Origin of the sequence: Streptomyces sp. NPDC006510 (assembly GCF_040611955.1) — a bacterium.
GTDB lineage: Bacteria > Actinomycetota > Actinomycetes > Streptomycetales > Streptomycetaceae > Streptomyces.
The window spans coordinates 1-48,535 of record NZ_JBEXPH010000048.1 but is presented as its reverse complement, the minus strand read 5'-3'; the positions used below and the strand labels follow the sequence as shown (position 1 = coordinate 48,535).

43 protein-coding genes and 11 pseudogenes are annotated in these 48,535 nt (G+C 68.9%); 25 read left to right on the top strand and 29 right to left on the bottom strand.

The annotated features are described in order from the left end of the window. Positions 1 to 366: 366 nt before the first annotated feature. A pseudogene (locus tag ABZY11_RS17280) lies at positions 367 to 780 on the top strand (IS6 family transposase); the annotation flags it as partial. A 661-nt stretch (positions 781 to 1,441) separates the two neighbouring features. On the opposite strand, the gene ABZY11_RS17275 reads toward ABZY11_RS17280, so the two are convergent. From ABZY11_RS17275 to ABZY11_RS17265, 3 genes are all read right to left on the bottom strand, one after another. After that, positions 1,442 to 1,567, bottom strand: a complete 126-nt coding sequence (locus ABZY11_RS17275) for a hypothetical protein (RefSeq protein ID WP_356479914.1) — start codon at positions 1,565 to 1,567, stop codon at positions 1,442 to 1,444. A 121-nt stretch (positions 1,568 to 1,688) separates the two neighbouring features. Further along, the gene (locus ABZY11_RS17270; RefSeq protein WP_356479913.1) at positions 1,689 to 2,654 is read right to left on the bottom strand and encodes a hypothetical protein; all 966 of its coding nucleotides are present in this window, start codon (positions 2,652 to 2,654) and stop codon (positions 1,689 to 1,691) included. 19 nt (positions 2,655 to 2,673) lie between these two features. Continuing rightward, complete coding sequence (locus ABZY11_RS17265) at positions 2,674 to 2,919, bottom strand: hypothetical protein (RefSeq protein ID WP_356479912.1); 246 nt, start codon at positions 2,917 to 2,919, stop codon at positions 2,674 to 2,676. Between the two features lie 74 nt (positions 2,920 to 2,993). On the opposite strand from ABZY11_RS17265, the gene ABZY11_RS17260 reads away from it, so the two are divergent. Both ABZY11_RS17260 and ABZY11_RS17255 read left to right on the top strand, forming a co-directional pair. After that, entirely contained in the window at positions 2,994 to 3,227 is a 234-nt protein-coding gene (locus ABZY11_RS17260; RefSeq protein ID WP_356479911.1) for a hypothetical protein, read from the top strand. A 9-nt stretch (positions 3,228 to 3,236) separates the two neighbouring features. Then, positions 3,237 to 3,996: pseudogene (locus tag ABZY11_RS17255) on the top strand (IS6 family transposase). Between the two features lie 138 nt (positions 3,997 to 4,134). Here the strand turns inward: ABZY11_RS17255 and ABZY11_RS17250 are convergent. Beyond that, positions 4,135 to 5,436, bottom strand: coding sequence for an MFS transporter (locus tag ABZY11_RS17250; RefSeq protein WP_356479910.1), 1,302 nt, complete (start codon positions 5,434 to 5,436; stop codon positions 4,135 to 4,137). 545 nt (positions 5,437 to 5,981) lie between these two features. Further along, positions 5,982 to 6,728 carry a GNAT family N-acetyltransferase gene (locus tag ABZY11_RS17245; protein ID WP_356479909.1) on the bottom strand — a complete coding sequence of 249 codons (747 nt, stop codon included), beginning with the start codon at positions 6,726 to 6,728 and terminating at the stop codon, positions 5,982 to 5,984. A 376-nt stretch (positions 6,729 to 7,104) separates the two neighbouring features. On the opposite strand from ABZY11_RS17245, the gene ABZY11_RS17240 reads away from it, so the two are divergent. The 3 genes from ABZY11_RS17240 to ABZY11_RS17230 all read left to right on the top strand — a co-directional run bounded on the left by ABZY11_RS17240 (position 7,105) and on the right by ABZY11_RS17230 (position 9,848). Beyond that, a complete protein-coding gene (locus ABZY11_RS17240; RefSeq protein ID WP_356479908.1) occupies positions 7,105 to 7,677 on the top strand; it encodes a TetR family transcriptional regulator C-terminal domain-containing protein in 573 nt (190 codons plus the stop codon). Positions 7,678 to 7,758: 81 nt separating this feature from the next. Then, entirely contained in the window at positions 7,759 to 8,904 is a 1,146-nt protein-coding gene (locus ABZY11_RS17235) for an FAD-dependent monooxygenase (protein ID WP_356479907.1), read from the top strand. A 50-nt stretch (positions 8,905 to 8,954) separates the two neighbouring features. Then, positions 8,955 to 9,848, top strand: coding sequence for an NAD(P)-binding domain-containing protein (locus ABZY11_RS17230; protein ID WP_356479906.1), 894 nt, complete (start codon positions 8,955 to 8,957; stop codon positions 9,846 to 9,848). Between the two features lie 665 nt (positions 9,849 to 10,513). Here ABZY11_RS17230 and ABZY11_RS17225 read toward each other — a convergent pair. Continuing rightward, complete coding sequence (locus ABZY11_RS17225) at positions 10,514 to 10,924, bottom strand: DUF4158 domain-containing protein (RefSeq protein WP_356479905.1); 411 nt, start codon at positions 10,922 to 10,924, stop codon at positions 10,514 to 10,516. Between the two features lie 529 nt (positions 10,925 to 11,453). Between ABZY11_RS17225 and ABZY11_RS17220 the strand changes: the two genes are divergently transcribed. The 4 genes from ABZY11_RS17220 (at position 11,454) to ABZY11_RS17205 (ending at position 15,493) form a co-directional block, all read left to right on the top strand. Then, positions 11,454 to 12,266 carry a tyrosine-type recombinase/integrase gene (locus ABZY11_RS17220; RefSeq protein WP_356479918.1) on the top strand — a complete coding sequence of 271 codons (813 nt, stop codon included), beginning with the start codon at positions 11,454 to 11,456 and terminating at the stop codon, positions 12,264 to 12,266. 40 nt (positions 12,267 to 12,306) lie between these two features. Beyond that, positions 12,307 to 13,104, top strand: coding sequence for a hypothetical protein (locus ABZY11_RS17215; protein ID WP_356479904.1), 798 nt, complete (start codon positions 12,307 to 12,309; stop codon positions 13,102 to 13,104). 137 nt (positions 13,105 to 13,241) lie between these two features. Further along, a complete protein-coding gene (locus ABZY11_RS17210) occupies positions 13,242 to 14,858 on the top strand; it encodes a tyrosine-type recombinase/integrase (RefSeq protein ID WP_356479917.1) in 1,617 nt (538 codons plus the stop codon). Next, positions 14,855 to 15,493, top strand: a complete 639-nt coding sequence (locus tag ABZY11_RS17205) for a hypothetical protein (protein WP_356479903.1) — start codon at positions 14,855 to 14,857, stop codon at positions 15,491 to 15,493. Before ABZY11_RS17210 ends, ABZY11_RS17205 begins: the two co-directional genes overlap by 4 nt. A gap of 340 nt (positions 15,494 to 15,833) precedes the next feature. On the opposite strand, the gene ABZY11_RS17200 is transcribed toward ABZY11_RS17205, so the two are convergent. The 5 genes from ABZY11_RS17200 to ABZY11_RS17180 all read right to left on the bottom strand — a co-directional run bounded on the left by ABZY11_RS17200 (position 15,834) and on the right by ABZY11_RS17180 (position 22,794). After that, complete coding sequence (locus ABZY11_RS17200) at positions 15,834 to 17,111, bottom strand: metallophosphoesterase (protein WP_356479902.1); 1,278 nt, start codon at positions 17,109 to 17,111, stop codon at positions 15,834 to 15,836. 220 nt (positions 17,112 to 17,331) lie between these two features. Further along, positions 17,332 to 18,009, bottom strand: a complete 678-nt coding sequence (locus ABZY11_RS17195) for a response regulator transcription factor (protein WP_356479901.1) — start codon at positions 18,007 to 18,009, stop codon at positions 17,332 to 17,334. Then, complete coding sequence (locus tag ABZY11_RS17190; protein WP_356479900.1) at positions 18,006 to 19,325, bottom strand: histidine kinase; 1,320 nt, start codon at positions 19,323 to 19,325, stop codon at positions 18,006 to 18,008. The genes ABZY11_RS17195 and ABZY11_RS17190 overlap by 4 nt, the downstream gene beginning before the upstream one ends. A 197-nt stretch (positions 19,326 to 19,522) precedes the next feature. Beyond that, the gene (locus ABZY11_RS17185) at positions 19,523 to 21,757 is read right to left on the bottom strand and encodes an MMPL family transporter (RefSeq protein ID WP_356479899.1); all 2,235 of its coding nucleotides are present in this window, start codon (positions 21,755 to 21,757) and stop codon (positions 19,523 to 19,525) included. Positions 21,758 to 21,927: 170 nt separating this feature from the next. After that, positions 21,928 to 22,794: an SDR family NAD(P)-dependent oxidoreductase gene (locus ABZY11_RS17180; RefSeq protein WP_356479898.1), complete on the bottom strand. Its 867-nt coding sequence runs from the start codon at positions 22,792 to 22,794 to the stop codon at positions 21,928 to 21,930. Between the two features lie 57 nt (positions 22,795 to 22,851). Here ABZY11_RS17180 and ABZY11_RS17175 point away from each other — a divergent pair, with 57 nt between their 5' ends. Beyond that, a complete protein-coding gene (locus ABZY11_RS17175) occupies positions 22,852 to 23,316 on the top strand; it encodes a MarR family winged helix-turn-helix transcriptional regulator (RefSeq protein ID WP_356479897.1) in 465 nt (154 codons plus the stop codon). 121 nt (positions 23,317 to 23,437) lie between these two features. Here ABZY11_RS17175 and ABZY11_RS17170 read toward each other — a convergent pair. Together ABZY11_RS17170 and ABZY11_RS17165 are read right to left on the bottom strand one after the other, a co-directional pair. Then, positions 23,438 to 23,515 (bottom strand): annotated as a pseudogene (locus ABZY11_RS17170) (DinB family protein); the annotation flags it as partial. A gap of 28 nt (positions 23,516 to 23,543) precedes the next feature. Next, positions 23,544 to 23,903 (bottom strand): metalloregulator ArsR/SmtB family transcription factor, encoded by a 360-nt coding sequence (locus ABZY11_RS17165; RefSeq protein WP_317860415.1) that lies wholly within the window; start codon positions 23,901 to 23,903, stop codon positions 23,544 to 23,546. Positions 23,904 to 23,986: 83 nt separating this feature from the next. Between ABZY11_RS17165 and ABZY11_RS17160 the strand changes: the two genes are divergently transcribed. Together ABZY11_RS17160 and ABZY11_RS17155 are read left to right on the top strand one after the other, a co-directional pair. After that, positions 23,987 to 25,066, top strand: coding sequence for a cation diffusion facilitator family transporter (locus tag ABZY11_RS17160; RefSeq protein ID WP_356479916.1), 1,080 nt, complete (start codon positions 23,987 to 23,989; stop codon positions 25,064 to 25,066). A 44-nt stretch (positions 25,067 to 25,110) separates the two neighbouring features. Continuing rightward, a complete protein-coding gene (locus ABZY11_RS17155; RefSeq protein WP_356479896.1) occupies positions 25,111 to 25,653 on the top strand; it encodes a GNAT family N-acetyltransferase in 543 nt (180 codons plus the stop codon). A gap of 268 nt (positions 25,654 to 25,921) precedes the next feature. On the opposite strand, the pseudogene ABZY11_RS17150 reads toward ABZY11_RS17155, so the two are convergent. Beyond that, positions 25,922 to 26,286, bottom strand: a pseudogene (locus ABZY11_RS17150) (flavoprotein); the annotation flags it as partial. A 30-nt stretch (positions 26,287 to 26,316) separates the two neighbouring features. Here ABZY11_RS17150 and ABZY11_RS17145 point away from each other — a divergent pair. Continuing rightward, a pseudogene (locus ABZY11_RS17145) lies at positions 26,317 to 26,439 on the top strand (thioredoxin-disulfide reductase); the annotation flags it as partial. A 40-nt stretch (positions 26,440 to 26,479) separates the two neighbouring features. On the opposite strand, the pseudogene ABZY11_RS17140 reads toward ABZY11_RS17145, so the two are convergent. The 3 genes and pseudogenes from ABZY11_RS17140 to ABZY11_RS17130 all read right to left on the bottom strand — a co-directional run. Beyond that, positions 26,480 to 27,151, bottom strand: a pseudogene (locus ABZY11_RS17140) (IS6 family transposase). 221 nt (positions 27,152 to 27,372) lie between these two features. After that, entirely contained in the window at positions 27,373 to 27,786 is a 414-nt protein-coding gene (locus ABZY11_RS17135) for a hypothetical protein (RefSeq protein WP_356479895.1), read from the bottom strand. Between the two features lie 97 nt (positions 27,787 to 27,883). Continuing rightward, positions 27,884 to 28,186: pseudogene (locus tag ABZY11_RS17130) on the bottom strand (helix-turn-helix transcriptional regulator); the annotation flags it as partial. Between the two features lie 180 nt (positions 28,187 to 28,366). On the opposite strand from ABZY11_RS17130, the gene ABZY11_RS17125 reads away from it, so the two are divergent. Genes ABZY11_RS17125 through ABZY11_RS17115 form a run of 3 tightly spaced genes read left to right on the top strand, consistent with a single transcriptional unit; the run spans position 28,367 to position 30,899 of the window. Further along, positions 28,367 to 29,812 (top strand): MFS transporter, encoded by a 1,446-nt coding sequence (locus tag ABZY11_RS17125; RefSeq protein ID WP_356479894.1) that lies wholly within the window; start codon positions 28,367 to 28,369, stop codon positions 29,810 to 29,812. 17 nt (positions 29,813 to 29,829) lie between these two features. Then, positions 29,830 to 30,219, top strand: a complete 390-nt coding sequence (locus ABZY11_RS17120) for a helicase associated domain-containing protein (protein ID WP_356479893.1) — start codon at positions 29,830 to 29,832, stop codon at positions 30,217 to 30,219. Between the two features lie 17 nt (positions 30,220 to 30,236). Continuing rightward, positions 30,237 to 30,899: a helicase associated domain-containing protein gene (locus ABZY11_RS17115; RefSeq protein ID WP_356479892.1), complete on the top strand. Its 663-nt coding sequence runs from the start codon at positions 30,237 to 30,239 to the stop codon at positions 30,897 to 30,899. 66 nt (positions 30,900 to 30,965) lie between these two features. Here ABZY11_RS17115 and ABZY11_RS17110 read toward each other — a convergent pair whose 3' ends face one another. Beyond that, the gene (locus ABZY11_RS17110) at positions 30,966 to 31,607 is read right to left on the bottom strand and encodes an AAA family ATPase (protein ID WP_356479891.1); all 642 of its coding nucleotides are present in this window, start codon (positions 31,605 to 31,607) and stop codon (positions 30,966 to 30,968) included. 110 nt (positions 31,608 to 31,717) lie between these two features. On the opposite strand from ABZY11_RS17110, the gene ABZY11_RS17105 reads away from it, so the two are divergent. From ABZY11_RS17105 to ABZY11_RS17090, 4 genes are all read left to right on the top strand, one after another. Beyond that, positions 31,718 to 32,509 carry a hypothetical protein gene (locus ABZY11_RS17105; RefSeq protein WP_356479890.1) on the top strand — a complete coding sequence of 264 codons (792 nt, stop codon included), beginning with the start codon at positions 31,718 to 31,720 and terminating at the stop codon, positions 32,507 to 32,509. A 471-nt stretch (positions 32,510 to 32,980) separates the two neighbouring features. Then, the gene (locus ABZY11_RS17100; protein ID WP_356479889.1) at positions 32,981 to 34,579 is read left to right on the top strand and encodes a hypothetical protein; all 1,599 of its coding nucleotides are present in this window, start codon (positions 32,981 to 32,983) and stop codon (positions 34,577 to 34,579) included. Positions 34,580 to 34,806: 227 nt separating this feature from the next. Beyond that, positions 34,807 to 35,568: an SDR family oxidoreductase gene (locus ABZY11_RS17095; RefSeq protein WP_356479888.1), complete on the top strand. Its 762-nt coding sequence runs from the start codon at positions 34,807 to 34,809 to the stop codon at positions 35,566 to 35,568. A gap of 40 nt (positions 35,569 to 35,608) precedes the next feature. Then, a complete protein-coding gene (locus ABZY11_RS17090; RefSeq protein WP_356479887.1) occupies positions 35,609 to 36,295 on the top strand; it encodes a TetR/AcrR family transcriptional regulator in 687 nt (228 codons plus the stop codon). A 208-nt stretch (positions 36,296 to 36,503) separates the two neighbouring features. Here ABZY11_RS17090 and ABZY11_RS17085 read toward each other — a convergent pair. From ABZY11_RS17085 to ABZY11_RS17050, 8 genes and pseudogenes are all read right to left on the bottom strand, one after another. After that, positions 36,504 to 36,846 (bottom strand): annotated as a pseudogene (locus ABZY11_RS17085) (alpha/beta hydrolase fold domain-containing protein); the annotation flags it as partial. Between the two features lie 192 nt (positions 36,847 to 37,038). Continuing rightward, a pseudogene (locus ABZY11_RS17080) lies at positions 37,039 to 38,914 on the bottom strand (AMP-binding protein). A gap of 183 nt (positions 38,915 to 39,097) precedes the next feature. After that, positions 39,098 to 40,009 carry an alpha/beta hydrolase gene (locus ABZY11_RS17075; protein WP_356479886.1) on the bottom strand — a complete coding sequence of 304 codons (912 nt, stop codon included), beginning with the start codon at positions 40,007 to 40,009 and terminating at the stop codon, positions 39,098 to 39,100. 602 nt (positions 40,010 to 40,611) lie between these two features. After that, positions 40,612 to 41,334, bottom strand: a complete 723-nt coding sequence (locus ABZY11_RS17070) for a hypothetical protein (protein ID WP_356479915.1) — start codon at positions 41,332 to 41,334, stop codon at positions 40,612 to 40,614. After that, positions 41,295 to 41,693, bottom strand: a complete 399-nt coding sequence (locus ABZY11_RS17065) for a hypothetical protein (protein ID WP_356479920.1) — start codon at positions 41,691 to 41,693, stop codon at positions 41,295 to 41,297. Before ABZY11_RS17065 ends, ABZY11_RS17070 begins: the two co-directional genes overlap by 40 nt. Then, positions 41,687 to 41,920, bottom strand: a complete 234-nt coding sequence (locus ABZY11_RS17060) for a hypothetical protein (RefSeq protein ID WP_356479885.1) — start codon at positions 41,918 to 41,920, stop codon at positions 41,687 to 41,689. Before ABZY11_RS17060 ends, ABZY11_RS17065 begins: the two co-directional genes overlap by 7 nt. Before the next feature lie 305 nt (positions 41,921 to 42,225). Then, positions 42,226 to 42,381 (bottom strand): hypothetical protein, encoded by a 156-nt coding sequence (locus tag ABZY11_RS17055; protein ID WP_356479884.1) that lies wholly within the window; start codon positions 42,379 to 42,381, stop codon positions 42,226 to 42,228. Positions 42,382 to 42,445: 64 nt separating this feature from the next. Next, positions 42,446 to 43,459 (bottom strand): NADP-dependent oxidoreductase, encoded by a 1,014-nt coding sequence (locus ABZY11_RS17050; protein ID WP_356479883.1) that lies wholly within the window; start codon positions 43,457 to 43,459, stop codon positions 42,446 to 42,448. 159 nt (positions 43,460 to 43,618) lie between these two features. On the opposite strand from ABZY11_RS17050, the gene ABZY11_RS17045 reads away from it, so the two are divergent. Further along, complete coding sequence (locus tag ABZY11_RS17045; RefSeq protein ID WP_356479882.1) at positions 43,619 to 44,128, top strand: helix-turn-helix domain-containing protein; 510 nt, start codon at positions 43,619 to 43,621, stop codon at positions 44,126 to 44,128. 35 nt (positions 44,129 to 44,163) lie between these two features. Here ABZY11_RS17045 and ABZY11_RS17040 read toward each other — a convergent pair whose 3' ends face one another. Next, positions 44,164 to 44,769 (bottom strand): ABATE domain-containing protein, encoded by a 606-nt coding sequence (locus ABZY11_RS17040; protein ID WP_356479881.1) that lies wholly within the window; start codon positions 44,767 to 44,769, stop codon positions 44,164 to 44,166. A 63-nt stretch (positions 44,770 to 44,832) separates the two neighbouring features. Here ABZY11_RS17040 and ABZY11_RS17035 point away from each other — a divergent pair. The 3 genes and pseudogenes from ABZY11_RS17035 to lpdA form a co-directional block, all read left to right on the top strand. After that, positions 44,833 to 45,006 (top strand): annotated as a pseudogene (locus ABZY11_RS17035) (alpha/beta hydrolase); the annotation flags it as partial. A 369-nt stretch (positions 45,007 to 45,375) separates the two neighbouring features. Further along, positions 45,376 to 45,780 (top strand): DUF4345 domain-containing protein, encoded by a 405-nt coding sequence (locus tag ABZY11_RS17030; RefSeq protein ID WP_356479880.1) that lies wholly within the window; start codon positions 45,376 to 45,378, stop codon positions 45,778 to 45,780. 252 nt (positions 45,781 to 46,032) lie between these two features. Continuing rightward, positions 46,033 to 47,445, top strand: a complete 1,413-nt coding sequence (gene lpdA, locus ABZY11_RS17025; protein WP_356479879.1) for a dihydrolipoyl dehydrogenase — start codon at positions 46,033 to 46,035, stop codon at positions 47,443 to 47,445. A 321-nt stretch (positions 47,446 to 47,766) separates the two neighbouring features. On the opposite strand, the gene ABZY11_RS17020 is transcribed toward lpdA, so the two are convergent. Both ABZY11_RS17020 and ABZY11_RS17015 read right to left on the bottom strand, forming a co-directional pair. Continuing rightward, positions 47,767 to 47,910, bottom strand: a complete 144-nt coding sequence (locus ABZY11_RS17020; RefSeq protein ID WP_356479919.1) for a hypothetical protein — start codon at positions 47,908 to 47,910, stop codon at positions 47,767 to 47,769. A gap of 232 nt (positions 47,911 to 48,142) precedes the next feature. Beyond that, a pseudogene (locus tag ABZY11_RS17015) lies at positions 48,143 to 48,445 on the bottom strand (amidase family protein); the annotation flags it as partial. Positions 48,446 to 48,535: the final 90 nt, after the last annotated feature.

The window sequence follows — 48,535 nt, the reverse complement described above, 5'->3', positions numbered from 1 at the left end:
ACATGGACCCTAGACAAGTCCCATCGTCCCAGGTCAGAGGCACTCCTCGCTTATTTGATCAAGCCTCGGACACTCACACTCGCGAAAGCGCGAGGCTAGACTCTTATCTAACTCGAACGGTTGCGTGGCCGGTGCCTCCTCCGCCTTGCGATCGCATCCGCCGGATGCCGTGAGCCCCGGCCCGATGTCGACACCGACCACCAGCACGAGTCCGGAAGTGCGCTTCCTCTCTTACCCGGAGGCGATCGCCGAGGTCACCAGCCAGCACTGTCACGTTGGCTGACGGGGAGGATGATCTTCGGGTTGATCACGGTGGAGGGGGTTGTCCGTGGGCAGTACGCCGCCGTCGTACAAAGGGCACCGGTACCGGTCGAGGTGATCTCCCACTGCGTGTGGCTGTACTTCCGCTTCCCATTGTCATCCCGCGAGGTGGAGGAGCTGATGCTGCAGCGCGGCATCAGCGTCTCCTACGAGACGATCCGCCGCTGGTGTACGAAGTTCGGACAGGCCTATGCCGACCGACTGCGCCGCCGTCGGCCACGGCCCGGGGACAAGTGGCACCTGGACGAGGTCTTCATCAAGGGCAACGGCGAGCTGAAGTATCTGTGGCGGGCCGTCGACCAGAATGGCAACGTCCTCGACATCCTCGTCCAGAATCGGCGGGACAAGACCGCGGCAAGACGCTTCTTCCGCCGCCTGATAAAGAAGACCCGTACGGTGCCGAGGGTGGTCGTCACCGACAAGCTCCGCTCCTACAGCGCGGCGCACCGCGAGGTCATGCGTTGCCGTCACCTCCGCGTCCGTGCAGGACCGGGCCGGAGGCCGCACCGTCCTGGCCCGGCTCGCCGCCGGCTTCCGCACGGCAGCCTGGTGTGGGCCGACGGCGGATACGCCAACTCCGTTGATTCCACGCTGCATTCATGGGCCCGCGACGCGTTGAACATCGTCGTCGAGATCGTGAAGCGGACCGACGACGTCACGGGCTTCAAGGTCCTGCCCCGCCGCTGGCTGGTCCGAAACCGTCGGCTGGCCCGCGACTGCGAACGGCTGACCGCGACCTCCGGGGGCGTGATCGAGGTGGCGATGATCCGCCTGATGCTCGTCCGGCTCGCCGGGCAGCCATCGCGGTGGAGCCACGAGTTCCACCGCAAAACGGCCCGAACCAAGACCGTCGAGGACCTCATCGCGGCGTAATCAACCGGCCACCCGACAGGCTCTCAGAGGGAAGGCGCTCTTCCTGGTGGTCAGGAAGAGGTGTCGCCGTAGCGGGTCAGCGCCGATACCGCCTGCCACCTGCGGCGCAGCGACCGCTGGCCAAGTGCGTTGAGCAACTCGTTGAGCGCCCGGTTGGGCAACTTGTTAGGGGCCCCGTTGCGCAACGGCGAAACGGTGGCGGGGTGCGGCCCTCCTGGCCCCCGAGGCGGGGAGGGCCGCACCAGGGTCACCGGCGGCACATGGAGACGATCAGCGCCGCCACCACGCCCAGCACCCCCGCGATGCCCGCGGCGGCGCTCAGCGGTTTCCGCAGTGCCGGGTAGGCGTAGACGAGGAACCCGGTGATCCGCACGCGAGCAGGATCAGCGTGACCGCGATCGCGGTCACGGCCGCCGGGATCCAGTTTGGGTCCACGAGTTCCGACTGCCGGTCTTGGCTGGTGTACCTGATTACTCCGCGATGCGGTCGTCGTTTCAGTGTGCGGTGAACACGGCCACCTCATGTCCGAAGGCGACCGCGATGCGTCCGGCCGGCGTGATACCCACGGCGTCGACCGGCATGGGGAAGAGCAGGTCGGTGCCCACCTGCGTGTCAGCGCCCAGGTCCCATACCCTCACCGTTCCGTGCCTGGTCCCGATCGCCGCGAGGGCGCGATGGTCGATGACCGCGCTCGCCACGCAGGTCACCGTGCCGTGGCCGGTCAGCAGCACGCTGATCTGTTCGGCAGTCGTCGCGTCCCAGAGCCGTGCGGTCTGATCGTTGCTGCCGGTCACCGCCAACAGTCGGCCGTCGACCGCTGTAGCGGCCACGGCTCGCACACTGCCGTTGTGGCCGGTGAACGGAGCACCGATCCGCGTGCCGGTGGACAGATCCCAGACGCACGCGGTGCTGTCCTCGCTGCCCGTCACCCCGACGAGTCGAGGGCCGTCCTGCACGGCGGCCACTGCCACCACGGCCTCCAGGTGACCGGGCCGCAGCTCCCCGCTCCACGTATCGGCCGCGAGATCCCACACTCTCGCCAGCCCGTACCCCTCGCCGCCGCCGGTGAACACCAACGGCCGTCCACCGACCACCAGTCCGGCCAAGGCGAGCGCGCCGGTGGTCGCGCCCTCGGCCATTTTGCGACCGGTCAACAGGTCGAAGACGGCCAGGCCGTTGTCCCACTCCCCGAGGATCAGCAGCGTCCGAGTACCAGTGTCTCCCATGCCATCGAGATGGATCGCGGCCACCGACGCACAGCACTCGTGCCCGGTGACAGGACCGCCGATCTGCTCACCGCTTGCCGCGTCCCACACCCGTACCGCATCGTCGGCCCCGCTGGTGACGACGAACTCCCGCTCCCCGGCTGCCACGGTCGCGATCTCCTCGACCGCGGCCGAATGCCCGGCGACCGGCGCCCCGACCGTCGAACCCTTCGTCCATCCGGTCGCCCACAGCACATCCCATGCGGACGGCGGCTCACACGCCACCTCTACTGCCCATGAGTTGGGCCGCCAGGTCCCTCGCCCCGTACCGTGCCGCGTCCAGCGCGAGCAGCTGCCGCCTTACACCCGCGCCTGCCTTCCGCCGCACCGGCTCCGAGGCCCTGTACACGGCCGCAGCCAGCTCCTGCTCCGGCCCGCCGGCAGTGTCGAGGGCCGCCATCACACGCTCCGGTTCCGCGTTGACCAGCCATTCCGGATCAGTCAGATGATCACAAGACATGGTTGGCATCGTAACCGCCGCCTCCGGCGCCCCCATTCGCCGAGCCGTGTGCCGGGCGGGGTGGACCAGAACGGATGCCACTGGACCTGGGCGGACAGGTCCAGGAGGCGGCGGCGCAGGGCGAGTTGGGCGCGGTCGTCGCACCCCCGCTCGCCCGCCGCACCCGGACCGGTCTACGATGCCTTGCCCAGAAGACCTTCGTCGACTTCCCGAAGGGTTCGGCCGCCCGGCGGCAACGGGAGGCTGTCTTCGCGGCGGCGGGTCTGACGACCGACGTGGCCTTTGAGGGATGCTGTCACGTTGACTGAGCGGGTGGGATGATCTCCGGGTTGTTCACGGTGGAGGGGGAGTCGTCCGTGGGGAGCGCGTCGCCGTCGTACAGGGGTCACCGGTACCCGGTCGAGGTGATCTCCCACTGCGTGTGGCTGTACTTCCGGTTCCCGCTCAGCTTCCGTGAGGTCGAGGAGCTGATGCTCGAGCGCGGCGTGATCGTCTCCTACGAGACCATCCGCCGCTGGTGCCTGAAGTTCGGTCAGCAGTACGCCAATTCGCTGCGCCGCCGCCCGGCCCCGGCCTGGTGACAAGTGGCACCTGGACGAGGTCTTCGTCAAGATCAACGGCGAGCAGAAGTACCTCTGGCGGGCTGTCGGCCAGGACGGCATGGTGCCGGACATCCTCGTACAGAACCGGCGGGACAAGACCGCGGCCAGGCGATCTTTCCGTCGTCTGGTGAAGACGACCCGTACGGTGCCGCGGGTGGTCGTCACGGACAAGCTCCGCTCCTACGGCGCCGCTCACCGCGAGGTCATGCCCTCGGCCGAGCACCGCTCGCACAAGGGGCTGAACAACCGGGCGGAGAACAGCCACCAGCCCACCCGGCAGCGTGAACGCGCGATGAAAGGCTTCCGCTCCGCCGGCGGGGCGCAGCAGTTCCTGTCCGCGTTCAGCGGTATCTCACCGCACTTCCGGCCCCGCCGCCATCTGATGACCGCCCCCGACTACCGCACCGAGATGCAGCACCGCTTCACCACCTGGGAGCAGGTCACCGGCACCGCCGGTCTGTCCACCACGGCCTGAGCACAGGCCCCGAACCAGGCCCCACCATGCCCCTACACACCATCAGACACCCACACACCCAACAACGTGACAGCGCCGGCGGTAGATCTCGCGTGCGATGGACCCGTACGCGCTCTGCCGGAGCCCCGCCGCAAGGGGTCAAATGCGGTAGCGGCGCAGGGCCGGGGCTGTCACAGCAAGAGCCAGCGTCATCACTACGACCAGCACTCCGCCGCCCGCGACGGCGGCCCGGGGGCCGAATACGGAGCCCGTGGTGCCGTGCAGCACGTCGGCGAGGCGCGGACCGCCCGCGACCACTACCGTGAACACGCCCTGCATACGGCCGCGCATCTCGTCGGTTGCGGCAGAGAGCAGGATCGCCTCGCGGAACACTATGGAGACCATGTCGGCGACCCCGGCGCCGACGAGGAAGGCCACGGTTACCCACAGGTTGCGGCTCAGGCCGGCCCCGGTGATGGCCACGCCCCAGCCGACCACGGCTCCGATCACCATCCAGCCGTGCCGGCGCACCCGCGAGAACGTGCCGGAGAACAGACCGCCGATCACCGTGCCGACTGGGATGCCTGCGAACAGCACGCCGAGCGCCAGCCCCACGCCGTAGGTGGCGTACGTCTGGTTGGCCAGCTGTGGGAACAGGGCGCGGGGCATACCGGCGACCATCGCGATGATGTCGACGAGGAAGGACAGCAGCAACACCTTGTGCCCGGAGACGTAGCGGAATCCGGCTGCGACCTCCCGTATTCCGGCCCGGCGGGTGGACTGCATGCCCAGTGGCGGCAGCGCGGGAAGCTGGAAGACGGCCCACACGGTGACGCACAGGGCTACTGCATCGATCAGATACAGCTCGGGCAGGCCGATGACGGGGATCAGCACGCCGGCCAGCAGCGGGCCCGCAACCAGGCCGGCCTGGTTGACCGTTGAGCCGAGGGCGTTGGCGGCGGGCAGTTCCTCGGCCGGCACCAGCCGGGCGATGGAGGCGCTGCGGGCCGGTGAGTTGAGGCCGAAGAACGCCTGCTGTACGCCGAACAGCACCATCAGGACGACGACGGAGTGAAGTCCGGTGACTGCCTGAGCCCAGAACAGCAGCGAGGTCACGGCGATGCCGATGTTGGTGACCAACAGCAGCTTGCGGCGGTCCATCGTGTCCGCGACTGCCCCGCCCCACAGCGCGAACACGACCAATGGCAGCAGGCCGGCGAGGCTGGCGTAGCCGACCCAGGCCGAGGAGTGCGTGATGTCGTAGATCTGCTTGGGCACGGCCACAGCGGTGAGTTGACTACCGACGGTGGTGACGATGGTCGACGACCAAAGCCGCCGGTAGGCGGGATGGCGCAGGGGGCGGGTGTCCATCGCCCAGCGCCGCCAGCCGCGCCTGGGCGGCCGACCGCCGGCCTGGGATACGGTGACGGACGAGGCACCGCTGCTCTCGTTCGTGTTCACGGGATCCAATGATCGCTACATCTTTCGATTGGAGCCGCACTTTCTCAGCAGCTTCTATGACTGTTCGAACCGGTCGTCTCAGAATCGGACGAAACCCCTCACGGAACTCAACGTCGTAGATGCGCTTCCTGGACGCCATGGCCCCTAACTCTCCCGCCAGTCACGGGCTCCACAGCAACAGAGGAGATGCAGCAGCTCCTGCAGTGCCCGGTCGCATGCTGCCGCAGGAAGGCCGCCCGTCCCGCGGCCTGGCTGACGGACTTGCGGCTGGGCCTCGCGGCCGCGTCAGCAGTTCCTCGAAGTACTGAGGGACCTGCTGCCGCCGCCTTTCCGGCTGCCAGGAGCGGTCGACGCGCGGCTGCATCCAGGCGAGCGTGCGCGCGGGGTCGTAGGCGAGCAGCACGCGCCGGGACCACTGGATCGCCCTGCAGTACGAACCCCCTCGTCGCAGAACTCGACGGTGTCCTACGGATGTTGGTGCGCGATCTGGAGGACCGCCCCGTGAACAGTCGACGCGTACCGGCCGCGGGGAGGCCTTTCTTGGCCTACGGCACTACGACAGTCAGTGATGTGCCGGTCAGTTGGAAACCGAGCTTCTCGTAGACGTGGCGGGCCGGATTCGCATCGCTCACGACGAGCGAGACGTCGGTCAGCCCGTTGGCCGCAGCATCGCTGAGCACTCGACGCAGCAGATTGGCGCCAAGGCCCACGTAGCGGGCTTCGGGTCGGCGGAACACGTCCGCGATCCACGGCAGGCCGTCACGATCGGTGAGGATCGCCCCAGCGACCACGTGGTCCGTCTCGTCCACCACCAAGGCGCTGCACGGAAGCACCGGCCCGAGAACGGAGCCCGCCAGCATCGGCGCCAGGAGCTCGTTGAGCGCTTCTTCGTCGCTGCCGGAGTGGTGGTCGGGATGGTCGGCAGAAAAGGCGGCTCGCCATGCCGGGAACACCGCAGCAGCATCGAGGTCACAAGGAACTGCCCGAAGTCCATTGCCCAGGTCTCGTGATGACCAGCCGACCGGTGGCGGACACGCGACCAGATCTCTCCGCATTTCATGGGCATGCCGCATCACCCGGGCACCACGGCCCAGCAGTTGCTCACCGAGCTCCACGGAACCCGAGACCGCCCATCCGGACATGCCGGCGATGATGGATTCCACAGGGTCGGGGCCGACAACTTCGGCCAGGTCCGCCCATGGGTGCCCCTCCCGGACACCCTCCAGATAAGTCAGGACCGGCACCCCCTGCCCGTTGGTCAGGGTCTGGCGCTGATCGTCACTCTCAGTCACTTTTCATCCTTGATAGAACACTTGTGCCTCAGTGCGGCCATTCTGCACTTCCGCATCCGGCGTCACAACAGAGTTTCCGCAGCTCAGATGTTTGCTACGGCGGCTTGATGGTTGCCGATCGTTGTGCACCGGCCCTCAGCCACAGGAGGCGGGCGGGTGGTCGTGCCCAGGAGACTCTGGGTCTGGTGCACTCTGGCCACGATCCGATACCAGTGGGCCCGCCTTCGGTCCGCGCCCGCGGTGGAACCCGAACACCCCCGGAGGGGGCCGATGGTCTCACCGCACCCAGCCTTCCCTCCATCCCGTCCTCTACAACTGTAGTGACAATGGTACTCTACTTTCGTAGAGGGATTGGGTATGCGGAGAGGGAACGGCCGTGGCGGAGAGCTCGACACGACGGAAACAACTGGCCGACGCGGCGATCGGGACGCTGGCCGTGGAGGGCATGCGGGGGCTGACCCACCGGGCCGTCGACCAGCGGGCGGGGCTGGCGGAGGGCTCCTGCTCCTACTACTTCAGGACGCGGCAGGCGCTGCTGCAGGCGGCCGTGGAACGGCTCGCCGAGGCGGACATCGCAGATGCCGCCGCGCTGCCGACGACAGGCACCACTTCAGCGGAGAAGCTCGCCGATGTGGCGGTGGCCTACCTGGAGCACTGGGGGACCCAGGGACGCGTGCGCACGCTCGCCCGCCACGAACTCGCCCTGGAGGCCTCGCGCAGACCCGAACTGCGGGCGGTACTGAAGACCGCGGCCGGGCACGTACGACGGCCGGTCGTCGACCTGCTTGCCGCGGCCGGTGTCCCCGAGCCGGAGCAGCGCGCGAAAACACTCATTGCCTCCATCGACGGTCTGCTCTTCGAGCACCTGGCCGGCCCGGACGGACTCGACCTCGACCCGGCCGAACTCCGTACCGCACTGCTGAGCCTGTTGCGCACCTTCACCGACTGACCTCCGCACTGCCCTCCACGGGGCGGAATCTGCCGCAAGACGGCTCCAGAACCTGGCAAGAACCCAAAAAGAAGGCACTTCATGGACCCCGTACTCATCGCCGGAGCAGGCATCGGCGGACTCACCCTCGCCGCCGGACTCGCCGACCGCGGCATCCCGGCCGTCGTCCTGGAACAGGCCGAACAGCTCGCCCCAGTCGGAGCCGGCCTGACCGTGCAGCCCAACGCGCTCATGGCACTACGCCGTCTGGGCCTGGCCGCGCCCTTCGAAGCCGCCGGCGCGCGGCTGTCCACGGCCGCCGTCTACGACACTCGCGGCCGCGTGTTGCTGCAGCCGAGCCCCGCTCAGGCCGACGCCCTGCTGGCGGAGATCGGCGCACCCGCCCTGGGCCTGCACCGCGCCACCATCCACCAGGCACTGGTCGGCCAGCTCGGCACCAGCGAGCTGCGGCTCGCCTCGGCCGTCACCGCTGCCGACCCCGATCAGGCCACCGTCACCCTCGCCAACGGGCAAGAAGTACGCGGCTCCGTGCTGGTCGGTGCGGACGGCCTGCGCTCCACCGTCCGAACCGCGCTGCTGGGCGCCCAGGCACCCAGCTACAGCGGCTACTACTGCTGGCGCGGCGTCACCGACGCCAACCCCCTGCCCAGCGACTGGATCGGAGAGATATGGGGAGCGGGCCGCCGCTTCGGCGGATGCGTGATTGACGGTGACCGTTTGTACTGGTTCCTGTGCGCCAACGGCCCCGCCGACGGCAAGGACAGCGATGTCCGTGCCGCGCTCACCCGGGCCACGGCCGAGTTCCCCGACTATGTCCGCCAGGCCGTCAGGGACACCCCTCTCAGCGCCGTCCGACGCGACGACATCCGTGATCGCCCGCCGGTCACGCAGTGGGGCCGGGGCCGCACCACCCTGCTCGGCGACGCCGCCCACCCCATGACCCCCAATCTGGGTCAGGGCGCGTGCCAGGCCATCGAGGACGCTCTCGCCCTCACCGACCTGATCACCGAGCACGGCCCCACCCCCGACGCCCTGCGCCGCTACGAACGCTTCCGCCGGCCCAGGGCCAACGCCGTCGTCAAGGCCGCCCACCAGCTCGGACGCATCGCTCACTGGAGTACCCCCACACGCACCCGGGTACGCAACACCCTCGTCCGCCTGACCCCCGCCTCCGTCCTGGTGCGCCAGCTGCGCGCCGCCTGGCGGCTGCCCGAGACCACGAGCTGACCCCCCAGGCACCCCTCCACCCGCGCCGATTCACCGGAAGCGAGCACAAGATGCGCGACCTCGATACCGACACCGGCCGTGTCCCTCTCTCGGTCCTCGGTCTGGGCCTGATGGGCCAGGCCCTCGCCGCGGCCTTCCTGGGCCGAGGCCACCCCACCACCGTATGGAACCGCACCCGCGCCAAGGCCGAACCCCTTGCCGCGCAGGGCGCGCAGCTCGCCTGGACCGTCCGTGACGCCGTCACGGCCGGCCCGCTCGTGGTCATTTGTGTCTCCGACTACGACACCGTGCGTGACATCCTCGAACCCGTGAGCCGGGACCTGTCCGGCCGCACCCTGGTCAACCTGACCTCGGGCACCTCACAAGCGGCCCGTGAGACGGCCCAGTGGGTGACGCACCAAGGCGCCGTGTACCTCGACGGCGCGATCATGGCCGTACCCCCGGCCATCGGCACCGCGAATGCCACCGTCCTCTACAGCGGGCCAACCACCGCATTCGACCGGCACCAACAGGCACTCAGCAGTCTCGGCAGCTCCGTGTACGTCGGCGCAGACCATGGCCTGCCGTCCCTGTTCGACGCGGCCGCACTCAGTTTGGTGTGGAGCACTCTCAACGGCTTCCTGCACGGCGCTGCCCTGCTCGGCAAGGCGGGAATCCCCGCGACCGCATTCGCCCGCCTCGCCAAGACGGGCATCGAAACCGTAGCCGACTGGGTGCCCGGCTATGCCCAGCAGATCGACGACGGCACCTACCCGGCCACCGAATCCACCGTCAACACGAACCTGACCGGAATGAAGCACCTCCTCCACGAAAGCCACGCCGCCGACATCAACACCGAGCTACCCCAGCTCCTCACGACCCTGGCCGAACGGGCAGTAGCCAAGGGACACGGCAACAACAGCTACGCAGCGATCACCGAACAGCTTCGCCACCCCTCGCCGTAACTGAACAGCCACCAGCGGCTCCTGACCGGTAGTGATGTGCTGATCGCTTGAGCGCGCCTTCGTTCGCCGGCCGGGTTGTGGACCTCCGTCCAAGCATGGCCGAAGCCCGCGCGAGCGCGGCGGGCACGAAGGGCTTTCCCGGCGGCGAGGAAAGCCGGGGGCATTGTCAGTGGGGCCGTCTACTGTGCCGGCTATGTCTGATGATCTACGGAGCGGTGGCCTGCGGGCTGAACCCACGACTGCGGATGAGCGGTCGTCGGATGCAGGGCCGCCGAAAGCGCCGTTGGAGCCCGGCGGGGGGAGAGGGGCAGCCATGTACGGGGCCACCGGTTCCCCATTCACCCCCCGTTCCGCCAACAAAGACGCCGGGCCAATCGATGCTCCGCTGTGCGAGCGGCACGAAGCGCAAGCCTCCCGCAATGCCCGCCGTCCACCCAGCGGGAGCCGCCACGAGCGCTTTGTCACACAGTGCTGTCGACCGGTCGGTCGTGCTGCTGCTCGCGCGCAACTGGACACCCTGCTGACATCCCTCGCCGACGCGGGGTTCGCGGCTGCGGAGGTCGAGGAGGAGACTTCGTGGTGCACGACGACAACCTCGTCATGGACGAAGGCCGGACAGTCGCGGATGGGAGCCGTGCCGCATGACGAAGGACGATCGGAACCGTTCAGTTCCCCCGGCTCCGGCCGACGTCCTCGGCGATCAGGTCGTCCAGCCGGGACCGCGTCGCCGCCGACAACCGGCCCACGGTAGCCGCGCAGAACCGCTCCTCGAAGGTGCTGACCGCCGAGCCCACCAGCCGGGCGATACGCCCCGGAGTCGGCGGCTCCAACCGGTCCTTGCGGCAGCGGGCCACCACCGCCTCCGCCAGCCGGTCCCGGTTCAGCTCCACCCCGCACAGCTCGACCGCCAGCCACTCGGCGAGCTGGACCTGGTCCTCCTCGGTGCACTCACGGAAGCCGAACGCTCCCCGGATCTCCACCCGGTGCCGCTTGATCGCCCGCCCCGCCCAGTCGTACGCGGCCCACTCCTCCGCGGCCACCTGCACCTGCTGGGCCACGTACGACACCGCCGGCACCGGGATCTCCCCAGCGTCCTCCGGGAACCGGGCCTTTCTGTGAACCGTCTTTGAGTATCGACTGACTCGTACCGTTCGCCGGCAGGCGATCCAGTGAGGCGAATCGTCTATCTGCTCCTTGATGCACTCGCGTAGCCCCCCACACCGGTTACTCCGCTGAGTGATTGAGCTGCTACATTCCGCTTGTGTTCGCTGTGGACAGACCCACCGCTGAGATCCTGCGGGTCGAGGTCACTGACGCACTGGCCTACTGGACGGTTCCTTGCCGGGCCCACCTTGACGGTCGTCGAGGACGTAGACGGCTTCCTCTGCCACCTGCGCTTCGGCCGGGCCCGCGCGGAATCGACCACGAAGACGTACGCAGGTCACCTCAAGCGCTTCCACGCCTGGTGCGACGAACACGACCTGTCGCGGGAGCGCGCGGCCGCCGAACTCTCGCACTACCTGATGAAGCTGAGGACCACGCCCCGGCTGACGACCGGCCGCAGCCAAGGGCAGCTTCCACAGGACTCCACGCTCGCCCCCCGCGCTGGCGGCAATCCACGGCTTCTACCTCCACCTGGCCGACCTCCGCCGGATCAGCGCGAAGGCGGTCGACACCCTGTTCGTCACCGCTCCGCACCCGGCGACAGGAAAACTCGTCCTGGAGCCACGCATCCGCGTCGATCCGCGGCCGAGCCACGCTTCCGGCTGGGCACCGGCCGCCAGCCACGAGGAGTTCGCCGCACTCCTGCGCGCCACGAAGACCGCCCGCGACCGCTGCATGGTCGCCCTGCTCGGCGCGTGCGCGCTGCGCGTCGGCCAGGTCGTCAGCCTGCTCCGCGAGGACATGCACCTCGTCCCTGTCGGCAGTACCGCCCCGGGCTGTCCCTACAGCCTGGGCCCCCACCTGCACTTGGAGAAGCGTGACGGTCACCCGCGCGGGGCGGCGAACAAGAACCGCGGCACCGTCGTCGTTCCCGTGCCCCAACCCGTGGTGATGCTCTACGCCGACTGGATGCGCGAACGCCTCACCATCCCCGGGGCGGGCAACGCCGTTTGGGCCTTCGTGTCGTTCCCGGGTCCGACGGGAGAGCCGGGCGGGCAGGTCCTCGGCACGCGGCGGGTTCAGGACCTTGTGTCGGATCTCGCCAGGGACGCCGGCATCCGGCACATCCATCCGCACATGCTGCGGCATACCTTCGGCGAGACCGCCGCCGACCTCGACGTCGCGTGCGACGTCCTCCAGCGCCTGCTCGGCCACCGTGACGTGGCCAGCCAGAACGTGTACCGCAACCCTTCCGACGCCCGGGTCGCCCGCGCCGCCCAGGCCGTGAACGACAAGATCTTCGGACCGGGATGACGACTTCTGCACCTCTGCCCGCTCCAGTTCCAGCGGCCGGGTGGAACCGGACTGGGACTACCTGGCTCAGCACGGCCTTGGCCACTCTCCGCTCCAGCTGTGCTTCCCCCTGGGCGCCAACTGGCACTCGCTGCGCCGCTGCTGGCACACCGGATGCGACCGGCCGGCCACGAGCTGGCCGTGGTTGTGCCATCGCTGCGCGTCCGACTGGCGGGAGGCCGGCGCCCCCGGCGACATCGACAGCTGGTGCGCGAGCACGCCCGTCCCGCTCGCCCGCCGCACCTACGCCGAGCACCGGTGCCGGGTGGGCTGCGACCGTGCCGCGGAGGTCAGCGGCCTGTGCAAGAGCTGCGCCTCCGAGCGTCGGGGGCTCCGGCTGACCGTCGAGGAGTACCTCGCCCGAGGCCGCGACCCTCGTCCGGGCTTCGGGAAGTGCCTGGTCCGCGTGTGCCCGCGCATGGCCGTGGTGCGGCGGAGCCGGCTGTGTCTGCCTCACCAGAAGCAGTGGTCCAACGCGGCGAAACCCGACCGCGAGGCGTGGGCGCTGACGGCAGCCGCCATCTACACGTCCGTCGGCGTGGTCCCACTCACCGATCTTGTGCCGACGGTCGTGGTGCAGGTGCTGCGCGGGTACGAGGCCCAGCTCCGTCAGGGCGGCCGGATCAGCCCCGCACAGGTCAAGTCGGCGGTGCGCTGGCTGTGCGACCACACGGTTCGACGACCTGGCCGCCGCGGAACTGCCGGCCAAGGGCGCGAAAGACGACGTATCTGCGGCTGTGGCAGCGGACCCTGCCGCTCCTGGAGGCCGACCCGGCCACCGAGCACACCCGGACCCTGATCAGGCTGCCTATCCTCAACCCCCGCTACAAGGGCGGGAGCGTGGATCTGCGGGACGTCCACGCCCCCTGGGTCACGCACCTCGCCCAGCAGCACCTGCTCCACCTCGCCGCCGCCGGCGCCTCCTCGGCACGGTTGATGACCGTCGGCTACGCGTCCCGGTGGTTCGCAAAGTTCCTTCGCACCCTGCCCGGCGAGGGCCGAAGACCGGGCGACGTCGGCCGGAGCGGCATGCTCGCCTACGTGCGCTGGCTGACGCACCGCGCCCGCGACACCAGCGACTACCAGCTCCTCAACGACGATGACCCGGTACGGCAGATCGTCGCCGAGCGCCTCCTGCCGTCCCGCCGAGCCGCGGGACCGTTGCTGGTCACCCCGGTGCGCCACTACGAGCTGGTGAAGTGTCTGCGTGAGGTCCTCGACCACGGCCGGGCATGGCTCGCGGACAATCATGCTGCGGACGTCTATCTGCTGGAGATGGACGTGCCGCCGTACCCAGAACGGGACGACACGGCCAGCGAGCTGGAGGGCCGCTCCCAGGACGCCCTGCCCGAACAGGTCTTCCTCCAGCTCATGGACGAGCGCAACCTCACCCTGCTGCCAGCCGGGAACCGCCGCAACTGCGTCGAACTGGCCATGCGCGTGGGCCGACGGCCCTGGGAGCTCCGCCACCTGGAATTCAACTGCCTTCAGTGGCACGACATCGACGTGGAAGACCCGGACGGGACGGTGCGCCGCCGGTCCTACCCCTTCCTCACGTACTGGATGCAGAAGGTCCGCCGACGGCACAAACTCCCTCTCCATCCCAGCGACGCCGAGGTCATCACCCGCCAGCAGGACCAACTGCGGCGTGAATCCCCACACCTGTTCCACGAAGACGGCCGGCCCCGCTCCACCCGCATGGTGCTCTTCCCCACCCCCCGCCGCTCGCGTGCCAACGCGCTCGGCGAGCGGCCCTACGACAGCAGCACGATCGGCTACTGGCTTCAGACCTGGCTCGACCAGCTCGCCGTGACCGACGAACATGGCAAGCCCTTCGACCCGGCACGGATGTTCCCCTACGCCTTCCGGCACACCTACGCCCAGCTCCGCGCCGACTCCGGCGTCCCGCTCGACATCCTGCAAGTCCTCATGGCCCACCAGGACCCCTCCACCACACAGGTCTACTACCGGCCCTCGCACCCCCGGCGGGTGGAAGCGGTGCGCGCCATCGCCGCCAAGTACCAGTTCGACCTCACCGGCGGCCGGGTCCGCCCCCGCAACCCCGACGACGACCTTGCCGACCGGATCCGCGCGGGCGTCGGCTCGGTGCCCGTCCCCGCAGGACGCTGCCACGAGATGAACAACGTCCGCGCCGACGGGCACGGCTGCCCGGTGTACAACCGCTGCTTCTCCTGCACCTTCTACACCACCGACTTCACCCACCTGCCCGAGCTGCGCCAACTACGCGCCGGGAAGGCCGAGCAGCTCGCCGCGCTGGAGAGCGCCTACGGCAACGTGCTCACCGCGGGGCCCTTGAGCACGGCGAACCTGGAGCTGCTGCGCCAGGAAATCCAGCAGATCGACGAACTCGTCGGCAAATGCGAAGCCGACATCGGCTCTCTCACCCACGAGGAACGGACCACGGTGGAGTCCTGGCTCCACACCAGGGACCGGTTCCTCACCGTCATCCCCGTAGCGGCGGTTCTGGCCGGAAGGCAGCGTCTGGACCAACCGACTGTCGACCCGATCATCGCGGAAAGGACGACGGGATGACGCGTCCGGCCGCCCCGCGCAAGCAGCCAGGCCAGGCGACGATCCCCGCCGCTCGGGTCGAAATCCTCGATGCCGGCAGGGCGGCCGCCGTCAGGCGGCGCCGTGCCGACAGCGAACAGTGCCGACAGCGTGTCCTCACTGTTCTGGCCGCGATGCGCAAGAGCCGCCACGCCCTCTCCGACGCGGAGATCACCCGGCGGGCCGCCGTCAACCCGCAGTACCTTCAACGCCACCGCGATCTCAAAGCGGAAGCCGAGACCGTCCGCGCCCACCTCGCCCAAGACGGGCCGCGAGCGGCGGCAGCAGCGACCGCCCGCAAGGAGTCGGCCCTCGAAGTCGAGAACCGCATGCTCCTGGAACAGAACGCCGCCCTGCAACAGACCCTTCACGAAGTCCAGAACGAGCTGCGCACGCTACGCGCCCACAGCCTGGGCGCCCGCCTCCGCGACGGCCTGAACGCCCGATCGCTGCGCGAAACGGAGATGGAGGAACTGCGCGAGCAACGAGACGCAGCACTCGCAGCCGGCCGCCAAGCAGAGACCGCCATGCAGGCACTCCGCAACGTCAACCAGCGGCTGATGATCGAGAACAGCCGGCTGATCGCCGCAGATGCTCCGGAACCACCCGCAGGGTAGCCCGTGTACGCAGAAGCCGGGACGTCCCGGCAGGGTGAGACCGTCAGACCGTCAGACCGTCGCGACCTGGAGGCCGTACCTGGGGACGGTCAGGTACGGGATCTTCCCGGCAGGGGTGCGCACACGCCATCGGCGTTCACGCTGGTCCGGTGCCTCTCAGACGAAGTCCATGGGCGGACGATGTGACACGAGAGCACGCCGTGTCAGGGGTGTTGGTTACGGCCTCTTCGAGGTGATGCGTGCTCCGGCTTCCGCGCTGTCGGTGCCGGCGGCACGGTTGCCGAAGCCGGGCCGGAACGGTCGGGCTGTGCTGGTCCTGATCGCCGACGCCACGCGTGCGTTACTGCCTGCGCAATTCGATGACTGTGATGTCAGGTGGTGCTCCGACTCTGATGGGTGGCAGGGATGCTCCGACTCCGCGGGAGACGTAGAGCTGTGTGTGGTCGATGGTGGCCAGTCCCGCTGTGAGGGGTTGGGTCAGTGGCACGAGCAGGTTGCCGGGGAAGAAGGCTCCGCCGTGTGTGTGCCCGGACAGTTGGAGATCGACTTTGTGCCGGGCGGCTTCGTGCACCTGCACGGGTTGGTGGGCGAGCAGGACGACGGGGTGGGAGGCGTCGCGGTCGCCGAGTGCCCTGTCGTAGTCGGGTGTGTCGTGGTTCTGCTCGCCTGTGATGTCGGTGACGCCTGCGAGGTCGATGGCTCCGCCCCGATGTTTGATCAGTATTCGGGTGTTGCGTAGGGTGGTGACGCGGAAGTCGGCGAGTGTGGCGATCCAGGCGTCGACATCGTGGCGGTAGTCGTGGTTGCCCGTGACGAAGAAGGCGCCGTGGGTCGAGGACAGCCGGGTGAGCGGCTCGGCGTGAGCGGCCAGGTCGTCGGCGGTTCCGTCGGAGAGGTCGCCCACGATGGCGACGATGTCGGGCGACGTGTTGTTGATCATGCGGACCATGCGTGCGGTGTGGGCTCGGCCGAAGAATGGCCCGAGGTGGAGGTCGCTGGCCATGGTGATGCGCATGCCATCGAGTGAGGGGTGTAGTCGGCGCAGGGCCACGGGCACGACTCTCACATCAGGTGCTCCCAGGCCGCGGTGAAAGCCGTAGCCGGTGGTGACCACGGCGGTACCGGTGGCGAGCAGCGCGACCGAGCGGGCCAGGACGAGACGGCGATCCATCATCCGCGGTGCGTCCTGGGCCGGTCGGGGATTCGGGGCGCCCATGACCGGAGCCGCGACGGAGTGGCTCTGCTGCACGACCGGCGCCGGAGGGGCCTGCGCGGGAATTAGGGGGCCGGATCCGGTTCGACGCCGCAGTGTACGCGCCGTGAGGCGTGCAGGGATCTCCAGGGCGACGAGCGTCATCAGCAGGTAGGCGGCCAGAGCGACCCATGCGAAGGCCGGCCAGGCCAGCCATGCGATGCGTGTGGGGTTCGCGTACTGGGCGGCGAGGACACCGGTGGGGACCAGGATTGTGAGGACGACCGCCGTGGCCCTGCCCGCGCGGCGCAGCCGGGCGGACGCTGTGACGTCGTTGACGAGCCTCAGGTAGAGGTAGCGGTGTGCGGCGGCTGAGGCGACGATGCTCACTGCGGCGACGGTGGCTTCCTGCGCGAGGGTGCTCACGCCGCTGCCTCAGCCGGTGGGAACGGACTGGAGACGGATCGCCCGTCGTGGGTGCTGGCGTCGAGGTGTCGGTGCATGACGGCGGGGTGCTCCGGGAGAGTTGTCGAACGGTCGGGGTCGGCTGGTCGGGGGTCGGCGGCGCCCGGCCGGAGGGACGGCCGCGTCGGACGACCGCGTCGGACGACCGCGTCTGGGGTCCATCTGCCTGCTCGCGCGGGGTTCACTGGGGGCGGGCCAGGCCCACGTCGTAGGCGAAGATGACGGCCTGTACGCGGTCGCGGACATCGATCTTTGCCAGGATGCGGCTGACATGGGATTTGACCGTCGACTCGGCCAGATGGAGGTGGGCGGCTATCTCAGTGTTGGACCATCCCGTGGCGATGGCGGCGAGGACTTCGCGTTCGCGTTCGGTCAGGGCGGCCAGTTGGCGTCGCTGTTCGGGGCTGAGGACAGGAGCGCCGGGCGTCCGCTGTGGGTGCGAGGTGGTGAAGGCGTCGATGAGTCTGCGTGTCAGGCTCGGGGAGATGACGCTGTCGCCGGCCGCCACTGTCCGGATGCCGACGACGAGTTCCTCGGGCCGTGCGTCTTTGAGGAAGAAGCCGGCCGCGCCGGCCCGCAGGGCCTCGTAGGCGTACTCGTCGAGGTCGAAGGTGGTCAGGACCAGGACCCGCGAGCGGCCGCCGGACTCGACGATACGCCGGGTGGCTTCGATGCCGTTGACGCCGGGCATCCGGACGTCCATCAGGACGACGTCCGGGCGGAGTTCCGCGGTCAGGCGGACGGCCTCCTGGCCCTGGGAGGCTTCGCCGACGACCGAGATGTCCGGCTGTGCTTCGAGGAGCATCCGAAAACCCAGTCGTTGCAGGGTCTGGTCGTCGACGATGAGGACGGTGGTCATATGCGGTGCTTCTCCGTAACGGCGCTGGGCAGGGTGCGGGAGGTGCTGAGGACGGTGTGGACGCGCCAGCCGCCGGCGCGGGTCGGGCCGGCGCTGATGCGGCCCTGGTAGAGGGCGGCGCGGTGGCGCATGCCGACCAGGCCCTGCCCGTCGTGCCTGCCGTGCCGTTCGCTGTCCGCCGCGCGCGACGGGCCCATGTCCTCCACCGTGACGTGTAAGGACTCCTCGTTCCTGTGCAGGTCGACGGACACGGTGGTGTCGGCCGCGGCATGTTTGAGGGTGTTGGTGAGGGCTTCCTGCACGATGCGGTAGACAGTGAGCTGGAGGCCGGGACTGAGCGGTGCCAGGTCCCCGTCGGTGTGCAGGTCGACGGTGGGGCCGGCGGCGCGGACGCGGTGGAGCAGCGCGGGCAGATCCTGAAGGGTTGGCTGCGGGGACAGCGGGGTGATGTCCCGCTGCGTCGCGGGGTTGTCGACCACGATGAGCAGGCGGCGCAGTTCCGCGAGGGCCTCTCGGCCGCTGTCACCGATGAGGTCGAGGGTGTCGGCGGATCTCTCCGAGCGGGACCTGGCCAGGGCGGCCGCTCCGTCGGCGAGGCCGATGATGACGGCAAGGGTGTGGCCGAGGATGTCGTGCATCTCGTGGGAGACGCGGGTGCGTTCCCAGGCCGCGGCCAGGCGGGTCTGCTGGTCCCGCTCGGTCTCCAGAGCCACGATGTAGGCCTTCGCCAGGCGTCCGGTGAGGGCCAGTCCGGCGCAGGCCGTGACAGCGAGCATGGCCAGCAGCGTGACGATCTCCGGGCGCTTGGCGTGTTGCAACTGGCCGCTTCCCCAGAACGCCGCGACCCAGACGACCAGTTGGGCGGCGGTGACCATGCAGGCGATGACCAGCTGACGGTGCCTGCCGTAGCGGCCGACGTTGTAGAGCGCGACGACCCGGGCTGCGTCGGCGCCGTTGAGGACGTTCAGCGGCAGCGCGAGGACGGAGGCGGCTGTGGTGATCGCGAACACCAGGCCGGGACGGCGTTCGCGCCACAGCAGAGGAGCCGTGTAGGCGAGGGTGAGGATGATCTCGCTGGGCAGGTGGGCGCGGTTGGCCGGGTTGAGTAGGGAGGGCAGTCCGAGGACGGCGCAGAAGACAGGCACGGCCCACAGCCGCAGCCGGGGGTGGTCGTGGTCGAGCATCCGCCATGCGGCCAGCCCGCTGATGACCGACACGGTGACGCGGTGGTCGGGGTCGCTGGTCAGTGACCGCGGAAGCCGGGATGCCTGGGGCGAGGTGCGGCGTACGGGTTCTCGGGTGGTCGGCTCGCTCATGGCAGGTTGAGGCCTTTTCGGTGTCCGGGCAGGCCCCCGCCGTTCCTCGGGGACGTGAATCGGAGGGCGGGGGGCAAAGGGGCCCGGACAGCTGTTGGGCGGTGCACGGTGGCTGTCCGGGCCCCCGGGGGGACCGTCTGCCGCCCCTCGGGGGATGGGGGGCCGGCAGACGGGGTCGGGGCGTGCCGGGGGTGTGCCTACCCGAGGGGGGCGGGTGCCGCCGGCTCCTGGTCGTTCTGCGCGGGGATGCGGGACTGGCGGTCGCGTTCGGCCAGTACCTGGCGGAGCTTCTCGCCTTCCACGTCGACGTTGGGCAGGAGGCGGTCGAGCCAGTGGGGAAGTGCCCAGGCCCGTGCGCCGAGCAGGGTCATCACCGCGGGGACGAGTGTCATGCGAATGACAAAGGCGTCGAAGAGGACCGCGGTGGCAAGGCCCATGCCGATGGATTTCACCAGGGCGATGTCGTCGAGGAGGAACCCGGCGAATACCGAGATCATGATGATGGCGGCGGCGGTGACCACGCGGGCGCCGTGGCGGAACCCGGTGACAATCGCCTCGGTGGGGCTGGCGCCGTGGACGTATGCCTCGCGCATCCCGGAGACGAGGAACACCTCGTAGTCCATGGCTAGGCCGAAGACCACGCCGATCAGCAGGATGGGCAACAGGCTGACGACGGGCGCGGTCTCGTCGACGCCGAAGATGTCCTTGAGCCAGCCCCACTGGAACACGGCGACCAGCACGCCGAGGGTGGCGACGACACTGAGCAGGAAGCCGGCCGCAGCCTTGATCGGGATCAGGACCGAGCGGAACACGAGGAGCAGCAGGACCAGCGCGAGACCGACGACGATGGCCAGGTAGGGCACCATCGCCTCGCCCAGTTTGACGGAGACGTCGATGTTGAGCGCGGTCGTGCCGGTCACCATCACCTGCGTGCCGCCGTCCTTCTCCACCGCGTTGCTGCGGTCGCGTATGTCGGCGACCAGATCGACGGTCTCCTGGCTGGTGGGCGGGCTGCCCGGCACCGCGGTGATCAGGGCGACGTCACCGGCCTCGTTGAAGACCGGGGGCCGTACGGTGGCGACCTCGTCAAGGCCGTCCAACATGGCGGAGGTGTCCGCGGCCGCGGTCTTCGCGTCGTCGCTGTCCCGTGCGTCGACGACGATGGTGAGCGGGCCGCTGAAGCCCGGCCCGAAGCCCTTGCTGAGCGTTTCGTAGGCCACGCGCTGGGTGCTGCCGGGGGCGGCCATGCTGTCGTCGGGCAGGGTCAATCGCAGTGACAGCGCAGGGATGGCCAGCACGCCCAGGCCGACGACCGAGGCCAGCAGCATCTTCCAGGGGTGGCGGGTGACGAAGCGGCCCCAACGAACGCCCATCGTGACGCGCCGGCCGTGCTGCTCGGCCCGCACGCGGCGTGTGGTGAGGCGGTCGGCGGCCACGCGGGTACCGGTGAAGCCCAGCGTGGCCGGCAGGAGGGTAAGCGCGACCAGCACAGCGACGGCGATGGCGAAGGCTGCGGCCAGGCCCATGGTGGTGAGCATCGCGATGCCGATGACACTCAGACCGGCCAGCGCGATGACGACGGTCAGACCAGCGAAGACCACCGCCGAGCCCGCGGTCCCCAGCGCGCGCCCGGCGGCTTCCTCGGGCGCGTGCCCCTCACGCAGCTCGGTCCGGTAGCGGGAGACGATGAACAGGGCGTAGTCGATGGCCACCGCCAGACCCAGCATGAGCGCCAGCGTCTGCGCGTTGGAGGCCATGTCGACGAACGACGAGGCGACGATGATGGCACACAGGGCGATGCCGACACCGACGATCGCGGACACCAGGGGCAGTCCGGCCGCGACCAGTGAACCGAAGGTGATGACCAGGACGAAGGCGGCGACCAGCAGACCGATCAGTTCGGCCGCGTTGCTCTGCTCCTCCTCCAGCACCGCGTTGCCGCCGAGGCTGATCTTCAGGCTTGCCTTCTCGCCCTTGTCCGCCACCTGGTGCAGGGCGTCCGACGCGGCGGGAGTGATGTCGGCCTGCGGTACGGCGTAGGTCACCTGGGCGTAGGCGATGCTGCCCGAGGAGCTGACCAGGCCGCCGGTGAAGGGGTCGGAGACGTTCGCCACCTGCGGTGCCTTGCGCAGGTCGGCGACCAGAGACTCCACCTCCTGCTTGTGCGCGGCGGACGTCAGCTTCTGCCCGTCCGGAGCCTCGATGACCACACGGGCCGTGGCGCCGTCGGCCGAAGCCTGCGGGAACTCCTTCTCCAGCAGGTCGATGGCCTGCTGCGACTGGGTTCCGGGAAGCGTGAATTCGTCCGTCGTACTGCCCGACACGCTGCTGACGCCGATGACCGCGGCGACGAGCACCGCGATCCACGCCAGCAGCACCAGCCTGCGCCGCCGGAAGGCGAGCCGGCCGAGCCGGTAGAGAAAGATGGCCACGAAATTACTCCCACCAGGAGAAAAACGGATGTGTGAGGGCGAGCCCGACAGGCTCCGTCCATGAACGTAGGAGTCGGGTGCAGCCGAAAAGAGCTACTGGAGGAGGAATCCGCGCCCGGGGCGGTACCCCGGTACCGGGCGGTGTCCTCCTTGAGGCGGGCGTCCGGGTCTCAGTCGGCCAGGTGGGCGGCGAGAAGGGCCGCGGTCGCGTCCCACAGCTCCCGCTGCACGTGCGGGTCCCGGCCGGGCTCGGGGCACTGCAAGGGGCGGGCGTCGCGGGCGGAGAAGTAGCCGCCGGTGGTGCCCGCGAGCGCCGGGTCGGTGGCGAGCCGCACGATGATGCCGGCGCCCTTGCGGGGGTCGCCGATCCTCAGGGTGTTCAGCACCCGCTGCAGGACGGCGGAGCCGGGCAGGTCCCGGCCCAGGCCAGTGGCATTGAAGCCGGGGTCGCAGCAATTCACGGTGACCTTGTCCGCGTCCAAGCGGCGGGCGAGTTCCTGCGTCCACATGATGGTCATCAGCTTGGTACGCCCGTACAGGGACATCGACTCCCGGCGGGTGTAGGGATCGGTGCGCCGCAGATCCTCGACCGGGGCGATCGTCTTCGCCTGCTGGGCCGCTTCGGAGGCGACGTTGACGATCCGGGCCGGCGCCGAGGCGCCGAGCTTCGCCACCAGCGCCTCGGTCAGGACGAACGGGCCTAGGTAGTTCACCGCCGTCATCTCCGCGAGGCCCTCGGTGGTGACGCGTTGCGCGAAGGCGTGCAGGCCGGCGTTGTTGACCAGGACATCCAGGCGCGGGTAACGCGCGGCGATCTCCTCGCCCGCACGGCGGGCGTCGGAGAGCAGGCCGAGGTCGGCGTGGAAGACGTCGACGGGCGCGTCGGTCACCGCCCTCAGATCGGCGACGAGGGCTTGCGCCTTGCTGCGGGAGCGGGCCACGGCGCCGATGCGGTAGCCCTGACGGGCCAGCTCGAAGGCGGCGATGCGGCCCAGTCCGGAGGTGGCTCCGGTGATCACGGCGCCGGGACGATCCATCCCACAACCCCTTTCATGAGGTACCTCATGATTATGTTGTGCGAGGATACCCGAACCATGGAGCAGCACGAATCAACAACGGCGGGCAGCGCCCCGGAGCAGGTGGGACTGTCCTTCCTGACCCTTGCCTACAGCCTGCGCGAACAGGTCGACCAGTACATGCTGGCGACCGCCGGCCTGTCCCTGTCCCGCACCAAGGTCCTTCAGGCACTGGCCGGCTGCGGCGCGCTCCACCAAGCGCAGCTGGCCGCCTCCCTCGGCCAAGCACCGCGCTCCGTCACCCAGATCGTGGAGGGCCTGGAGCGCCTCGGCATGGTCGCCCGAACCGGCGACCCCGAGGACCGCCGCCGCAAGACCGTCTCCATCACCGACATCGGCCGCACGGCACTAAGGGCCGCGGAAGAAGCGGGCACGCACGTACTTCGCCAGTGCTTCGGCCGGCTCGAACCACAACAGCTGGCCACACTCGACACGCTGCTCGCGCACCTGGAGATCGCCCTCACTGGCGGCAAGACCGGCTGACACGCACGGAAGAGCCCGCCTGGAGGAGGCTGTGCGATAGCCAGATCCGCCCCAGTGGGTCAACCCATAGACCGGTAGGAAAACTGGGCCTTGTGCTGTGGTAATGGCTGTTTCCGGTGCGCAGAAGGTCCCTGGGTTCCAGACGCTCCAGGTGGTACTCGAACAACGACCAGGGCAGGTCGAACTGCCAGCGCAACAGACCACATCGAGGAAAGCTCTCGGCGTTTTCAGTCGTGCGCGGGCCGGTTGGTGAGCTGGTGGTCGGCCAGGTTCAGTGCTTCGTCCACAACGCGGCGCAGGTGTCCGTCGGCCAGGGTGTAGATGACGCGGCGGCCTTCCTTGCGGGTGCGGACCAGGCCGCTCAGTCGCAGGCGGGCCAGATGCTGGCTGACGGCGGGGCGCTGGGCGCCGCATGCTTCGGTCAGTGTGGTGACGTCCGCTTCCTGCTGGGCGAGAGCGTGCAGCAGGGTGAGTCGGGTGCGGTCGGCGAGGAGGGCGAGGATCTCGGCGGCGAGGGAGAACTGTTCCTCACCGGGGTTGTGCGGGTGCGCATCATGCGCAGTTGATAGGTGCGTGCGTGCGCTCATACGCACATAATGGAGGCTGTGCTGCTCCCGTGTCCACCGGGGGCGGCTTCGCCCTGCCCGCGCACTCGCACGAGGAGGAACACGTGAGCCACGACCACGGCCACCACCCCCACCCCGACCACCAGGACGGGCACCACCCTCACGGCCTCGCGCACGGTCAGGAAGGCGGACGGCTCGCCCGGCTGCGGCATCGGGCCGGGCATCTTCTGGTGCCGCACTCCCACGAGTCGGCCGACAAACTGGACGCGGCGCTGGAGTCCTCGTCACGGGGGATGCGTGCGCTGTGGGTCTCCCTGGCCGTCCTGGGCGTCACCGCCGTCGCGCAGGCGGTGATTGTCGTGATCTCCGGTTCGGTCGCACTGCTGGGCGACACCGTGCACAACGCCGCCGATGCGCTGACCGCCGTCCCGCTGGGCATCGCCTTCCTTCTGGGCCGCCGCGCCGCGACCCGCCGCTTCACCTACGGATACGGCCGCGCCGAGGATCTGGCGGGCATCGTCATCGTGGCCACCATCGCCGCCTCCGCCGTCTTCGCCGCCTGGACTGCCATCGACCGGCTGGTCGACCCGCGCGAGATGCAGCACCTGTGGGTGGTCGCGGCTGCGGCCGTGACCGGGTTCATCGGGAACGAGTGGGTCGCCCGCTACCGCATCAGGGTCGGCCGCCAGATCGGGTCGGCCGCGCTGGTCGCCGACGGCCTGCACGCCCGCACCGACGGATACACCTCGCTGGCCGTGCTCCTCAGCGCCGGCGGCGCCGCACTGGGCTGGCGGCTCGCCGACCCCGTAGTCGGGCTGCTGATCACCGCGGCGATCCTGCTGGTCCTGCGCGACGCGGCCCGGGAGATCTTCCGCCGTGTGATGGACGCCGTCGATCCCGCCCTCGTCGACGCGGCCGAGACCGCTCTGCGCCAGGTGCCCGGCGTGCGGGAGGTCGGCGGGCTGCGGCTGCGCTGGATCGGCCACCGCCTGCGCGCAGAGGCGGACATCGTCATCGACGGCCACCTCAACGTCCGGGCCGGACACCACATCGCGGTCGAGGCCGAGCACGCGCTCCTGCACGCCGTCCCGAAGCTGGCCGCCGCCGTCATCCATACCGACGTCGAGCCCGACACGGGCGAGCGCGACCCGCACCACCTGCTGGCCCACCACACTGCCGCCTGACACCAACGGCCAATCCGCCACTTTCCGAGCCACAAGGAGAGCATGTGACCATCCCCGCCCCCGTCTTCACGCAGTACACCTCTGCCGGCCAGGTCACCCCTGACCTGCGGCAGGCCCTGACCGAATGCTGGGTGGAAGTGACCAACGCGGGCGGCGCAGCCGGATTCCCCTTCCCGCCGGTGGAGACCGCCGAGGCCGCTTCCGCCCTGGAGACCGTCATCAACAGCCTCGATACGAGAACCAGCCGCCTGCTGACCGCCCACCTCGGCGGACAGCTCGCCGGATGGCTCAGCCTGCGCCGCGACCCCTGGGCACTCATCTCCTACTGGGGCACCCTCCACCACGTCCAGACCCGCACCACCATGCGAGGACAGGGCATCGGCGCCGCCCTGATGAACGAAGTACGCCGCATCGCCCGCGACGAGATGAACCTGGAACAACTCCACCTCGCCGCTCGCGGCGGCATCGGCCTGGAAACCTTCTACGGGCGGCTGGGCTGGAAAGAGACAGGCCGCTGGCCCGGCGCCCTCCGCCTCACGGACGGCAAGGACCACGACGAGGTCCTCATGCTCCTCACCCCTCTGTAACCCCCAGGCACCCACCCCGGCACAGACCATCTGGTGTCGGGGTACACGAAAGCACTCGGCCGCATCCGGATGAACACGCAGAGTCCGTGATGTGCTGAGGGACCGGGTCCTGAACTCTTCCGCCTGCTGGACTGGCCGCAGAGAGGTATAGGCCGTGGTCTTGTCCCTTCGGCTGGTGATCCGCGTCAGGCAGAGCGTGGCAAGGCGGCGCGGGGCCGCGACCGGCCCCCTGCTCCGGTCACGGCCCGTCTGCGGGTGTTGAGGTCGGTCACGGGCCGCAGCAACCGCCCGTGGACTGCTCGTTGGCCGTGGGTGCAGCAGCCATGGTGCCGAGCTGGACCAGCTGCGGGGCGGTGGCCGGGGCACAGCAGCCGTCCTCGGTCGCCTGGTCGGTGTCGGGCTGGTCGAAGAGTCCCACGCCGCAGCAGACGCCTGTCTCGGGCAGGACGAGTTCGACGCGTTCGGCGGCTTCGTGGTCATCGGCAAGGGGGCGGCGACGGCGCGGACCTGCTCGCAGCCGGTGAGAGCGAGGAAGGTGGGGGCGCGGCCGTAGGGCTTCATACCGACCAGGTACACGCCCTACTCCGGGTGGGAGAGCCCCTTCATCACCCCGTGCGGGTGGATGGTCCCGCAGGGGGTGCTGGTTCCACCCGTACGAACCCGGCCGGCGATGTCGTCGACCGCACCTACCGCCAGGCCATCACCGCCGTCGGCACCGCCGCCGCCCTCGACACCGAGCGCTACCTCACCTGGCGTTGTCACGTTGGTGGGGTGTTGATCGGTTGAGGGCGCGTCAGGGCGTGTGGGGGTTGGGCAGGGGCCTGGGTCACGCTGCGGTGGGCGGGGCGGTGGCGCCGGTGATCTGGTCCCGGATCACGAAGCGGGTGGTCATCTCGGTGTGGTGTTCGGTGGCGGTCCTCCGGTGCCGGCGTGGCCGGAAGTGGGGTGAGATGCCGCTGAACGCGGACAGGAATCTCTGAGCGCCTCCGACGCTGCGGAAGCCTTTCATGGCGCGTTCGCGCTGCCTCGTTGGCTGGTGGGAGTTCTCGGCCCGGTTGTTCAGGCCTTTGTGGGAGCGGTGCTCGACCGAGGGCATCACCTCGCGGTGGGCCGCTGTGCAGGAACGGAGCCTGTCCGTGACGATCACCCTCGGCACGGCCCCGATTCCTTTGAGGAGCCGACGGAAGAAGCGCCTGGCCGCGGCCTTGTTGCGCCGGTTCTGGACGAGGATGTCCAGCACGTTGCCGTCCTGGTCGACCGCGCGCCAGAGGTACTTCTGCTAGCCGTTGATCGTGATGAAGACCTCGTCCAGGTGCCACTTGTCGCCGGGGCGGGGACATCGGCGGCGCAGCGCGTTGGCGTAGGGCTGCCCGAACTTCAGACACCACCGGCGGATCGTCTCGTAGGACACGATGACGCCGCGCTGCAGCATCAGCTCCTCCACCTCACGGAATGACAACGGGAAGCGGAAGTACAGCCACACGCAGTGGCAGATCACCTCGACCGGTACCGGTGCCCCTTGTACGACGGCGGCGTACTGCCCACGGACAACCCCTCCACCGTGATCAACCCGAAGATCATCCCACCCGGTCAGCCAACGTGACAGTGCCCTCGCGAAGGTCCTCGGGGCGCTGTGGGCACACGACACCGAAACGATCGAACACCTCGCGGATAGGACGTACGGCGTCGGGGTGCAGCTCTCAGGCCCCGGGCCGGTCCTCAGGCCCCTGCGGCGGAACCGTCGGCGGAGTCGCTGCGGGAGGTCCACGCCGGTGCGGCGCCGACCAGCGAGTCGAGGCGTTCCAGACGCTGGGCGGTGGCGACGTCGGTGGGCGTCATGACGATGATCCGCTCGCCCCGCACCCGGTCCAGCCACAGGCTCTGGAACTGGACGTCGAGGGCGCCGACGCGCGGTGACTGGTAGCGGCGCAGCTGGGTGCGGTCGCCCACGATTTCGTACGACTCCCAGTGCCGTACGAAGTCCGGCGACTCCTGGCGCAGCCGGGTGATCAGCGCGTTCCAGCGGGGGTCGTCGCGGTGTTCCGGCTGGCGGGTGCGGAGCTTCGCGGTGATTTCGCGAAGGACGCTGTCCTCGTCGACCAGGCTGTTGCGCCAGCTCGGTTCGGTGAACATCAGCCAGGCGCAGTTGCGTTCCTCGACCGGGGTACGCGTCCAGGTCGGCGAACAGGTACCGGTAGGTGCGATTGGCCGCGACCAGGTCGTAGCAGTCAGTCTGCACGGCGGCCGGGTACGGCAGCAGCTTGGCCAGGACGGCGGTGTGCTCGGGGCGCAGGTCCATGGGCGGTCCTGGCTCGGTGGCCGTGCCGCGGCCCGCGAGTACCATCAGGTGGCGGTGCTCGGCGGCATCCAGGCGCAGGACGCGCGCCACCGCGTTCAGTACCTGGTCGGACGCGTTCTTGGCCCGCCCCTGTTCGAGCCACGTGTACCAGGTGACCCCGACGCCGGCGAGCTGTGCGACTTCCTCGCGCCGCAGACCGGGTGTACGGCGCCGGCCGCCTGCGGGCAGGCCCACCTCACCGGGGGTGACGCGGGCGCGGCGGGCGCGTAGGAAGGCGCCGAGGGTGCTGCGGTCGGGTGTCGAAGAGGTCACCACCCCAGTGTCATGGCTCGGGGCCGGTGGATCCAGGTAGTACTGGTACCCCTATAGCTGGGCTCCTGGTACCAGGATGACGAGGGGCGCAGGGTCGTGGTCATGACCACACAGACCGTTCCCACTGCGCACACTGTGGCGCCGCACCCGGCGCGCGCCCTCACCGGCGCCGGCCTCGCCGTCCTGCTCGTCGCCTACCTGCCCGTGAACATGACGTTCGGGTCGGTCAACCTGCTCGAACCCGCGATCACCGATGACTTCGGCGTGACCGTGTCGGGCGGGCAGCTCGTGCTGTCCGCGTACACCACGGCGTTCGCCGCGACCCTCGTCGTCGCGGGGCGCCTGGGCGACCGGTTCGGACGGCGCCGGCTGCTCGCTGCCGGCGTCGGCGCGTTCGGCGTGGCCTCCGTCCTCGCCGCACTCGCACCGAACCTGGTCACACTCGTCGCGCTGCGCGCCGTACTGGGCATCGCCGCGGGCCTGTTCACCCCGCAGATCCTGTCCACCATCCAGTCCACGGCGCCCGAGAAGCTGCGGGCGCTGGGCGTCACACTGTTCGCCGCCGTCAGCGGCATCGCGACCGTCACCGGACAGCTCCTCGCGGGCGCCGTGGCCCAGGCCGCCGGTGACCACTGGGGCTGGCGGCTCGTCCAGATGCTCACCGGGACGATAGGAGCGGCCGCGCTGTTCGCCCTGCGCACCGTGCCCGAGTCGCGCTCGACGGCACCGCTCGCGCTCGATCTGCGCGGGGCCGCGCTCCTCGGCACGGGCCTGCTCCTCGTCGTGGTGCCCCTGACGCTCGGCACCTCCGCGGGCGGTCCTGCCCCGGTGCTCGCGATGCTGGCCGCAGGCGGTGCGGTGCTCGCCGTCTTCGCCCGCTCGCAACGCGCCGCGGAACGCCGCGACGAACTGCCTGTTGTACCGCCGAGCGTGCTGCGCACCCCGGCCGTACGCCAGGGCCTAATCATGACGCTGCTGTTCTTCACCGGTTACGGGGCCTTCCTGTACGAGTTCTCGGCGCTCTCCCAGGGCGCGTTCGGCGTGGACGCCTGGGGCGCCGTCGTGCTGCTGCTCGGGTTCGGCGCGGCGTTCGTCGTCACCGCCCTCGCCCTGCCGGCCGTGGAACGCCGCACCGGACGCTGGACGATGACGGGTGCGGCCATCGGGCAAGCGGCTGTGCTCCTGGGCCTCGCCCTCACCGTGAACGGCACCCACGGTGGGTCCCCGTCGGCCCTGCAGCCGCTCCTGATCGTGCTCGGTGTCACTCAGGCCCTGATGTACGGGCCGGTCCTCCGCACGGTCCTGTCCCGCACACCGACGTGGGCGGCGGGTGTCGCCGGTGGGCTCTTCACCACGTTGCAGCAGCTCGGTCTCGGCCTGGGCGTGGCGCTCCTGGGAGGCGTCTTCCACGCCGTGGCCGCCGCAACGGCGGACGGTCCCGCCGCCGGACTGCCCCACGGTTTCGCCGTCGCCGTGACCGTGCAGGCCGCCCTGGCACTGGCATTCGCCTTCCTGGCCGCCCGTATCGCACAGCCCGGAGCGGCCTGACGCATGTGGATGTGCAGGTGTTCTTCACGGCCTGGGTGTCTCATGAGCCCTGGTCGTCGGGTCGGACTTCGTGTGATCAACGACGCGACACCCCCGACGGTACGAACACCGGAGACGGGAACGTACGTCCGCAGACTCACCACAGGCGTGCGGGTGAGCGGGGCGGCGGGGTACTGCGGTTCAGCGAGGAACGCGCCCCCGGGGCGGCGGCGCAGTTCGTTCGGCTGCGGGTCATCGACCCGGAAGGCGCCTACTGGCGGCGCGGGATCGAGGCGGCCGGACGGTGGCTGCGCGAGACCGGGAACACCGTGCTGCGGGTGCCGTACACGGCCGTCACACCGGAGGACTGGGGCGGGGTCGGCGGGTATCCGCTCGGGCAGTGGATCGCCGACCAGCGACGCGCCTGACGCTGGAGGCCGGGCGGGTGACCGAGCTCGAAAAGCTCGGGATGGTGTGGTCCGAGCAGGACGCGGCCTGGGCGGACGGGATCGCCGTCGCCAGGGAGTACGCCGCCGCCCATGGGCACTTCCTCCCCCCGACGACCGCGACGTGGGAAGGGCATCCGATCGGGGTGTGGGCGAAGAACGCGAGGGCGGCGGCCCGTAAGGCGCGGGAGAACGAGGAGCTGCGCGCGGCCAGCCGCCCCGTCCCTTCAGCGGCCGGAGCGATGACCGAGGCGCGGCGGGATGAGCTGGACGCGATCGATCCCGGGTGGTGCCCGGTATGGGACACCACATGGCAGCGCTGCTACCGGCTCGTGCACAACCACATCCAGGCCGTCGCCACCGTCCCGACGACCGCCGGGACGGTGGTCGTCCAGGGCGAAGGCCTCGGCCGGTGGGTGACCGCGCAGCGGAACGGGTGGGCGCAGCTGCTGGCCGCGCAGCAGTGGCTGTTGGAGAACACCCTCGGACTCACGCCAGCCGCGAAGGAGGAGGCGGGGCGGCCGGTGCTGCGGGGGCAGGATGCGAAGTGGGCCGCGAATCTCGCTGCCGCCCGGCAGTTCCACGCCCGGGAAGGACACCTGAGAGTGCCCCGCAAGCACATCGTGGCTTCGTTCACTTCGAGGAACACCACTTGTCGATGAGTTTGAGCAGCAATTAGCGATCTTCGGTGGCTGGAGTGTTCACCAGAAATGGCGGGCCGCCGCCCGTCATGGCGGCGGCCCGCCGCCGTAGTGCCCCGCTGCTACAGCCAGCGAGCGAGCCCGAAGAACCTTGCGTGCCAGCTCTTGCGCGGGGACCTTGCTGGTATCGACCTTGAGGTCGTACCTGGCCTCATGGGCATGAACCGTCCGCAGGTGCCCCCTCGCCAGGCCCGCCGGATTGCCCCGTGCCGCCTCCCGCTCCTCCAGCACATCGACCGGGCAGTACACCCCAACGAGATAGACCTCTACGCCGGAGAGCGCCTGGAGCCAGTCCTCCAGCAGACCGGGATCCAGCAGCATCTCGTCGACCACGACGTTGCAGCCCTTGAGCGCCAGCTTGGCGACCGACGCACAGGCGGCGGCAAGCATCCGGCGGCCGACGTCGCCGTACCGGATGCTGATCAGCTGACGGCCGTCCTCGTCATGCTCCGACCGGTCGTAGCGGAACCCTTCGAAGCTCAAGTGCCCGCCGCGGGCGCCGGCCCATTTCTCCGGCACCATCGAGAACAGCGTATCGATGCCCCAGTACAGGTACGGCTCATCGCTTTCTTCCTGGATCGCGCGGGCCAAGGTGGTCTTACCAGCACTTGATGTGCCGTTGAGAAAGATCACGTGACCAGGGCGGTCATACTGCACAGAGGCTCCCATCCAACCAACGTATCGGGCCCGATCAGCGACAGTGCGGCCCTCCGACGCAGGAAACCCGGACGAGCCCGCCTCGGCGCCGCGGTCACCGCTGGGAGCTCGGCGCGGCCGAGGTGCGCGACCGGTTCACCACCGACTTTCAGCACACGCTGTTCGACCGGCCCGACGTGCGCAAGCGGTGGGTGCTGCGGCACCGCAACAAGGAGTCCGTCACCCAGATCGCGGGCGAGCTCGCCTGGTCGGTGGGGGCCAGCCTCGACCAGATCGTCCCCGCCGAACACCTCGGGCGTACCGTGCGGGCCGCGGTGCTGTACGACTTCGCCGAGTCCGTCGAGATGTTCACCGACGACGAGGACAGCGGGGACAGCGAGGCTCCCGCGAAGTGGTGGCACCTCAACCTGACGCCGTCAGTGGCCAAGACGCTCGACTGGTACATCCGGTGCTTCCCCGGCGAGGCGTACACGATCATCGGGGACATCCAGCGTCACGCGCGTACCACGGGAGCTGACTACAGTAAGGAGGTATCCGGCGTCCTCGCCTACTTCCTGGCCCTCCTGCGGTCGGGGGAAGACAGCCCCACTGGGGAGGCGGCTCGGTGTCGAAGGGACGCCAGTCCGGCGCAGGTGCGCGTTGATCAGGTTGAACGTGGCCTGTCGCTCGTCCGACGACCGGCAGCCCGTGCTCGTGGACTGAACACCACCGAAATCGGGTCCAGAAGCAGTGCCCCGCGGGCAGCCCGCGCTGCCCTGGGGGCTCCACGCGCGTGGAGGGCGGTGCCGAAGGCGTGCAGGACGTTGAGGCCCGCGTCTGTGGCGGTACCGCCCGCCTCCAGGAATCCGCGGGTGCGCGACTGGACTTGCTGTAGGCCGAGCGGGCCTGTGATGTACAGGAGTTCGTTGTCTTGAAGGGTGGACATTACGGGTGAGCGGCGCGTCCAGCCGGGCCGTGTTCTCGCTGACCTCGGCCGAGCGGGCGGCTGAGAGGGTGACCACCGCCCGCCGTCCATGGGGAACCCGGCCCGTGCTTCGCCGGTTGACGAGCCGCGTGAGGGCTGTCGCGGATGCCGCCTCGGGCATCGTGACGGCTCCCCCTTCGGCACGCGCCTGCCACGACTGGGCAAGATCCTCTACCAGGCAGACCCGACGCTACCGGGAGACGCCCATGAACAGCGGATGCGCGAGGACCGCCTGCTTGACCGTGACCAACATGGCGGATCATGGCACCCACCACCGACAACTCCTCACCCGCTATCCCACAACTCGTTAGGCCTGATGTCAGGCCTTCGGGCCCTACCCGTGGGCCCCAGGGGCGTCGGTACAGTCCGGGCCCAGGGCAGACGGCCCCGGTGATGCAAGAGAACCATGACGAGGTGATACGTGAAACGCAACTGCCGAATACGTGAGGGCATACACACGGGCACGGGGCAGACAGCGATTGAGTACCTGGCCCTGCTGGGGGTCGTGGCCGTCGTGGTCGGCGCGATCGCCGCCACCACCATCGGGGGCAGTATCTCCCGCTCCGCGCACCGCCAGGTCTGCCGCATCGGTGTGGCCACGGGCAGCAGCGCCGATTGCGGCGAAGACAACGATGTCACCGATACCGAGAGAGGGACGGATACTCATGATCCCGTCAAATCTGGCACCCTTCTCCGCAGCAAAGCTGGCGAGCCAGTCAGCAAGTCCGCCCGCACATCCCCCACGAAGGCGGTGAACGCGCTTCCCGACATGTGCTTCGAGGCGCGAAATTCGCAGTCGGCGGTAACTGTTCCGGGCAACGGCGTGACCGGGAAGATCGGCGCCTGGGGGTATGCCTGGCTGGCCAACTTCGTCATCGACAAGGTCAACAATGAAAAGAACAAGGAGAAACGGGTCAAGCAGACGCTCGACGACCTCGCCTGGTGCCTCCCCAGCTACAACATCGTCATCGCGCAGCCCCACGAGGGCAATCTGCAGGAGATGGACGGTACGGCGATGATCGAGACCGTCGAGATCAGCGGCACGACGTACCGCATCTACGCGTTCAAGACCGGCAAGTTCACCTGGGCGGAGGACGCCGACCTCGGTTGGAAGAACCGAGGGTTCCGCGGCGTGTACGACGTCAGTGAGGACAGCCGCACCGTCACGTTCAAGGAGCCGTCGAAGCCCAAGCGGAAGGAGGGCTGGAAGCCCGGCGACGAAGGCTGCCAGGTCGAGGGGCAGGAACCCCCCGACCGGAGCCGGTACTACAACACCTACAGTCCGCTGGACGACGAGGGGTCGACCCAGGCGGTACGGATGCTCGTGAACGACATGCGCCGCTGCTATCCCGACTACAACGTGGTCGCGATGCACTCAGAACAGAAATCGCACTGGATCGAGAAACCGGATTCGTTCGTCCACGAGGGCAGGTACCGGCTGAATTCGAACGAAAACCACGACGCCGAGCAGGGGGACGACATCGAATCGGGCCGAGCCGTCTTCGACATCTACGTCTTCGACAAGGGCGAGTTCAGCAACGACGGCGACGGCGGCTACACCAACTGGGCGTGGTACGGCAACTTCGACCGCGACGGCTCGAAGGTCAACTTCGACACCCCGGACCCCGCCGATCTGGACGCCGACCCCTACCCCGTCGGCTCGGGCACGGTCAACTTCAACGACGAGACGCCGAAGTACACGGACGGCGCCCCGTACCCCGGTACCGACTACTCCGGCAAGGTGCCTGGCGACGCCTCCGAGCTGACCCATTCGCTGATCGACGAGTACAGCCGCAGCTTCCCCGACAAGAACATCATCGCGACGAAGTCCTTCAACAACCTTTCCTTCACCAAAGTGTCCGGTCTCGAACACCTCGCGGTGGTGAACGGTGTCGACGTGTTCGCCCTGGACGCGGGAACCATCACAAACAAGGGCGACGGCGGCTGGAAGAACTGGGGCTTCACCGGCGACTACGACTACGACCAGGACGGGAAGGAAGTGACCTTCAACAAACAGTGAGAACGTCCCCGGTCAGGCCCCCCTGAAAGCTTCGGAGAGGGGGTGCCGACCGGGTAGGAGCTTCGGTCGCCGGAAGTGGCCCGCTCGCTCGCCACCTTCCCGGCTGAGCAGAACCACCCCCGGCCACCGATGGTAAGTGGATCGACTTGCCTTAAGGGTAGTGCGGGAGCTACCTTCACATGGTGAGTCCATCGACTTACCTTACTTCTCGGCGAGGAACAATCACCATGAATCGTCTTGCGGGCAAGCGCGCCCTCATCACCGGCGGCACGAGCGGCATCGGTCTGGAGACCGCGCGGCGTTTTATCGCGGAGGGCGCCGACGTGCTGGTCACGGGCGTCACCCCGGCCAGCATCGACAGGGCGCGGCAGATCCTCGGGGACAAGGTGCCGGTGGTGCGGGCCGATGCGCGCGATCTCGATGCGCAGCGCGGCCTGGCGGAGCGGGTGCGTGAGCACTTCGGGGAGCTGGACGTGGTGTTCCTGAACGCCGGTGTCTCGGACTGGCGGCCGTTCGAGGAGCACACGGAGGACAGTTTCGACCGGCTCTTCGACATCAACGTCAAGAGCGTCTTCTTTCTCACTCAGGCCCTGGTGCCCGTGCTGGCCAACCCGTCCTCGGTCATCCTCAACGCGTCCAACAGCGCGCACGGCGGCTACGTGCATTCGAACGCCTACGCCGCGACAAAGGCGGCTGTCGGCTCTCTGATGCGGTCGTGGAACGCGGACCTGCTCAAGTCGCACGGCATCCGGTTCAACGCGGTCAGCCCCGGCCCGGTGGACACCCCGCTGTACTCCGCCTCCAAGCTCGGGATCGAGGACCCCGCGCAGCAGACGGCGGTGCTGGAGGGAATCAGCGCCGGCATCCCGCTGGGTCGCATGGGTATGCCCGAGGAGGTCGCGGAGGCCGTCGTGTACCTGGCCTCCGATGCCTCCGCCTTCGCGGTGGGCCAGGACCTTATCCTGGACGGCGGCCAGACCGTCCTCTGACAGCGGGGACGCGGCCGGGAGATTGGCGAGGGGCGTGGGTATGCCGGTGGCGGACCGAGCGGAGACCGGTGGCGATACGTGCCAGGCCGGGTATCACGCGCAGATCAAGGAGGAGAACCGCGCGCGCATCATCCGTGCCGCCCGCGACCTCTTCCTCGCCCGGGGATACGACAAGACCTCCCTGGCCCAGATCGCCAAGGAGGCCCGCGTCTCCACCGGCACCCTGTTCAAGCGGTACCCCTCCAAGGCCGCGCTGTTCGCGGCCGTCACCTCCGAACAGTGGCAGCTGGACGTGGAGTACGCCGAACCGCCCCCGCCCGGTGACCCCCGGTACGGTCTGGACCACATCGGCCGCGACTACGCCTGCCTGGTCTCGCGGCCCGGTACGGCGGCGCTGTGCCGCCTCATCATCACCGAGCTGCCCCAGATGCCGGAACTCGCCGACATCGTCGGCACCGGCTTCGCCATCGACCGCGGACCCTTCTTCGACCGGCTCCGCGACTACCTGGACGCCGAGGCACAGGCCGGCACACTCGACTTCCGTTCGGCCGACGGACAGCCGCAGTCGGCGGCCGAAGTCGCCGAACAGTTCCTCGGCATGATCTGCAGCCAGTTCCTGTGGCCCCAACTCGTACGGACCGACTTCGTCCCGCCCAATCCCACCGACGCCGCGATCGTGGACGAAGCCGTCGCCCTCATGCTCAGCCGCTACGGCACCGGATCCTGACCCTCGGACCACCTGTTCACGCTGCCACAACGCCAAGACGTCATCCCTGTCATGACAGGCGCGGGTAGGGGTGACTCGACCGGCAACGAACACGGGCGAGCGCGACCGGTCATTCCCGCAACCAACAGCGGCAGTCGGCCGAGCCGGGTCGGCACTCCGCACCGTCGAGTCCGTCGGCCGCGTGCCCCTCGGGCTCCGGCCTGCCCCGTTACTCCGCGAGCAGTCGGCGCAGCCACCCCATCTGGGCGTCTGGCAGGCCTGGGAGAGGGTTGCCTGGGGGACGAGGCCGTCAAAGCCGTGGAAGCCGCCGGGCCATACGTGGAGCTCGGCGACTCCGCCGGCCTGCCACAGGCGGGTGGCGTAGGTGACGACCTCGTCGCGGAACGTCTCGGCCGAGCCGACGTCGAGGAAGGCCGGGGCAGCCCGGATAGATCCTCCGCGCGGGCCGGGGCGGCGTACGGGGAGACATCCGGGCCGCCGCGCCACTCGCCGAGCAACGCGGTCCACCCGGTCTCGTTGGCCGTGCGGTCCCACACGCCGAGGCCCGCCATCGCGTGGCGTACACCTCGCTGGACTTGACGGTGATTTCCTTGGGCGGATCACCGTGGACACGGGCACGGTGCGGGCGATCGGCACGGTTGTCAGCCAGAGTCGTCAAACTGTCCAGCGCGTGCGAGGTGATCGGCACCGACGTCCGTCGGTGTGGAACGTGCTCCCCGTGGCTCATGTCCCGGGGCAGCCGTTCACGGCGTGCGATCGGCGCGGCGGAGAACCGGGCGCAGGGTTTCGATGACGCCGGGGTCGTCGACGGTGGAGGGGATGGGTTCGTCGTGGCCGTCGGCGATGCCGCGCATGGTCTTGCGCAGGATCTTGCCCGAGCGGGTCTTTGGCAGGGCGGCCACGACCGTGACGTCCTTGAGGGAGGCGACGGCGCCGATGCGCTCGCGTACGAGCTGGACGAGTTCGGCCTCGACCTCGCCCGGTTCTCGGTCGCTGCCTGTCTTGAGGACGACGAAGCCGCGCGGGATCTGTCCCTTGAGTTCGTCGGCGACGCCGATGACGGCACATTCGGCGACGTCGGGGTGGGCGGCCAGGGCCTCTTCCATGCTGCCGGTGGACAGCCGGTGTCCGGCGACGTTGATGACGTCGTCGGTGCGGCCCATGACGAAGACGTAGCCGTCGTCGTCGATGTGGCCGCTGTCGCCGGTGAGGTAGTAGCCGTTGTATGCGGAGAGGTAGGAGGCGACGAAGCGGTCGTCGTCGTTCCAGAGGTGGGGAGCGCGCCGGGCGGCAGGGGGAGCTTCACCACGATCGCACCGTCGACACCCGCTGGTACCGGCTCGCCCGAGGCATCGAGGACGCGGACGTCCCAGCCCGGCAGCGGGCGGGTGGGGGACCCGGGCTTGAGGGGAGCGGCTTCGATGCCGACCGGGTTGGCGACGATGGGCCAGCCGGTCTCGGTCTGCCACCAGTGGTCGATCACCGGGATGCCCAGGAGGGTGCTCGCCCAGTGGTAGGTCTCGGGGTCGAGGCGCTCGCCGGCGAGGAACAGGTGGCGCAGGCCGCTCAGGTCGTGATCCGCAGTGAGTGTTCCCTTCGGGTCCTCCTTGCGGATGGCCCGGAATGCGGTGGGCGCCGTGAACATGGTCTTGACCCGGTGGTCGGCGGCGACGCGCCAGAACTGGCCCGCGTCGGGGGTGCCGACCGGCTTGCCCTCGTAAAGGACCGTGGTGGCTCCGGCCAGCAGGGGCCGTAGACGATGCAGGAGTGCCCGACGACCCAGCCGACGTCGGAGCCGGTGAACATGGTCTCGCCCGGGCCCACATCGTAGACGGCGCCCATCGACCACTGGAGCGCGACCGCGTAGCCGCCGCAGTCACGCACGACTCCCTTGGGTTTTCCGGTCGTTCCGGACGTGTAGAGGATGTAGAGGGGATCGGTGGCGGCGACGGGAAGGCAGTCGGCCGGCGTTGCGGCCGCGACCGCGTCGGCCCAGTCGAGATCGTCGGGCCCCAACTCGGCCCGCTCCTGCGGGCGTTGCAGGAGCACGCTCTTGTCGGGCTTGTGGGCCGCGAGTTCGATCGCCTGGTCGAGAAGGGGCTTGTACGCGATGACCCGCTTGCCCTCGATGCCGCAGGAGGCGGAGACCACGACCTTGGGGGCCGCGTCGTCGATGCGCAGGGCGAGTTCGCGCGGGGCGAACCCGCCGAAGACGACCGAGTGCACCGCGCCGATCCGTGCACAGGCCAGCATCGCGACGACGGCCTCGGGGACCATCGGCATGTAGATGACGACCCGGTCGCCGTGCCCCGCCAGTGCTCCGGCGAAGGCCGCCACCTCGTCCCTCAACTGCGCGTAGGTGTAGGTGCGTTGGGTGTCGGTCACGGGTGAGTCGTGGATGAGCGCGGGCTGTTCACCCCGGCCGGCCTCGACATGCCGGTCGAGCGCGTTGAAACAGACGTTGAGCCGTCCGTCGGGAAACCAGCGGTAGAAGGGCGCGCCGGAGGAGTCCAGGGCGCGGCGCGGGGCGACGTCCCAGTTGATGCCCTCCGCCGCCTTCAGCCAGAAGCTCTCCGGGTCCTCGGTACTGGCGCGGAAGACATCCTCGTACGTTCCCATCGCGCACTCCTTTGTGGCATCGAGGGACGGTGGTGTGACAGCGTGCGGAACAGTGTCGAACACAAGCACCGCATGCCGGTCGGCGTGGTCGAGCAGGATGCCGGTGACCGGTGAACCCGGTCACCGGCATCGCGGTGGTGCGGCGGCCTGGCGGACAGGCCTGACGTCAGGCGCGGCTTTCGCTCACGTGCCGAGGTGCTTGCGGAGCCACTGGCCCATCTGCCCGATGGCCTGGTCCACCTCGGGTACGCGTCCGGCGCCCATGATGAACGAGTGCTGCCCTTCGGGCATCGCGTGGGTCTCGGTGGTGACCTTGAAGTCCGCGAGGCGGCGGCCGAGCTGGGCGCCGTCGTCGGCGAGGGTCTCGTACTCACCGTAGTGGACGAGCGTGGGCGGCAGGCCGGTCAGGTCGGCGTTCACGAGGCTGATCTGCGGGTCGGTGAAGTCCACGGCGGGGTCCTGCAGCCAGGCTTCGCGGAAGAACTCCAGGGACCCCCGGCTGAGTATCTTGTCGTTCGTCTCGTTGGCGTCCACCGCCGGGTTCCGGAGCGTGAGGTCGGTCCAGGGGGAGACGCTGACGATCGCGCCGGGCGTGGCCTCGCCCTTGGCGAGCAGGCGCAGCGGCAGCATCACCGCGAGGGTGCCGCCGATCGAGTGGCCGGTACTGCCGATGTTCCGCGGCTCGTAGCCCTGGGAGAGCAGCCACCGGTAGGCGGTCTCGGCGTCGTCGAGCTGCGCCGGGTAGGGGTGTTCGGGCGCCAGGCGGAAGTCCACGACCAGCGAGCGGGCGCCGGCCGCCTTCGCGATGTGGCCCGCGGCCTTGCGGTCGGAGTGCATGGAGGCCGCGACAGAACCACCGAAGTGGAAGTGCAGCAGCGCGCGGTCGGGGTCGGCCCCCTCGGGGGTGGCCCACAGCGCGGGGACGCCGTCCGCGTCCACTTCGGCGTAGGTGACGCCTTCCGGCTCGGTCGACGCCTTGTGGCTCGAGTCGATGATGTCACGGATGACGGCCAGGTCGAGGCCCGGTGTCGACGACTTCGCGCTCACACTCGCGAGGAACTCCGCGAACTCGTGTGCCTCTGGGCTTATTCCCATGGTGGTGCTCCTTCTCAGGCGGGTGCCGTGCCGGGTTCCCCTGCGGCAGCCGGGTCGATCGCTGGTCATGACACTACTGGCTGAGTATGGAAAAGTAAACTCAGACGAGATCGCCCTGATGGATGCAAGGAGATCCTTCAGGGCATCGGAGATGGGCCCCGTCTCGACCGGGGAGCACGTCCAGCGGCTCGATCGCCCGGACCCCGGGGGGCCGTCGGTGAGACGTAGAGGGCTCTGATCCCGTGCAGATCTGGTACGGCGTGTCCCTGCCGGAGTGCTTGCGGAGACTGCATCTGACCTGCGCAACGGTTGCGTCGACCACTTGTCGGCTGGGCCGCCCGCGAGTTCGCCTTCACCCTTCAGGTGGTCACTGAGAACGACGCCTGGTGCGGATGCGGGAGGGCGGTGCTGTGGGCGCACTTGTGTCTACCGGAGCTGCGGACGGCCCCGCAGCACACCGAGAAAGGGGGAGCGGCAAAGGAGCCGCCTTCTGCGCTGACGAGGCAACAGCAAGTCCCCCGCCGGTCCTCTCGCGAAGCGATCAACCCCCCGGAACTCCTACCGCTGCAGATCGGCGGCCCGGGATCCGAGTTCCCTTCCCGTCAGGACCCTGTACTGCAGGCCGCGAAACTCGCGTTCGGAATCCTGGGGTGAGCTGACGCTGCCGAGCCACCCGAGAACGAACGCTGCAGGTACGGAAACCAGGCCTGGGGTCTGGAACGGATACCAGTCGAAGTGTGCTTCCGGCCACAGCGCGAACACGGTTCCCGAGACGACGGGCGAGAAAGCCGTGAGGACGGTGCAGAACAGTAGACCGCCGTAAACGGACCACAGTAGTCCTCTGCGGTTGAACCGGCGCCAGAAGAACGAGTAGACCAATGCGGGGAAGATGCATGACGCCGCGACACTGATCGAGAAAGCACCAGGAAATCAGTCGGATACCGGTGGATGGCAGCGGCCAGTGAAAGGCCCACCGCGCCCACGATGACGGCGCCTGCGCGCAGTGCTCGTATTTCCCCGGTTTCGGTACGGCGGCGCCTGCCTCGCGCGAACACGTCATGGGCGAACGAGACGGCGGCGGCGAAAAAGAACGTCACACTGGTCACAGTTGTGAGCACGGCGAGGAAGATGACGCACGCCATGAGCGTGATGAGCACGACGCGTCCTGTCGAACCGTCACGGAGCACGCCCGCAGCCAGCAGGATCGGGGACGACTGCCCGCTGGGATCGACTGCACCGATACCGGCGGCGCCCACCACGGCCGCTGATGCGAACCCCGTGGCGATCAGGAGGAGGATGAAGACACCGACCAGTCCTGTGGCGATACCCGTGGAGCGCCGCGCCGCGCCGCCTGCCCGGTCCGAGACGCACCGATCCGTAGGAGCAGGTGAGGCATCACGGCCGTGCCGAGGATGAAGACCATGTGGTTGCCGAATGTGTTGAGCGGCCCGAAGCTCGCCGTGTACGGCCACAACCCCGGACTCAGGTAGTCGTCCGGTGCCACGCTTTTGTCTATCGCGGCCGACAGCATCGATCCTGGATCCCAGTCGAATTTCCTGAGGGCCAGCAGTGTGACCACCGCGAGCGTCGCCAGGGTGATGGGTACCTTGGCGACGTGCATGAAACTGTTGCCCCGCAGACCCGCCACCGCCGCGACGCAGGCGACGAGGCAGCCCATCAGCACGTACAGATCACCTCGGTCCCGTCGGACGAGGCGCCGATCAGCAGGGCCGTGCTGGTGCCGGCGGCCCGCAGTTGGATCATGAGGATGGGAATCGTGATGGCCAGTGTCACCGCGGTCGCGACGATCCGGGGCCCCGAACCTGACGCCCGCAAGGAGAAGAGGTCGCCGAGAGCGTAGCGACCGCTGTTGCGTATCTTCTGCGCGAAGAGCAGCAGCACGCCGAGCATGAGAAGGCCGTCGAGGGGCGAAAGTGAAGCCGTCGTAACCGAACAGGGCAGTGCCCCCGGAGACTGTCAGCAGAGTGACGACCGAGATCTGCTCGCCGGCCAGCGCGAATCCGTTGAAGACGGGGGAGAGGGCCCGGTCGGCGACATAGAGCCCTTCCGGGCTGTCATTCTCCGCCGTGGCCAGTGTGAAGAGCCACAGCAGAGATACTCCGATGAAGATCAGGAAGGCGAGGATCACGGGCCGTCTCGCGTCTGAACCGATGGGGTCCAGTACGCCCGAGCCCAGGATGTTCATGGTCACCGCTTCACCGCCAGGAACTGTCGGGGACGGCATCCGGCATCTGGCTGTGGAGCACGCCGGTCAGAGACTGCTCGATGGGATCGGACGACCGCGTACTTCGATTCTCGTACAGCCAGTCGGTGGCGACGAAGAGTCCGCACTGCAGGATGCCCCATGCCATCGCGGCGGTGTCGTGACCCCTCCGGTCACTGTGCCGGAACGGAGGGGCTGTTGCCGGCCGCGTCTCAGTCGTTGTCGGGCGCCATGGAGACCACGACCTTGCCGGCCTTGGTGCGGCCCTGCTCCACGTGTGTCATCGCCTCGAGCGTCTGGTCGAAGGGGAAGGTGCTGTCGATGACCGGGCGGAGTTTCCCGCTGTCGTAGAGGGCGCCGAGCTTGCGTAGCTGTGAGCCGTTGGCCTGCATGAAGAAGAACTCGTAGCGCACGCCCAGCGCCTTGGCCTGCTTGCGGACCTTGCGGCTGAGCGTGTTCATGATCAGGCCCATGACGGAGGGGGCGCCGAGCTGCTTGGCGAAACCGGCGTCGGGCGGGCCGACGACACTGATGGCCAGGCCGCCGGGCTTCAGTACGGTCAGTGACTTCTCGAGGTTCGCCCCGCCCAGGGAGTCCAGCACCAGGTCGTAGCCGGAGAGCACCTTGGAGAAGTCTTCCTTGGTGTAGTCGACGACGACGTCGGCGCCAAGGCTCCTGACCAACTCCTCGGACCTGGTGTTCGCGGTCGTCGCCACCGTGGCGCCGAGGTGCTTGGCGAGCTGGATGACCGTCGACCCGAGGCCGCCGGCTCCGGCGTGGACGAGCACTTTCTGCCCCGGCTTCACGTGCGCGCGCTCGACGAGGATCTGCCAGGCGGTCAGGGCCACCAGCGGCACCGCGGCCGCCTCCTCCAGGGAGAGTGAGGCCGGCTTGGGGGCGACATCGTCCGCGTCGATCGCGATGAACTCCGCGAAGCCTCCGACCCGCAGGTCGCGCGGGCGGGCGTAGACCTCGTCGCCGACCTTGAAGCCGTGTACGGCGGAGCCGACCTGTGTCACGACGCCCGCCACGTCGTGGCCGAGCACGAACGGGCGCTTGTACTTCAGGATCTGCTTGAACTCCCCGTTGCGGACCATCTTGTCCAGCGGGTTGATGCTGGCGGCGCCCACTCTGACCAGGACGTCGCGGGCGCCGATGGTGGGCTCGGGCACATCTGCGGCGCGGACGCCGTCCTTGCCGTACTTCTCGACGACGAAGGCCTTCATGTCGGCCGCCTTTCTGCGCGGTGTTTCGGTGGCTGATGCGATTCTTCGGGCGGGTCCCCCTGCGCGCCCGTTGCTCGCGTGCGGCCGGGTTGATGTGCCGGCCACGACGCTACTGGCTGAGTATGGAAAAGTAAACTCAAAGGGGTTAGAATCATCCCCATGGATGCAACGACCGAAGCTTTGCAGGACGCCGGCGTGGACCCCCGTCTCGACCGGGACGCGTCGAACTGCTCGATCGCCCGGACCCTTGAGGTCGTGGGCGAGAAGTGGACGATCCTGATCCTGCGCGAGGTCTATTACGGCTCGTCCCGTTTCAGTGAGTTCGAACGCGTCCTCGGCTGTCCTCGCAACCTCCTCGCGGCGCGGCTTCGGATGCTCGTGGAGGAAGGGATCCTGGCCACCGAGACCTACAAGGAGCCTGGCTCGCGCAGCCGGCCGAAGTACGTGATCACGCGCAAGGGTGTGGATCTGGTCCCGGCCGTGATGGGGCTCCTGCAGTGGGGCGACCGCTACCGCGCCGACCCGGAGGGCCCGGCCATGCTCTCCAGGCACCGTGGCTGCGGCGCGCACGTCGACGCCCAGATCCGCTGCGACCGGGGCCACGCCGTGCGGCCGGAAGACATCGAGAGCATCCCCGGCCCCGCCTTCCGCCTCAGGCCCGCCGAGTGAACTGAGCGCGGTGGTGCCAGGAGTTCGTGATGGGCTCAGTCTGCCGGGGTGTCCTCACTCCGTCTGGCCCGGGCCTGGTGGAGGCGGACCTTCGTGCGGTTGCCGCAGCGGGACATGGAGCACCAGCGGCGGTTGCGGGCGGGGGAGCGGTCCACGAAGCGCAGGGCGCATTCGTCCGCGCCGCAGACACGTACCCGCCGGATCTCGGAGGACAGAAGCAGATCGACGGCGTCCTGGGCGATCAGCGCCAGCGCGGCCGCGGCGTCGGCGGCGATGCTCGCGGTTCCGGCGGGCTCCAGGCGCCGGTCCGTGACGGCGATCTGCAAGGCGGGTCGAGGAGCCTCCGCTGCTGATCGGTTGAGCACGGTGATGTCGCCGGACAAGGGCAGCCGGTCGTCGGCGACGGCGAGTACGGCCCGGTCGACCGTCTCGCGCAGTCGTCGACCCGACGCCAGGACGGCGGCATCGGCGCTGTCGTGGGAGCCCGGTGTGAGCAGGCCGGCCTGCTGAAGCCAGAGGACCAGGTCGTCCGGGTTCCGGAGAGTCTCCTCCGGCGCGGTCCGACACCGGTAGCGGAGGGTGTTGGTGAAGTCCAGGCAGACCCGCCCGCCGTCCCAGATCCACATGTCGTCCGTTGCCACTCCTCCATTCTGCACGTTAGCTTAACCGTCTAAGACGGTTAGCCGTGCCGAGGAGGCGCATTGATGGGACAGCCGACAGTGACGACCGGAGTGGCGCAGGTGGACGGGGTCCGCCTGCACTACGTCCGGGCGGGATCCGGCCCCCTGCTCGTGCTGCTCCACGGCTGGCCGCAGACCTCCGACTGCTGGCGGCCGGTGCTGACGGATCTTGCGGCCGACCACACTGTTGTGGCGCCAGGCTGCGGTCGTGGGGCATGATCGCCCGTTCCGGTGATCTTCCGGGATCCCGCCAGGACAGGCCGCATCCGATACCTCACCGAGAGGGTCGCTGCCCAGCTCAAGGCGATTCTTCGCTGGGGAAATCAAGCACCGATGGACCTCTCCCTGATCCGGCATCCCGTTCTGGTCGCGAACGGCTGCAGACGGCGAGGACGACCGCATGCATCCAACACGAGCATCGTTCGACCTCGCGCATCGCCTGCAGAACGCCTCACTTCGGATCTACCCCGATGCCGGCCCTGGCGGCGTCTTCCAACACCACGAGCAGTTCGTACCGCATGTTCTGGAGCTTCTTCGATGAGCTCCCACACCGGAGGTATCAGAAAGATGAGTCTGAAGAAGCCGGTTCTTGGTTCCGCGGGCCTCGGGATCGCCGTGATCGGGTTGATCTATCTCCTGGCTCCCCACCTCCTGCTCGACATCTACGGGGTCGACATCCAGTCGCCATCGGAGGCGAACATTTTCAGGAGCGGTTCCGGGTCACTGTTCGTAGCCGTGGCGATCCTGTTCTGCCTGGGAGCCTCCAATACGCGGTACACCAGGACTTCGCTCATCACGTTGTTCACCTTCATGAGCGGCCTGGCTGTGGGGCGCCTGGTCAGCATCGTGGCGGATGGGTGGCCCCATCCGCTGCTGATCGCCGTTCTTGTCGTCGAGGCTTCCTACGCCGGCGCTGCGGCCTATGTGTTGCGGGTGGAGGACTCCTCCCCGCAGCTGAGGGAGGCCGCCTGACAGTCAACGCCCCCGTGTGGCAGGGCGCACGACAACAGCTGGCCGGGCATAGATCACCGCTGCGTGACGCTGAAGCTGACGCCGGGAAGCCGCCGTTCGAGATGGTGGACCACACGGTCGCCTCCACCGTTTCCCCGCTACGGGAGCCGGCCGATGCCGCCGCCGGCGTGTTGATGAACAGATCGTTCGATCGGGAGTGAGTGTGCCCCCTCGCGAAGGGGGTGGGCCGCCCCAGCGGAAAGGAAGCAGTCCATGGACGAGCAGGGTGAGCGCTTCGACGTCGTCGTACTCGGCGCGGGCCCCGGCGGATACGTAGCCGCCATCCGGGCCGCCCAACTGGGCAAACGTGTCGCCGTCGTCGAGGAGAAGTACTGGGGCGGCGTCTGCCTGAACGTGGGCTGTATCCCCACCAAGGCCCTGCTGCGCAACGCCGAGCTCGCACACATCTTCACCCGCGAGGCGAAGACGTTCGGCATCAAGGTCGAGGGGGAGGTCTCCTTCGACTACGGGGAGGCCTTCCGCCGCAGCCGCCGGGTCGCGGACGGCCGGGTCAAGGGCGTCCACTACCTGATGAAGAAGAACAAGATCACGGAAATCAGCGGTCGCGGCGCCTTCCTCGACCCGCACACGCTCCAGGTGGCCGACTACGACGGCAACACCCGCACCATCGGCTTCGATCACTGCATCATCGCCGCCGGGGCGAGCCCCAAGCTGCTGCCCGGCACCCGCCGTACGGCGCGCGTGGTGACGTTCGAGGAGCAGATCCTCGCCGAGGACCTGCCGCGGTCGATCGTGATCGCGGGCGCCGGGGCCATCGGTGTCGAGTTCGCGTACGTACTGCACAACTACGGCGTGAAGGTCACGATCGTCGAGTTCCTGGACCGGATCGCCCCGCTGGAGGACGCCGAGGTCTCCGCCGAACTGGCCAAGCAGTACCGGAAGTTGGGCATCGACGTCCTCACCTCGACCCGCGTCGAGTCGATCGACGAGTCCGGTCCGCAGGTCCGCGTCACCGTCACCGGCAAGGACGGCGCCCAGCAGGTCCTCGAGACCGACAAGGTCCTGCAGGCGATCGGCTTCGCGCCGAACGTCACCGGCTACGGCCTGGAGAACACCGGCGTGCGGGTCACCGAGCGCGGCGCGATCGATGTCGACGGCCGTTGCCGCACCTCGGTTCCGCACATCTACGCCATTGGCGACGTCACCGCGAAGCTGATGCTCGCGCACGCCGCCGAGGCCATGGGCGTGGTCGCGGCCGAGACGATCGCGGACGCGGAGACCATGGAGCTGGACTACGTGATGATCCCGCGATCCACCTTCTGCCAGCCGCAGATCGCCAGCTTCGGTTACACCGAGGCGCAGGCACGGGAGAAGGGCTTCGACGTCCAGGTCGCCAAGTTCCCGTTCACCGCGAACGCCAAGGCCCATGGCCTGGGCGACGCAAGCGGGTTCGTGAAGCTGATCAGCGACGCCAAGTACGGCGAGCTCCTCGGCGGTCACCTCATCGGACCCGACGTCACCGAACTCCTCCCCGAGCTGACCCTGGCCCAGCAGTGGGACCTCACGGTCCACGAGGTCGCCCGCAACGTCCACGCCCACCCCACCCTCGGCGAAGCGGTCAAGGAAGCCGTCCACGGCCTCGCCGGCCACATGATCAACATGTAGAGGGGTGCTCGCCGCGGCGGCAACAGGGCCCGCTGGGGCTCGGATCGGCTTCGCGCCCTTTGAGCCTGCGAGGGCCTCCGAGACTTCCCGAACAGGAGCGCCCGGCAGGATCGCCCTGTACGAGATCTACGACCTGGCCGCGACCTTGGCTGGGTTGCGATCTGGTTTGCTGCGGCGCCGAAGACGTCGTGCGCGATGCGATGCGGTCGTCGCTGAGGAGGTCGCGGTGTGCTCTGGAGAACTGGCAGGCGGAATCGGCAGCCGTGACACGTTGCGGGTCGGGTGGTGTGCGTCGTTTTCCTGGTTGCCTGGGTTGGGCGGTCAGATCTGGACGAGGGCCGGAGGCGGTACGAAGCCGTCTACTTCCCGGCCGAGCAGTGCGGCGAATTCGATGGTGGTGAGATCGCCTCCGCTCGGGCCCATGGCCTGCAGACCGATGGGCAGTCCGCTTCTGCCCTTGCGCACGGGGATGGTCGTTGCCGGCCCTCCGGAGACGTTGGCGACGGCAGTTCAACAGGCGTCCGGCCAGTCCGGGACGGATCGAGGGAGTGTGTGCTTTGCCGACTGGCAAGCACTTGGCCTGGTCCCAGTAGGGCACCCGCGGGGCGACGCCGGACCCGCCCTGCTCTCGGACCTGTGCGCCGCCGCAGGCCATGTCGGCTTCCGTCCATCGTCCGGCGCCCGGGCCGTATGGCACATGCCCGATGAGCGGTATCGACCGCCAGGTCGACTTGTGACCGTACAGGCCGTTGAAGTGGGACGGGATCCTGGTCGATCCACCGATCTCCGAGCCGAAGTCGAACGTGGTGAGGCCCGCGGCGGTGGCGACGGCGCCGCCTCCGGCGGATCCGCCCGAGGTGCGGGTGGTGTCCCACGGGTTCGATGAGGGGCCGAACACAGGGTTGTCGGCCTGGACGTCCTGGTTGCCCGGAGGCATGTTGCTCTTGCCCATGATCACGGCACCGGCCGCGTGCAGCCGCTTGACCGCTTCGGCGGGCACTGTCACGTTGACTGACCGGGTGGGATGATCTTCGGGTTGGTCATGCTGGGAGGGGTCGTCCGTGGACAGCGCGCCGCCGTCGTACAAGGG

What these genes read in the sequence shown, in the direction of transcription:
- ABZY11_RS17230 (WP_356479906.1), top strand. Translation starts at nt 8,955, where the DNA reads ATGCGCGACCTCGATACCGACACCGGCCGTGTCCCTCTCTCGGTCCTC.
- ABZY11_RS17060 (WP_356479885.1), bottom strand. Translation starts at nt 41,920, where the DNA reads ATGCTCGGCGTGCTGCTGCTCTTCGCGCAGAAGATACGCAACAGCGGT.
- ABZY11_RS17205 (WP_356479903.1), top strand. Translation starts at nt 14,855, where the DNA reads ATGACGCGTCCGGCCGCCCCGCGCAAGCAGCCAGGCCAGGCGACGATC.
- ABZY11_RS17180 (WP_356479898.1), bottom strand. Translation starts at nt 22,794, where the DNA reads ATGGATCGTCCCGGCGCCGTGATCACCGGAGCCACCTCCGGACTGGGC.
- ABZY11_RS17045 (WP_356479882.1), top strand. Translation starts at nt 43,619, where the DNA reads ATGGATGCAACGACCGAAGCTTTGCAGGACGCCGGCGTGGACCCCCGT.
- ABZY11_RS17195 (WP_356479901.1), bottom strand. Translation starts at nt 18,009, where the DNA reads ATGACCACCGTCCTCATCGTCGACGACCAGACCCTGCAACGACTGGGT.
- ABZY11_RS17090 (WP_356479887.1), top strand. Translation starts at nt 35,609, where the DNA reads ATGCCGGTGGCGGACCGAGCGGAGACCGGTGGCGATACGTGCCAGGCC.
- ABZY11_RS17050 (WP_356479883.1), bottom strand. Translation starts at nt 43,459, where the DNA reads ATGAAGGCCTTCGTCGTCGAGAAGTACGGCAAGGACGGCGTCCGCGCC.
- ABZY11_RS17165 (WP_317860415.1), bottom strand. Translation starts at nt 23,903, where the DNA reads ATGAGCGCACGCACGCACCTATCAACTGCGCATGATGCGCACCCGCAC.
- ABZY11_RS17125 (WP_356479894.1), top strand. Translation starts at nt 28,367, where the DNA reads ATGACCACACAGACCGTTCCCACTGCGCACACTGTGGCGCCGCACCCG.
- ABZY11_RS17175 (WP_356479897.1), top strand. Translation starts at nt 22,852, where the DNA reads ATGGAGCAGCACGAATCAACAACGGCGGGCAGCGCCCCGGAGCAGGTG.
- ABZY11_RS17055 (WP_356479884.1), bottom strand. Translation starts at nt 42,381, where the DNA reads ATGGCATGGGGCATCCTGCAGTGCGGACTCTTCGTCGCCACCGACTGG.
- ABZY11_RS17265 (WP_356479912.1), bottom strand. Translation starts at nt 2,919, where the DNA reads ATGTCTTGTGATCATCTGACTGATCCGGAATGGCTGGTCAACGCGGAA.
- ABZY11_RS17260 (WP_356479911.1), top strand. Translation starts at nt 2,994, where the DNA reads ATGCCACTGGACCTGGGCGGACAGGTCCAGGAGGCGGCGGCGCAGGGC.
- ABZY11_RS17075 (WP_356479886.1), bottom strand. Translation starts at nt 40,009, where the DNA reads ATGGGAATAAGCCCAGAGGCACACGAGTTCGCGGAGTTCCTCGCGAGT.
- ABZY11_RS17210 (WP_356479917.1), top strand. Translation starts at nt 13,242, where the DNA reads ATGACCGTCGGCTACGCGTCCCGGTGGTTCGCAAAGTTCCTTCGCACC.
- ABZY11_RS17030 (WP_356479880.1), top strand. Translation starts at nt 45,376, where the DNA reads ATGAGTCTGAAGAAGCCGGTTCTTGGTTCCGCGGGCCTCGGGATCGCC.
- ABZY11_RS17110 (WP_356479891.1), bottom strand. Translation starts at nt 31,607, where the DNA reads ATGGGAGCCTCTGTGCAGTATGACCGCCCTGGTCACGTGATCTTTCTC.
- ABZY11_RS17135 (WP_356479895.1), bottom strand. Translation starts at nt 27,786, where the DNA reads ATGTTCACCGAACCGAGCTGGCGCAACAGCCTGGTCGACGAGGACAGC.
- lpdA (WP_356479879.1), top strand. Translation starts at nt 46,033, where the DNA reads ATGGACGAGCAGGGTGAGCGCTTCGACGTCGTCGTACTCGGCGCGGGC.
- ABZY11_RS17095 (WP_356479888.1), top strand. Translation starts at nt 34,807, where the DNA reads ATGAATCGTCTTGCGGGCAAGCGCGCCCTCATCACCGGCGGCACGAGC.
- ABZY11_RS17190 (WP_356479900.1), bottom strand. Translation starts at nt 19,325, where the DNA reads ATGAGCGAGCCGACCACCCGAGAACCCGTACGCCGCACCTCGCCCCAG.
- ABZY11_RS17235 (WP_356479907.1), top strand. Translation starts at nt 7,759, where the DNA reads ATGGACCCCGTACTCATCGCCGGAGCAGGCATCGGCGGACTCACCCTC.